The organism is Streptomyces profundus (assembly GCF_020740535.1).
GTDB classification, from domain to species: Bacteria; Actinomycetota; Actinomycetes; order Streptomycetales; family Streptomycetaceae; genus Streptomyces; species Streptomyces profundus.
The window spans coordinates 1,772,785-1,830,455 of record NZ_CP082362.1 but is presented as its reverse complement, the minus strand read 5'-3'; the positions used below and the strand labels follow the sequence as shown (position 1 = coordinate 1,830,455).

Below are 57,671 nucleotides of genomic sequence, written 5' to 3'. Positions count from 1 at the left end.
TATCTGCTGTTCGTACAACCGGACCAACCCACGCTCGCCGACTGGGCGTTCACCCTGGCCGCCGGTCTGGCCTTCCTGCCCGGCGGGATCTGGCCGCTGCCGGTGCTGGCCGTCGAATCGCTGCTGGTGGTCCTCGCGCACCCGCTGGCCGACGCCATGCCGGTCGCCGCCAAGGTGACGGCCACCGTCGCGCTGATCGAACTCGCCGCCCGCCGCCCGCCGAAGCTGGCGCTGCCCGGGGCGTTGCCGCTGGTCTGCGCCTATGTGCTGGTGCAGGCGGGCCACGAGAACCACACCGATCCGGCCGCCATCGCCTACCGGCTGGTGGTGCTGGTCGCCGCCCCGCTGCTGCTCGGCTGCTGGCTGCGTTCGGCCAACCAGCATCTGGCCCAGGCCCAGGCGCGCGCCCGGGAGGCCGAGGAGCGCCGCGAGCTGGCGGCGCTCGGCGCCCGACTCGCGGAGCGCACCGAGCTGGCCCGCGAGCTGCACGATCTGGTGGCGCACCATGTGGCCTCCATGGCGCTGCGCGTCGGGGTGGCCAGGGAGGTGCTGCCCGATCTGCGCCCCGAGGTGCGCACCGTGCTGGACGATGTGCACGGCTCCGCCACCACGGCGCTGGCCGACCTGCGGCGGCTGGTCGGCGTGCTGCGCGATCCGGCCTCCGTCACCGATCCGACGCGTTCGCTGCTGGTCGAGCCGGCCGAACTCCCGGCCGCGGTCGAGGGCGTGGCGGACCGCTGCGCCCGCAGCGGCCTGGTGCTGCGGACCCATGTCGACCCCGGCATCGCGGGGCTTGACGCGCTGCGCGGCCTCGCCGTGCTGCGCGTCGTCCAGGAGGGCCTGACCAACGTCGCCAAACACGCGGGCGCCGGCACCCACGCCCGGATCTCGGTGACGTTCGACGCGGGGGCGGCCGAGGTCGAGATCCACGACCGGGGCGACGGCGCCCCGGCCGCCGACGCGCTCTCGCTGCCCCCCGGCTATGGTCTTGAGGGGTTGCGGGAACGCGTCGCGCTGTTCGGCGGCACGGTCACCGCGGGCCCCGAGGGCGACGGCTGGCTGCTGCGGGCCTCCATGCCCGCCCCGGCCCCGATGGCGGGCGCGGTCGAGCGCCGGGAGTGCTGAGCCGGGAGAACACCTGAGTCGGGGATGCGGGATGGGGAAGCGGCCATGATCCACACGCTGTTGGTGGACGACCAGCAACTGGTGCGGGCCGGACTGCGGATGCTCTGCGAGTCCACGGACGACATCGCGGTCGTCGGCGAGGCCGCCCATGGCGCGGATGCCGTGCGACTGGCCGCCGAGGTCACGCCCGATGTCGTGTTGATGGACCTCAGAATGCCCGGTATGGACGGCACCGGCGCCACCCGACGCATCCTCGCCGAGCGCCCCGCCACCCGCGTGGTGGTGCTGACGACCTTCGACGACGACGAGCACCTCTACCCGGCGCTGGACGCCGGCGTCTGCGGCTTCCTGGCCAAGGACGCCGCCCCCAACGAGCTGCTCGACGCGATCCGCCAGGCGGCGGCCGGCGGCAGCCCGTTCAGCGGCGCCGTGCTGGCCCGGGTGGTGGCCCAGGCCACCACCGCGTGGCGCGCCGAGCGCCCGCCCGCGAGGCCACCGGCGCTGACCGAGCGGGAGCGGCAGGTGCTGGCCTGTGTGGGCGCCGGGTTGAGCAACGCGGAGATCGCCGCCCGGATGCATGTGGGGCTGACCACGGTGAAGACCCATATCGGCAGCCTGATGCGGAAGACCGCCAGCCCCACCCGGGTCCGACTGGCGATCTTCGCCATCCGCCACGGGCTGGCCGGCGCCTGAGGCCGGTGCTCAGATCAGGCCCTTGCGGGCCGCCAGCCAGGCCAGTTGCATCCTCGTCGCGGCCCCCGTCACCACCATCAGGCCCTGTACCCGCCGCTGCACCGTCCGCTGGCTGAGCCGCAGCTGGCTGGCGATGGCCTTGTCCGTGACCCCGGCGACCAGTAGCGACAGCAGATGCCGGTCACTGGCCGAAAGACGCTCCCCGTCCGCGTCGTCCGTGGTCCCGCGGAGCGCGCCCGAGGCGTCGACCCGCAGCGGGACACCGTGCTCCCAGGAGCGTTCGAAGAGCGCGAGCAGCGCCTCAAGCAGGCTGCTGCCCCTGACCACCGCGGCCGTCGGCTGCTCGGGGCTGCCCTGCGGGCCGCCGGGCACCAGCGGGCAGATCGCCAACTCCCGGTCGGCGATGGCCATCCGCAGCGGCAGCGCCGGCACCGAACGCGCCTCCTCGCCCGCGCGTACCCCCGCGACCAGGCTGTCCACCGCGCCTGCGCCGTCGAAGTACGCCCGCTCGTAGAGCACCCGGTACCGCACCCCGCGCGCCAGCGCCTCGAACTCCGTCGTGTTGCTCTCCGACGACATCGCCACATACTGCGCCTTGCAGAACCAGAGCATCTCGTGGCGCGCGTCGCTCTGCACCTGGTGGATGCGCCTCCGCAGCGCCTCGGCGCCCGTCACCACCTCGATCAGCTGGCCCGGGTCGTGCCGGCGCAGCGTGTCGCGGTAGGTGTCCAGCAGATCCGTGACGGCGGCCCGCGCCCGGTCCAACGCGACGGACCTGCGCTGGAGTTCCGGCAGCAGGGCGACATCGGGCGGGCTGGCCGAGTAGGCCCCGGCGGGATGCTCGACGCGGTGCGCCAACCCCCGGCGCTCCAGCAGGGCCAACACCTCGGCCGCCTCGCCGACCGGGCGTCCGACGCGCCCGGCGACCTCGTCCGCGGTGGCCGACCACACCGTCACCAACAGGCGGTAGACGGCCTCCTCGTCCACCGAGAGTCCCGCCGCGTCCAGCATTCGTGCCTCCCACCCGGCGGAGTCGAGCCACCGCGCGCCCCCGCCCGCCGTCCTGGCCATCATCCCATGTGGCCGAATTTCGCCCGCGTTGGCGCAGTGCTGACATGTCGCCATCGCGACAGATGGATTGGGTGACACGCCGCCTGAGCGGCCTGATTCTGGAGCGGGACGCGCGTACGAGCAGGGGGTCGCACGAAGAGAGAGGGCATAACGCTGATGAGATGGTCGATCCGCCGAACGGCGGCGCTAGCCATGGGACTTCTGCTCGCCGCGGGCACGGCGGGACCCGCCGCCGCCGAACCCGCCGACCCGGGCGGCCCGCTGTCCGGCGCCGGGGGAGCCGGGCCGCCGGCCGGCGGCCACACGGTGCGGCTGGTCACCGGCGACGCGGTGACCGTGACAGATGTCGAGGGCGGCCGGCAGGTCGCCCAGATCGAACCCGCGCCCGGCCGGGACGACATCGCCTTCCACACCATGGAGTTGGACGGCGAGCTGACCGTACTCCCGGCCGACGCCTGGCCGCTGGTCGCCGCCGGCACCCTGGACCAGCGGCTGTTCCAGGTCGGCTCGCTGATCGAGCAGGGTCTCGACACGGCGCGGACCGAGACGCTGCCGCTGCTGGTGATCCGCCCCGAGGGCGTCTCCGCCTCGGCCGCCGCCGAACTGACCACCCTCCATGAGGACTCGGCCCCCTCGTTCACCCTGGAGAGCATCGACGCCCAGTCGGTGCGCATCCCCCAGGAACGACTGGGCGACTTCTGGGCCGAGCTCCTCCCCGAGGACGAACAGCCCTCCATCGCCGAGGCCGGCGCCCTGCCCCGGGTCCTGCTGGACGGCCTGGTCACGGCGGATCTGGACCGCAGCGTCGACCAGATCAACACCGGCGCCGCCTGGGACTCGGGGCTGCGCGGCGCCGGCGTCAGCGTCGCCGTGCTGGACACCGGCGCGGACGCCGAACACCCCGATCTGGCCGGCCGGATCACGGCCGCCGAGGACTTCTCCGGCAGCGGCGGCACCCATGACGCGCACGGCCACGGCACCCATGTCGCCGCGACCGTCGGCGGCAGCGGCGCCGCCTCGGACGGCGCCCGCCAGGGCGTGGCACCCGAGGCGGACCTCCTGGTCGGCAAGGTGCTGGGCGACAGCGGGACCGGCTCCGAGTCGCAGGTGATCGCCGGCATGGAGTGGGCCGCCGAACAGGGCGCCGACGTGGTCAACATGAGCCTGGGCGCGGACATCGTCAGCGACGGCACCGACTCGATGAGCCTGGCGCTCAACGCGCTCTCCGCCGAGACCGACACCCTCTTCGTGGTCTCGGCCGGCAACCGGGGCGAGAGCGGCCCCCGCACCGTGGGCTCGCCCGGCGTCGCCGACGCCGCCCTCACCGTGGGCGCCGTGGACCGGGACGAGCTCCTCGCACCGTTCTCCAGCAGGGGCCCGCGGTTCGGCGACGGCGCCGTCAAACCCGATGTCACCGCCCCCGGCGTGGGCATCGTCGCGGCCCGCGCCTCCGGCACCACGATGGGCAGCCCGGTGGACGCGCGGCACACCGCCGCCTCCGGCACCTCCATGGCCAGCCCCCATGTGGCCGGCGCCGCCGCGCTGTTGGCGCAGGCACACCCGGAGTGGAGCGCGCCCCGGCTGAAGGACGCGCTGATCTCCACCGCGCTGCCGGCCGAGGGGCTCGCGATCACCGAACAGGGCGGTGGCCGCATCGACCTGGCCACGGCCACCGGCGGCCTGACCGCCACCGGGACCGTGGCCGTCGGCCCCTTCACCACCGGCCAGGAGAACCCGGCGGAACCGGTCACCGTCCACCACACCAACACCACGGACGAGCCCGTCACCCTCGCCCTCGACCTGACGTTGGCCACCACGGGCGGCCGGGAACTCCCCGCCGGGGCCGTCGCGTTGAGCGCCGAATCCGTGACGGTCGCCCCCGGGGAGACCAGCTCGGTCACCCTCACCCCCGATCCGGAGGCGGCCGAGCGCGGTCGCTACTACGGCAGCCTGGCGGCCACCACGGAGGACGGGACGCACACCGTCCGCACCACCGTCAGCCTGGTCGTCAACGGGCCGACCCACACGCTCACGCCGACCGTGATCCTGCCCGACGGCGAGATCAGCACCCGGCACTGGCCGATGATCTGGAGCCCCGAGGGCTTCGTCGTCCCCGATACCAACGGCCCGGCGACCGCCGAGGTGGAGGAGGGCAGCTACGCCTTCGTCCAGACCTCCTCCTCGACCAGGGACCCCGAGGACGGGCTGCCCCAACTGCGCGCCGTCTACCGGCCCGAGGTGGAGATCACCGAGGACACCGAGGTCACCCTCGACCTGCGGGAGGTCACCCCGGTGGAGATCCGCACCCCGCGGCCGGCCGAGCAGCGCAACTGGTTCAGCTACCAGAGCCACCGCGAGTACGACGGGCACCGCTGGACCCACTCGGTGACCTACCCGGTCGGGCAGTCACATCTGCTGGTCTCGCCCACCGAGCCGGTCGACGAGGGGAGCTTCGAGTTCGCCTCCCGCTGGCAGCTGCTCGCCCCGCTGCTCACCGCCGACGTCCCCGGCACCCGGATCGACCTGCGGCCCTACTATCTGCCGATGTCCTCGCTCTTCGAGGACCGCGACCGCCTTGAGGTGGCCGACGCGGGCCCGGCCCGCGACCCCGACTTCTCCCGGGCGCGCGGCAAGCTGGCGATCGTCCAGGGAGACCCGGGCGACTACCTCGCCTTCACCGAACGCGCCCAGGAGGCGGGGGCACGCGGCGTCGTGATGGTCGCCGCCCAGGACCAGACGGCCTGGACCCGCTGGCGCCCCAACGGCACCACCAGAACCGCGGTGCCGCTGATCAGGATCAGCCACGAGGAGGGCGAGGCGCTGCGCGACCGCGCCGAGTCCCGCCGCACCCAGGTCACCTTCAGGTCCACCCCGGCGAGCCCCTACCTCTACGACGTGATGCAGGTGTCCGCCGGGCACATCCCCGACCGGGTGGTGCACACCGTCAGGGAACACGAGGGGGCCCGCGTCCAGAGCCGGTACACCGACACCGGCGACCCCGACTGGGCGTCGGCGCAACGGATCAGCTGGCGCCCCCACCAGACCGTCGCCCTGCTCGACTCGCCGCGCGACGTCGCCACCGGCGAGGAGCGCACCGAGTACATCACCGGCGGCGACACCGTCTGGCAGCACTTCGTGCACTATGTGCTGCCCTGGCAGTACGACTTCCCGGTGACCGCCATCGCGCTCCGCGGTGAGCAGCGCGCCTACCAGGCGAGGGAACGGGAGACCGAGTCCTGGTTCGCCGGGCCCGTCCGCCCCGCCATCCCGGTCGGCCACGCCCGTCCCAGCGTCCGCGTCGGCGACACGCTCTCCGTGCGCATCCCCGAGTTCACCGACGCCCACGGGCACCACGGGCCCGCCATCGGCGGCGACCAGATCGCCGCGACGCTGCACGCCGACGGGGAGCTGGTCGGCGAGGCCGGCTCCGGCAGCGCCGACTTCGCGGTGCCGGCCGGGGCGGGGGACTACCGCCTCGACCTCACCACGGCCAGGGGCGGGGACGCCTGGACGTTCGCCACCGCGACCGCGACCAGCTGGCGCTTCCGCTCGGACACCGGCACCGAGGAGGGCACGCCGCTGCCGCTGCTGCAACTCGACTACGACCTGGGGGTGAACACCGACAACGCCGTCGGGCGCGGACGCCAGCACACCGTCGACATCGCCGTCCGGCACCAGGACGGGCTGGCCGCGCCCCGGCGGGTCTCCCTCGACGTCGAGGCGTCCTGGGACGACGGCGAGACCTTTGTCGACGCCCAACGAATCCGCGAGCGCCGTGACAACGCGTTCGAGGTCACGCTGAAGCGGCCCAGCGACATCCGCTCGGACGCCCGCGTCACCCTGCGGGTCACGGCGACCGACGCGGCGGGCAACCAGGTCAGCCAGACCGTGGAACGCGCCTATCTGCACCGGAGATAGCGCCCCGGCCGGGTCCCGGCGCTCAACCTGCCTGGCCGAGGCCACGGCGGACGGCCTCCTCGACCGGGGAGTAGGCCCCGTCGGCCCGCGCCAACTGGAGCGGCGCCACCGGCTCCAACGGCGGCTGGGCGATGATCCGGGGCCGAACGCCCCGATGCGGCTGCGCGCCATGGATCAGGAAGGGATGACACAGGTACACATCACCGGCCCGCCCCGTCGCGCTGGCGACGGGGCGGTCGGGCGCGTCCAACCGGCCCGCCGCGTCCAACGCCTCGCACAGCTCGAAGAAGCCCCGCCCCTCCTCCCCGGCGTCCCGCAGGAACGGGGGCACGTCCAGATGCGAACCGACCTTGATCCGGGTCGGGGCGTCGTCCTCCCCGACATCGGTGAAGAGGAAGAGCATCAGCAGGGCCCGGCCGCGCGAGCGCAGGTTGACGCGGTACGCGCCGCCCTCGCCGCCCTCGCCGAGGAAGCCGGCGTCCAGATGCCAGCCGTCGTCGCCCGGCTCCTCGGGGTGCGGAAACCTGATCGGAAAGGTGCCGAGGCCCAGCCGGGGCAACCAGCGGCCGGCGCCGACCAGTTGGTCGAAGGCGCTCCTGAGCCGCTCGGTGTTGGCCGCCTGCCGGAACGGCTCGGCCGCCGACCCCTCGATCCGGACCACCGGGCCGGCCCAGGTCGAGGGATCCGCCGGATCGACCCCGGCCAACGGCCACAGCTCGGCCTGCCCCGCCTCCGCCACCTCGCAGGAGAACGCGCCGTCCACGCGCACAAAGCCCCGCTCGACGAACTCCCGGACGCCCTGCGAGGTCAGCGTTGGCTCCATGTCGGACGATGCTGGGGCAGCCAACTCGCTTGCGGCAACCGCTTTTTCCCGCCGGGCGGGGGCCGTGACACTTCAGTGACGCTTCAGTGTCGACGGTAGAGGATTTCACTGGTGCTGCACGGTGCGCGTCGGGGATCCTGGTCTGATGATCACAGCAGGTGCGGTAGTCGGTGTCGCGGCGGTGGCCCTCGGGATGGTGCTGACCCCGGGCCCCAACATGATCTATCTGGTGTCGCGCAGCATCACCCAGGGGCGGACCGCGGGTCTGGTGTCGCTCTGCGGCGTGGCGCTCGGCTTCCTGACCTATCTGACGGCGGCGAACCTCGGCCTGTCGGTGGTCTTCACCGTCGTGCCCGGCCTCTATCTCGCGGTGAAACTGGCCGGCGCCGGCTATCTGGCCTGGCTGGCCTGGAAGACGCTGCGCCCCGGCGGGGTGTCGGCCTTCGCGCGCCAGGACCTGCCGGCCGAGTCCTCCCGCCGGCTCTTCACCATGGGGCTGATGACCTGCCTGCTCAACCCGAAGATCGCCCTCATGTACCTCTCGCTCATCCCCCAGTTCGTGGATCCGCAGGCGGGCAACGTGATGGTGCAGGGCTTCCTGCTGGGCAGCGTCCAGGTGGTCATCGGGGTCGCCGTGAACGGGTCGTTCGTGCTGGCGGCGGGGGCGATCGCGGTGTTCCTCGGGCGGCGGCCCGGCTGGCTGCGCGCCCAGCGGTATGTGATGGGCACGGTGCTGGGCGGCCTGGCGGTACACCTGGCCCTGGACAACTCCCGGCCCGCGCGGGCCTGAACGCGACCATCCCGCGAGGGCGACCCCTCAGCGGCGGGCCCGGTTCGTCGGGTCCAGCGCGGCGCGCAGGTCGTTGCGCGCGTCCCTGAGGCACTCCCGCATGGCGTCGGCCGCGCCCCTCGCGTCCCGCGCCCGCACCTTGGCGAGAACGGCGCGATGCGTCGCGAGCACATCCTGAACGGACCGTCCGCGCAGCACGTTGCCCTCCAGGCCGCGCTCGAAGCTGTGCCGCAGCGACTCCCGCAGGCCCTCCAGCAGAAAGACCAGCACGCGGTTGCCGCTGGCGAGCGCGAGGGCCTCGTGAAAGGCCACATCGCACCGGTGGTAGCGGGCGACCTCGGCCGGGGTCGACAGATCCGCCGCCGCGTCGGCCATGCCGTCCAGCGCCGACTGGGCGGCCTGGAGGGCCGAGCGCGACGCGTGCCTGGCGGCGAGCGTGACGGCCTGGACCTCCAGCGCCTCGCGCACGTCGAGGAACTCCAGCAGGGCGCCGGGGTCCCGCCGCATGGTGGCGGTGAAGTGCCCGGAGAACACGGAGCTGTCGGGCTCAAGCACCCGGGGCCTGCGGCCCTTGCTCAGCGCGACCAGGCCGCGCGCGGCGAGCACCTTGAGCGCCTCGCGCACGGTGAGGCGACTGACGCCGAGGGCGGTCGCCAACTCGCCTTCGGAGGGCAGCGACATGCCGGGATCGAGCTCGTCGAAGATCAGCACCTCGATCCCGGACACGGCCGCTTCCAGCGTGGTCGGGGCACTGCCGGGGGGAGTCGGTTCCTCACTCACCGGGCGAACCTATCAGTCAGGTTCCCCGCCCACCCAGCCGCTGTGGTGTTCTTCCGCATGGCGGCATCGGGTCGTTGACGCGTCCGACCTCCCTGTTTATCGTCAACATGTCATACACCTTTGGGGCGGGCGGGGGCGCCACGCGGAACGGGAGCCCGACCCGCCGGGGAGATGGGGCAGGCCCGGAGGCAACAGTCCGAGGGCGCCGAGCGTCAACAGACGGGGGCGGACTCGCCGGCCGCCGGCGGCGCGCGGAACCCGGAGGGGGTCCGGAGCGTCCAGACCAGGCATAGCGCGCACAGCAGGCACAACGCACAGAGCACAGAGCACCAAAGGGGCACAGCGGAATGAGAATCACCCGGATCGAGACGTTCATGGTTCCGCCCCGTTGGCTCTTCTGTCGGGTGGAGACGGACATCGGCATCGTCGGGTGGGGTGAGCCCGTCGTGGAGGGGCGCGCCGAGGTGGTCCGCGCCGCCGTCGAGGTGCTGGCCGAGTACCTCGTCGGCCGGGACCCCACGCGCGTCGAGGACCACTGGCAGGTCCTCACCAAGGGGGGTTTCTACCGTGGCGGCCCCGTGCTCTCCAGCGCCGTGGCCGGCATCGACCAGGCGCTGTGGGACATCGTGGGCAAGCGCCACGGCGTGCCCGTGCACCGCCTGCTCGGCGGGCCGGTGCGGGACCGGGCACGCGTCTACGCCTGGGTCGGCGGAGACGATCCCGACGAGCTCGCCGACCAGATCTCGGCCCAGGTGGAGGCCGGCTTCACCGCCGTCAAGATGAACGCGGCCGGCCGCGTCCGACCGCACGCCAGCGTGGCCGAGATCGGGGCCGTGGTCGCCCGGGTGGCCACCGCCAGGGAGGTGCTCGGCGACGAACGGGACATAGCGGTGGACTGCCACGGCCGCTTCACCGCCGCCAACTCCCGCCGGCTGCTCGACGAACTCGCCCCGCTCCACCCGCTGTTCGTGGAGGAGCCGCTGCCTCCCGAGCAGAACCACATCCTGCGGGGACTGGTCGAGGCCGGTCCGGTGCCCATCGCGACGGGCGAGCGGATCTACGACCGCGCGGGCTTCCTCCAGGTGCTCCAGGCCGGGGTGGCCGTGGTGCAGCCCGACCTCTCGCACGCCGGCGGGATCTCCGAGGTGCGGCGCGTCGCCTCGCTGGCGGAGACCTTCGGCGCGCATCTGGCACCGCACTGCCCCCTGGGCCCGATCTCCCTGGCCGCCAGCCTCCAGGTGGTGTTCGCCACCCCGAACTTCCTGATCCAGGAGCAGAGTCTGGGCATCCACTACAACCGGGAGGCCGACCTGCTCTCCTATGTGCTGGATCCCGAGCCGTTCCGCTTCGTCGACGGCCATGCCCACCGCACCGAACTGCCGGGACTCGGCGTCACCGTGGACGAGGCCGCGGTGCGCGCCGCCGACCGGGTGGGCCACTCCTGGCGCAACCCCGTCTGGCGGCATCCCGACGGCGGCTTCGCCGAATGGTGAGCGGCGCGGCGGCGGCCGAGCCGATCTGCGAGGCTAGTGCCGTGTCAGTCGGGGTTTGCCCGGTAGCGAGGTGTCCTGGTGCGTGCGATCGCCAGGCAGCCGGGAGCCGCATGTAGTTGTCCTACCTGGGCTCTCGGCTAACGCAGCGAGTGTGCGTGCCAGGGCGGCGAGCGGGGCAAACCTTGGCTGACGCGGCACTAGGCCGGGCGACAGCGGCCCGTCACCCCGAAGGAAGGCCCCACGATGAACCTGCTGGAACTCCTGCGCGGCCGGCGGCTGCTGGCCATCGTCAGGGGCACCGACCGGGACGCCGCCATCCGTGCGGTGCGCACGCTGGCCGAGGAGGGCGTGGGCCTGGTGGAGGTCTCCCTCACCGGGCGGGACGCCCTGGAGGTGATCCGCGAGGCCAGCGCCGAGCTGGGGCCCGAAGCGCCCCTGGGCGCCGGCACCGTGCTGACCGCCGAGGACGCGAGGGCGGCGCGGGACGCCGGAGCCGCCTTCGTCGTGACACCCGGGCTCGGCGCGGGGCTGACGGAGGCGCGCCGCCTGGGACTGCCCACGCTGGCCGGGGCGTTGACCCCCAGCGAGATCATCGCCGCCCTGGCCGCCGGGGCCACGGCCGTCAAGGTCTTCCCCGCCGACTCGATGGGCGGGCCGCGCTATCTGAGGGCGCTGCGCGGCCCGTTCCCCGACGTGCCGCTGGTGCCGGTGGGCGGCGTGGACGCCGAGGCGGCCGACGGCTATCTGGCGGGCGGCGCCACGGCGGTGGGGGTGGGCTCCCCGCTGGTGGGCGACGCCGCCGACGGAGGGGACCTGGACGCACTGCGCGAACGGGCCAGAACCTATCTACGCGTCGCGAAGGGGCGGGCGGCATGAGTGTGACACCTGACGTGGTGGTCTGCGGCGAGGCGATGACCCTGCTGCTGGCCGAGCCGGGCGTGCCCCTGGCGCACGCCACCACCTTCCGGCGGTCGATCGCCGGCGCCGAGAGCAATGTCGCCGCCGGCCTGGCCAGGCTGGGCTACGCCAGCCGCTGGCTGGGCCGGGTGGGCGACGACCCCGCGGGGCGGGCCGTGTTGTCCGCCCTGCGCTCCGACGGCATCGACACCTCCTACGCGGTCGTCGATCCCTCGGGCTACACCGGGATGCTGGTGCGCGACAGCCACCCGTCGCGGGCCATCGACGTGCAGTACTACCGGGCGGGCTCCGCCGCCTCCCGGCTGGAGGCGGCCGAGCTGCGCCCCGAGGCGCTGGGCGGCGCCCGGCTGCTGCATCTGACCGGCATCACGCCCATGCTGTCGGCCTCCGCACACCGGGCCACCGAGCGACTGCTGGAGCTGGCCGGGGAACAGGGCGTGCCGGTCTCGCTCGACCCCAACGTGCGGTTCAAGATCGGCTCGGCGGATCGCTGGCGCGAGGTCGTCGGTCCGCTGCTGGAACGCGTGGATCTGGTGCTGGCGGGTGCGGACGAGCTGGAACTCCTGCTTCCCGGACGGCCGTCGCGGGCCGCCGTGGACGGGCTGCTCGCCGCCCGCCCCAAGACCGTGGTCGTCAAACACCGGGACAAGGCGGCCAGTTGCCACACGGCCGACGGGGCCTGGCGGCAGGAGGCGTTCACCGTGCCGGTGGTGGACCCGGTCGGCGCGGGGGACGCCTTCGCCGTGGGCTTTCTCGCCGGCCGGCTGAGCGCCTTGCCGCCCCAGCGGGCTCTCGCCCAGGGCGCCGCCGTCGCCGCCCTCGTGGTGCAGTGCGCCAACGACACCGACGGGCTCCCCGACCGCCCCGGTCTCGACCGGGCGCTGCACTCCTTCGTCCACCAGGGCGAGTCCGTCAACCGCTGAACGCCCCCTGCGGCCACGGACCGTCGGAACACGCCACCGACCACCGAGGCGTGCGTCGCCACGTCACGCGGTCTTCGCAATCTCCACAAGAGGCGCACCGTCGCTCCTCTGTGCCGCCTGGTGGCGATTCTGTAACTTGCGAGGAGTTCGGCAAGAACTTCCGCAAGAAGTTGCAGCTTCTTGTGACCTCCTGGAGAGCCGCAGGCGCGTCGGGTCTCCACCAACCTCATCCAGGAGTTGAGTTGAACACCCCCCGGAGAAGACGGCACAGGCGGTGGTGGTCGGCCGCGCTGGGCCTGGTGGTCGCCGCCCTGCTCGCCGCGTTGCTTCCCGCCCACGGCAGCGGAGCCACCCCGCAGGCCCCGAGCCCGGCCGCGGCCCGGCCGGCCGCGGCTGAGCCGGCCAGCATGTTGGGCGGCGACCCCAGAGAAGACGCGATCTACTTCGTGATGACCGCCCGGTTCTACGACGGCGACAGCTCGAACAACCGGGGCGGCAGCCAGCACGAGAGATCGGGCAACGCCGAGTACGACGACCCCATGTTCCGGGGCGACTTCCAGGGGCTGGCCGACAAGCTCGACTACATCAAGGGCCTCGGCTTCTCGGCCGTCTGGATCACGCCCGTCGTGCTCAACCGCTCCGACTACGACTTCCACGGCTACCACGGCTACGACTTCTACGAGGTCGACCCGCGTCTGGAGTCCGACGGCACGTCCTATCAGGAGCTGATCGACACCGCGCACGACAAGGGCCTGAAGATCTACCAGGACGTCGTCTACAACCACAGCTCACGCTGGGGCGCGCGGGGGCTCTACGAACCCACGGTGTTCGGGGTCCAGGACGAGCAGTGGGACTGGTTCTACGACACGCCCGAGGAGGGACGCGTCTACGACCCGCTGGTCGAGGACGAGAACGGGCACCCCTACAACGGGGACGTCTGGTCCCACGAGGAGCCGGCGGACAACGCGTGCCCGAGGTGGGGACAACCGACGGACCACACCAGCCCCGAGGGCTATCGCGTCTACGAGTGCCAGTGGCCCAACCCCACCACCGGCCTCTTCCCGGCGAACTACTACCACCAGTGCTGGATAGGCAACTGGGAGGGCGAGGACTCCCGCAGCTGCTGGCTCCATGACGACCTGGCCGACCTCAACACCGAGGACGCCGAGGTCCAGGACTATCTGATCGACGCCTACGACCGCTTCATCGACATGGGGGTCGACGGCTTCCGGGTGGACACCGCGGTCCACATCCCGAGGGTCATCTGGACGCGCCACTTCCTGCCGGCCATCGAGGCCAAACTGGTGGAGAAGTACGGCGAGGAGAAGGCCCAGGACTTCTACGTCTTCGGCGAGGTGGCCGCGTTCGTCAACGACAAGTGGAACCGTGGCTCGGTCAACCACTCGGCGCAGTTCTTCACCTGGCAGCCACGCCAGGAGTACAGCGCCGACGACGCCGAGGCGGTCCTGGAGGAGTACGAGCACGAGAACGGTCTCGGCCCCGAGGGACAGCCCGTCTCCGACAACGCCTTCCTCGACGGCAACTCCTACCACCAGCCGGACCACAGCCAGTTCTCCGGCATGAACATCATCGACATGCGGATGCACATGAACTTCGGTTCGGCGCGGAACGCGTTCCACAACGGGCGGGACTCCGACGACTCCACCCACGACGCCACCTACAACACCGTCTATGTGGACAGCCACGACTACGGACCCAACAAGAGCGAGCAACGCTACGCCGAGGGCACCGACGCCTGGGCCGAGAACATGGCCCTGATGTGGACGTTCCGCGGCATCCCCACGCTCTACTACGGCTCCGAGATCGAGTTCCAGGCGGGGCAGCGGATCGACTGCGGTCCCAGCTGTCCCCTGGCCACCACCGGGCGGGCCTACTACGGGGACCATCTGGAGGGCGAGTTGACGGTCTCCGACTACTCCCGGGTGGAGAGCGCCAGCGGGCCGATAGCGGAGACCCTCGAACAGCCCCTGGTGCGGCACGTCCAGCGGCTCAACGAGATACGCCGGGCCATCCCGGCCCTCCAGAAGGGGCAGTACTCCACCGAGGGCATCGACGGGGAGATGGCGTTCAAGCGTCGCTACACCGACGCCGAGACGGACAGCTTCGCGCTGGTCACCATCACCCATGGCGCGCGCTTCACCGGCATCCCCGACGGCTCCTACACCGACGCCGTGAGCGGGGAGCGGGTGGCCGTCACCGACGGCACGCTCTCGGTGGCCGCGCCGGGCAAGGGCGGCCTCGCGGTCTATGTCCTTGACACCGATCTCACCACGGCCCCCGGTCGGGTGGGCTCGCCAGGGCCGTATCTGCCCTGAGGCAACCCCGCTGAGGGAACCCCGCTGGGCGAACCCCGTTGGCGCACCCCGCCGAGCGGATTCGGCCGAGCGGATTCGGCTGAGGCCCCGGGCGGCCCTTCCGGCAGGTGAAGGGCCACCCGGGGTGCCGGGTGGGGCGGTTGGCCGCCCGTCAGACGACCGGTGGGGTCGGCCTGGTCTCGGTGAGTTCGATCTCGCCGGCGAGCATCCGCCCGCCGTCGCCGGTCAGCCGCAGGTAGTAGTCGGCCGAGCAGGGCGTGCCGTCCTCGTCCAGGGCCAGGAAGTCCTCCCCGGCCGGCACGTCCGCGCTGGTCTCGGCGGTCTTGGCGATCTGGTTCCCCTCGTTGTACTCGTCGAACATCGATATGTAGAGGCCCTGGGCCCCCGCTCGGACGGTGTTGTAGAACATGCGCCACATGAAGTCGCCATGCGCCCGGTGCCCCTCCTGGAGGTTCCCCGGCATCACACACGGCTGGTAGTCGATGCCGGCGGCGTCGCACTCCCGCTGGTCCGGCAGGAGGTTGGACTCGTAGAACGCGTCCAGCTCCTCGACGGTGCCCAGCCGGCCGACCATCCACGGCGAGAGCATGTCGAAGGCCAGGTAGACCTCTTCGAAGCCGGGCCGGGAGTCACGGTCCCCGCTGCGCCAGTGCGTGGGCACCCCGCCCATCACATAGCAGCCCTGGTCCTGGAACCACCGGATGACCTCCAGGCACTCGTCCGGGGTGAAGGGCCGCTTCTCGTCGGCGAAGCCAGGGCCCCAGATCCCCACCACCGGCTTGCCGTTCTGCCGGGCGTACTCGGGGGATTCGGTGTGGGCGGACATCTTCTCCGTCCAGTCGACGGTGATCTCCTCCCGCATCGCCAACCAGTCCGTGATGTCGTACATGACGTAGAACCGCACGCCGTGGGCCTCGGCCGCGGCGCGGACCTTCTCCGTCATCGCGTCGCGGGTGGGGCCCTCGTGCCCGTTGGGGTTGAAGCGTTGCAGCGCGGCCGTGTGGATGGAGTTCTCCGCCATCCAACGGAAGTGGGTGTCCACCGTCTGGTCGTCGTGGCTGGAGAAGAGCGTCGCCGGCTGGCCGTTGCCCAGCGCGGGGAAGTCCGTCTGGTATCCGGTCTCGTAGTCCCGCATGTCGGGCCAGCTGATGATGCCGTTGTTGCTGGGCGACGGCGTCTGCCCCATGTCCGGCGCCCAGTGCCACCAGGCGTCGATGGGGGAGCCGTCGCCCGCGGCGGCGAACCAGCCCTGGTAGCCGGTGGTGATCTTGCCGACGACGTCGCCAGGTTCGCTGGCGCGCGCCCTGACGTTCCGGGGCTCGGCCTCGTCGGTCGAGGTCGCCTGGGCGTAGGCCGTGCCGAACACGGCGCCCGCCGCCGGCACGGCGAGCGCCGTGGTGACGAAGGTGCGGCGCGAGACTGCCATGGTGGGGGGTCCTTCCTGGGGGGACGGAGAGAGGGATGGGCCATGGGCGCCGTCAGCCGACGTGGGGTGGCTGCTCGCCGCGCCATGGATGGTGCGGGCGGAACCCGAGGATCTCCCGGGCCCTGGTGTTGTCGTAGACCGCGCTGTGCGCGGGAAGCCGGCGGGTCAACGGGCTGTCGGGATGGTGCGCGCGCAGCAGTTCCTCGGTGGGTTCGAGGGCCGAGGTGTCGTCCGCGCTCACCGAGATCACGTGATGCCCGCCCAGCGGTGCGGTGAGGCCGGCCAGGACGGCGCGCGCCGCGTCCCTGGTGTCGAGCCAGGCCCAGAGGTCCCGGCGGTGGCCGCCCGAGTCCTCGTGGACGCGGGCCAGTTGCCGCGCCAGACGGTCGCCGGTGCCCACGAAGGGGAAGCGCAGGCAGACGGTCCCCAGCCCCCAGCGCCTGGTGCTGAAGGCGGCCACCTCCTCGGCGAGGACCTTCGACAGCCCGTAGCAGTCCACCGCCATCGTGGGGTGGTCCTCGTCCACCGGCACATAGCGCGGGGAGAGGTCGCGGTCCGCCCAGGCCAGGCCGAAGGCCGAGATGCTGGAGGCGGCCACCGCCCGCCGCACCCCGAGCCGGCCCGCCTGGTGGAGCACCACATAGCTGCCCAGCACGTTCTGGTCGAGCGTCTCCTCCTCGGAGACCTGCCCAGGAGCCGGGATCGCCGCCAGATGCGCGACGCCGGCGACCGGCCCCCCGGGCCCGAGCAGGGCGGAGGCGACGAAGTCGCCGTCCCTGATGTCGCCCACCGGGCAGCCGACCGCCCTGTCGTCCTCGAACGGCACCCGGTCGGTGGGGCTCCCCCGGGAGTTCCGGGACCGGGAGGCCCCACCGGCTCCATCGTATTGATTTACAATGTGGTTCTGGCGGCCGGGAACAGAGTCCTCCGGCGGCCGGGAGTAGATTGGGGCGGTCAGGCGGCCACGACGGCCGTTCTGGCCAGCGGCCGAGGCCGGAGCCGGAGCGGGGACGCCGTCGGGGTGCCGGGGACGCGACCCAGGTGTGTCGATCGGCCCCCGGGGCCCGGGCGTTCGACGCGCTCCCCGACGTTTCCTCCTGGAGGACATAGGCGATGGGCAGGCAGCAGTTGACGATCCGGCGCGGCACCAACCTGCCACGTATGGGCGACTTCAACGAGTCCGTGGTGCTGGACGCGATCCGTCGGGTGCCCGAGGGGCTGAGCCGGGTGGAGTTGGCCGGGGCCACCGGCCTGTCGGCGCAGACCGTCTCCAACATCTGCCGCCGGCTGCTCGACCACGGACTGGCGCGGGAGACGGGCAAGAAGAGCAGCGGCACCGGCAAGCCGCGGACCCTGCTCCAGGTCAGCCCGGAGGCCAGGTTCGCCGTCGGGGTGCATCTGGATCCAGCGGTGATCACCTATGTGGTGCTCGACCTGCTGGGGCGGGTGGTGACCCGGCTGCGCACCCCCACGCCGCGCGTCGCCGACCCGGATCACACGTTGGCCGGCATCAGCGCCTCGCTCCAGACGCTGATCGAGGAGTCCGGGGTGCCCAGGGAGCGGATCCTGGGCGTGGGGATCGCCGCCCCTGGGCCGGTGGACATGTCCGCTGGTCTGGTGGTCGATCCGCCGGAGTTGGAGGGCTGGGGCCGGGTGCCGCTGCGGGACTTCCTCAGCGCGGAGACCGGCCTGCCCGTGCTGCTGGACAAGGACGTGATCGCCGCGGCGACGGCGGAGCACTGGGCCGGCGCGGCCACCGACACCGGCAACTTTCTCTTCTTCTATCTGGGCACCGGGTCGGGCATGGGCCTGGTCGTCGAGGACACGGTGCTGCGCGGCGTGTCGGGCAACGCCGGCGAGGTCGGCGGGCTCGGGGCGGCCTGCACCACCCGGGCCATGGTCGACGAGGGCATCCAACTGGGCGTGCTGGGCCATGAGTTCACCCCGCTCGGCCCCCGGGACGCCGAGCGCGGGCTGGCCGAGCTGAGCCGGCTGGCCGAGGAGAACGCCACGGCCGGCGACATCATCGACCGCTGGGCGGTGCGGGTGGGCCGGGGGGTGGCCGCCGCCGCGACGCTGGTGGACGCGGAGCTGATCGTCTTCGGCGGACCGATCTGGACCCATCTCCGGGAGCGCTTCCTGCGGATCATCCCGGACATGGTGGAACAGTCGCCGTTCGTGAAGAAGATCCACCCCACGAAGGTGACCAGCACCGGGGTGGGCGAGGACGTGGGCGCGGTGGGGGCCGCCTGCCTGGTGCTGGACCGCACGCTCTCGGCGCGCCCCCAGTCCCTGCTCCTGCGATAGCGCGCCCCCCCGGGGGCGCGCGGGCCGGCGCACCGCGCGACCGGCCCGCGCCCCGGGTCAGCCGCGCGCCGCCGGGGTCAGCCGCAGCGTGCGGATCTCGAACGGCCGCAGCGAGAGACGGGCCAGGTCCGGCGTCGGCTCGTCGGCCGACGGCCGCTCCAGCAGGTCGGTCACGGCGGCGCCTGCGACGGCGAAGTCCGTGGTGAGCCGCGCGGTGGCGCGACCGCCGAGGGACTCGAAGAGCCGGATCACCAGATCGCCCGAGCCGTCGTCGGCCAGCTTGATCGCCTCGATCACCACGGCGTCGTTGTCCAGCGACACCAGCGGCGCCACCGGCCGGTCGCCGGGGATCCGGCGCTCCGGCAGGTTGAAGTGGTAGCCCTCGCGGATGGCGTCGCCGAGCGAGGCGCCCACCACCAGGGCGTACCGCAGCCGGTGGTGCCCCAGGTCCGCCTCCGGATCGGGGAAGCGGGCGCCGCGCAGCAGCGAGAGCCGCAGCGTGGTGGTGGAGCCGCCGTCCGCCCGGACGTCCCTGGTCACCTCGTGCCCGTAGGTGGAGTCGTTGACCAGCGCGGCGCCGAAGCCCGGCTCCTCGACCTGGAGGTAGCGGTGGGCGCAGAACTCGAACTTGGCCGCCTCCCAGCTGGTGTTGCTGTGCGTGGGACGCGGGGTGTGGCCGAACGGGATCTCGCCGCGCGAGAGTTCGGCGCGCAGGTCGAGCGGGAACGCCACCTTGAGCAGCCGCTCGCGCTCCCGCCAGTCCACGGATGTGTCGATGTCCAGGCGGCGGACGCCCGCCGGCAGCGTGAGCGTCTGCTCGATCCGGGACGCTCCCACCGTGCGGACCACCCGCACGCCGCCGTCGGGCGTCGGCGTCACCTCGTCCGCCTCGGTGAGGTCGGTGACCGCGTTGCGGTAGAAGCTGTCGACGTCCCAGGCGTCCCACTGGTTGGGGAAGTCCTGGTGCAGCTGGAGCAGGTTGGCGGCGGATCCCGGGGCGACCGCCTCGCGGTCCGCCGCGATGTCGTGGATCGAGGTGACCAGGCCGCGCTCGTCCACGGTGACCCGCAGCAGCCCGTTGTCCAGGACGAACGGGGCGCCGTCGGCGAGCGGCCGGGGCGCCGCGGGCGCGGGCGCGGGGCCCGCGCCCAGCGCGGGGACGCCGCCGCGCGCGTGGGGCGCGGCGTTGAAGACCAGGGTGCCGCCGGTGTCGGCGGGGCCCGCGAGGGCGCGCTGCGCTCCGTCGATCAGCTCGCCGAGATCGGCGGCGACCTCGGCGTAGGTCTCCTCGGCCTCCTGGTGGACCCAGGCGATGGAGGAGCCCGGCAGGATGTCGTGGAACTGGTGGGTGAGGACGGTCTTCCAGAGCCGGTCGAGCCGCTCGTAGGGGTAGTCGGCGCCGGTGCGCAGGGTGGCCGTGGCGCACCACAGCTCGGCCTCGCGGAGCAGGTGTTCGCCGCGGCGGTTGCCCTGCTTGGTGGCCAACTGGCTGGTGAGGGTGCCTCGGTGGAGCTCCAGATACAGCTCGCCCACCCAGACGGGCGCTCTCTCCCCGTACTCCTCGTGCGCCTTGGCGAAGAACTCGGCCGGGCCCTCGATGTCGACCCGGGCCGAGCCGGCGAGGTCGCCGAGCCGGGCGGCCCGGCCCAGCATCTCGCGGGTCGGCCCGCCGCCGCCGTCGCCGTAGCCGAAGGGCACCAGGGAGCGGTTGGCCAGGCCCTTGTCCCGGAAGTTCCGCTCGCTGTGGGCGATCTCGCGCCCCGACAGCTCGGCGTTGTAGCTGTCGACGGGCGGGAAGTGGCTGAAGATCCGGGTGCCGTCGATGCCCTCCCACCAGAAGGTGTGGTGCGGGAAGTCGTTGGTGGTGTTCCACGAGATCTTCTGGGTGAGGAACCAGCGCACCCCGGCCAGCTTCATCAGCTGCGGCAGCGCCGCGTTGTAGCCGAAGGTGTCGGGCAGCCACATCTCCTCGGTCTCGATCCCGAACTCGTCGAGATAGAAGCGCTTTCCGTGCACGAACTGGCGGGCCAGCGACTCGCCGCCGGTGATGTTGGTGTCCGGCTCCACCCAGAGGCTGCCGGCGGGCAGGAACTGCCCGGTGCGCACCTTCTCCACGGCCCGCGCGAAGACCTCGGGGCGGTGCTCCTTGAGCCAGGCGAGCTGCTGCGCCTGGGACATCACAAAGCGGAACTCGGGGTGTTCGTCCATCAGCGACGTGACGTTGGCGACGGTGCGCGCCACCTTGCGGACGGTCTCGCGCAGCGGCCAGAGCCAGGCGGTGTCGATATGCGCGTGGCCGACGGCGGAGATCCGGTGCGCGCCCTCGACGGCGGGGACGGCCAGCGCGGGGGCGAGGCGCCGCCTGGCCTCGGCGGCCGTGCCGGCGATGTCGTGCAGGTCGACGGCGTCGAGGGCGCTCTCCACGGCGCGCAGCAGCTGCCAGCGGCGGGTGTCCTCCGCGGGCAGCTCGGCCAGCAGGCCGCCCAGCACGTCGAGGTCCTGGGTCAACTCCCAGACGTCCGGGTCGAAGGCGGCCAGCTCGGCCCTGGCCAGCCGATAGATCGGTTCACCCGCCTCACCGGCCTCGCCGTCGCCGCCCTCGGAGCCCTCGCCCAGCCAGGGGGCGCGGTCGCCGGAGCGGGTGGGCAGGAAGGGCACGCCGCCGGGGCCGTCGTCCAGGATCAGCGGGTTGGCCGCGGCCTCCACGTAGAAGACGAACTCCTCGCCGCCGACGGCCTCCTCGGCCACGGTGAGATAGGCGTTGCGCGGGTTGAGCGCTTTGACGGGCGAGCCGTCGGCGCGGTAGGCGAGCCCCTCGGCGGCGAAGCCGGCCTTGGTGGCGTCGAAGCCGAGGTCGAGGACCGCCTCGACGCGCCGCCCGGCCCACTCGGGCGGCACGGTGCCGCTGACGCGGAACCAGCAGGTGGACCAGGCGGGGCCCCAGCGGTGGCCGACGGAGACGGGGCGGTAGCTCGCCCCGAGCCCTTCGGCGACGGGCACGGGTTCGCCGGACACGGGCCACACCCCGATGTCGAGCGGGATGCCGTGCGCGTGTACGGCGGGGATCAGACGCTGGGTGAGCACGCGGTGGAGGCGTCGTTCGATAAGGGCGGGGTCACGGTGCATGACCGTTATGAAAAGCCAATGGATGTAGTAAGTCAACGCCGGACGGTCGCCCGGCCGGCCCGCTCGGGTCTGGCCGCCGCAGGGCAGGTAACGAAGTGCGATGCGGCGCAAGCCCGTTCGCCCCGCCCTGCGGCGACAAGCTACTTAGTTGCCGTCAAGGGGAATGTCCTGACCCCCCAGGGGGGTGATGTGGGTGCGCAACCGGGGCGCGAAGACGGCGTGGAACACGCTGGACGCCGCGCCCACCGCCGCCGCCGACTCGTTGAGCAGCGAGTGCGCCACCCGCACCCGGCGGATGTCGCTGGCCACCGGGAAGCGGTTGACCGCCGTGTCGATCTCCGCGAGGAACAGCTCCGTCACCTCGGGCCGGACGGCCGGGCCGCCCACGATCAGCAGCGCGGTGTCCAGCAGATCCGTCACGCCGACCGCGCCCCTGGCCACCACCCGGGCCACCGAGCGGAAGATCGAGAGCGCGCTCTCGTCCCCGGCGAGGGCGGCGGCGCAGGCCCGCTCGTAGGCCGCCGGATCGTCGGCGCCGACGATCCCGGCCGCCGCCGCCCGCGCCACCACCGTGGGGATCGGCGCGCACTCGGCCACCATCGCCGGGCCGCCCTCGTCGGTCAGCCGGCCCACGCTCAGCGCGCACAGCTCGCCGAACTCCCCGGCATTGCCGGTGCGTCCCCGGTAGACATCGCCGTTGAGAAAGGCACCACAGCCGGCGCCGGCGCCCAGATAGAGGTAGACGAAGTCGCCCGCCCGCTCGACGGCGCCGATCCAGCGTTCGCCGATGGCCGCCGCCGTGACGTCCTTCTCCAGGACCACCGGAATGCCCAGCCGCTCGGCCAACTCCTCCCGCAGCGGGACGTCGTGCCATCCGTCGAAGAGCGGGGGGTTCCTGATCACGCCGGCCTCGGCGTCCAGCGGGCCCGGCACCGCGACCCCGACGCCGAGCAGCGGATCGGAGGCCGGACGGGCTTCCGCGATGGCCTCCTGGGCCATCCGCGTCACCTGCGCGATCACCCACTCCGGATCGCGCCGCTCGTGCAGCGAGAGCTGCCGCCTGGCCACCACGCCGCCGCACAGGTCCACCACGACCTGGGTGATCATCTCGGGGTCCAGATGGATGCCGATGGCGTGCGCGGCGTCGGCGCGCAGCCGCAGCGGCACCCTGGGCTTCCCCTTGCCCGCCGGCCGATGGACGTCCTCCACGAGGAACTCGGAGGTCAGCAGGTTGCGCGTGATGCGCGAAACCGCCTGCGGGGTGAGCCCGGTGCGCTGGGCGATCTCCACCCGGCTGAGCGCGCCGGCCTCCCTGATGCTCCCGATCACCAGCTTCTCGTTGAACGAGCCGAGGGCCAGCTGGTCGAAGGCGCGCGGGGTGCGCGGCGGGGGCCCTGGCGCCGCGCCCTCGTCGGGCCGGCGCCACACCGAGCGGTCCGAACGGAGCGCGTCCAGCAGGGAGTCCAGCATCGGGCGCGCGGTCGTGGGGGAGTGCAGCAGCTCCAGGGAGCAGATCGCGCTCAGGGTCGCGGACCAGCTCATGGAGTCGGCGGCCAGATGCCAGGTCTCGTCGCCGACCCTGGGCCCCGACCCGGCCAGGTCGCCGCCCGGATCCCAGACCAGCAGCCGGGAGGGGCCGACGCGAGAGGCGCCGTCGGCGACGGTGTGCAGCAGGGCGGCCAGCTCGGCGCGGCCCTCCGCCGACACCCGTAGCCGGCTGGCGCGCGGCAGCGAGAGCTCCGCCGCGAGCGCCGCGCCGCGCGCCGTGCGCTCGGCGGCCGGCGCGGGGGCGCCCGCCCGGCGCGCCTCGGGCGCGCGCTCGGCCACCACCAGGACGGCGGCCTCCGCGTCCCGCCAGATGCCGAGCAGCAGCGGCTGCTCCCAGCGCAGCGGCGGGTCGGTGGGCACGGTGACCGGCGAGAACGTCTCGCCGTCGACGCCCCAGCGCCGCCACACCGCGCTCAACGCCGTGTGCGAGATGCCCAGATGGTCGGCGAGGGCGCGCGCGGACCAGGAGCGACGGGGGGCCGGCGGGCCCGCCAGCGTCGCGGCGATCACATCCGCCTCGTCTATGCGGGGTGGTCGGCCGCTGCGGGGCCGGTGCTCAAGGCCCTCAAGTCCCTGGGCCGTGTAGCGGGCGCGCCAGGACGTGACGGTGGGCCGGGAGATGCCCAGGGCGCGGGCGCTGTCCGAGATCGAGACGCCGTCGGCGGCGTCCAGGATGATGCGGGCGCGCACCTCGCGATCCTCGCGCCCGGCCGCCCAGTTGAGGAGCGCCTGCCGCGCCGTCTCGGAGAGCGGGAGTTCCGGAAGGTCATGCATGGGTCCATCCAACACCTTCCACCACCCCCTGTAAAAGTACTAATTGACCACCTCCCGCCGGGGCGGAAGGGACAACTGCCCGCTTTGCCCGCCTCCTTGGGGGCGCCGACCCCGGAGGCGTGGGGGAGTCGGCGAGATTTCCGGGCGCGGAGCATTGACTTAGACAATCCATTGAATTTACATAGCCCCGTCTCGGCACACGAAGGGGGAACCCATGAGCACACTCGACGACCGGGAGACGTCCTCCCGTGCCGTCTGGGAGGAGACGGCCGACCGGCTGCTGCTCGCCGTTCGGCCCCACGCCACCGAGCGGCGCGCCCAGATCCACCTGCCGGGGCCGCCCAGCGCCAACGGCCGCTGGAGCGACGGGCTCGAAGGCTTCGCCCGCACCTTCCTGCTCGCCGCCTTCCGGCTGGCCGGCGCGCGCGGCGCGGACCCGCTCGGCCTCGCCGAGTGGTACGCGGAGGGGCTCACCGCCGGGGTCGATCCACAAGGCCCCGAGCGCTGGCCCACCTTCGCCGAACGGAACCAGGCCAAGGTGGAGGCCGCCTCCATCGCCATCGCCCTGCACGAGACCCGCCCCTGGATCTGGGACCGGCTGACCGACCCCGCTCGGGCCCGACTCCTCGCCTGGCTGGGCGAGATGGTCGGCGACCCGATGCCGGGCAACAACTGGATCTGGTTCCAGGCGGTCACCGAGGCGTTCAGCCGGGCGGCCGGCGGCCCCTGGCGCGCCGAGGACCTGGAGCGCACCATCGCGCTCACCGACCAGTGGTACACCGGCGACGGCTGGTACAGCGACGGGCTGACCGGCGGCGCCCACCGCAACTACGACCACTACAACGGCTGGGCGATGCACTTCTACCCGCTGTGGTTCTGCCGGATCCTCGGCGAAGCGGCGCCACCCGGGCGCCTCGACCACTACCGGGAGCGGCTGCGGCGGTTCCTCGACGACCACGCGCGTCTGGTCGGCGCCAACGGGTCCCCGCTGATCCAGGGGCGCTCGCTCACCTACCGCTTCGCCACCCTGGCGCCCGTCTGGGCCGGGGAGTTGTTCGACGCCACGCCCTACCCGCCGGGGCTGACCCGACGGCTCACCGGCGGAGCGCTGCGGCACTTCCTCGGCCATGGCGCGGTCGACGGCGAGGGCCTGCTCACCCTGGGCTGGCACCACCCCTTCCCCCGCATCCGGCAGGTGTACTCGGGGCCCGCCTCGCCGTACTGGGCGAGCAAGGGCTTCGCCGGGCTGCTGCTGCCCGCCGACCACCCGGTGTGGACGGCCCCCGACGAGCCGCTCCCGGTGGAGCGCGGCGACTTCGCCCGCACCCTCGCCGCCCCCGGCTGGCTGGTGTCCGGCACCGCGCGGGACGGCGTGGTGCGGGTGGTCAACCACGGCAGCGACCACGCCGATCCGGCCCGGTTCGCCTCCGACGACCCGGCCTACGCCCGGCTCGGGTACTCCACCCACACCGCGCCCGAGATGCCGGCCGACCCGTCCGGCGGCCCGCTGGACTCCACCGTCACGCTGCTGGACGAGGAGGGGTTCGCGGCCCACCGCAGACCGCTCACCCGGATCAGCGTCAGAAACGGCGTCGGCGTCTCCCGCAGCCGCGCGCACTGGCCGGCCGACGAGGAGTGGGACCCGTTCGGCGGGCCCGAGACGGCGTACCGGCTCGGCCCCTGGATCACCGTGGCCTCCGCGCTGCGCGGCGCGGTCGAGGTCCGGATCGCCCGCGTCGACCCGGCCGAACCCACCGACCCGGACCGCCCGTTGACGCTGCGGTTCGGCGGCTGGGCGCTGCCGGTGACGGACGCGGGCAGCGGCTGGACCCGCCGGGACACCGTCGGCGCCAGGGCGCGGGTGACCGGGTCGAACGGGCTGGTGTCCAGCCTGGTCGCGCTGCGCGGCCTCGGCCACCCGCTGGTGCGGCGGCACGCCGACAGCAACCCGCTGGGGCCGCGCTCCGCCACCCCCGTGCTGACCAGCGGCGGCCCGGTGCGCCTGGGCGAGATCTACGCGGCGGCGGCACACCTGGGCGACGAGCGGCTCGACCTCGCCGCCCTGCCGGCGCTGTCCCTCGCCTCGGAGGGCGGCATCGCCACCGGCCCTGGCACCGACATAGTCACCCTCGACTGGCCGGACGGCGCCCATGACGTCGTCCGGCTGCCATCCGTATCGCGGACGCCGGCCGGTCCGACGGCCAGTTCGTCGGTCAATCCAACGGAGAGCCACTGATCGTGCATGACAACCGACGGCTGATCGAGGAACGTGTCGCCGTCTTCCTCGCCGAGCGGCTGCGCCCGGCCCTCCACGGGCCGAGGGTGCCGTTCGCGCTGACGGTCTGGCGGGCGCCGGGCGAACCGGTGCCGGTGCGGGAGGCGTTGACGGCCCCCTACGAGCCGTTCCGGCACGGCGAGTCCTGGGGCGGCCCCTGGGCCACCACCTGGCTGCGGGCCGCGGCCACCGTCCCGGCCGACTGGGCCGGGCGCCGCGTCGAGGCCGTGTTCGACCTCGGCTTCGACTACGCCAAGGGGCCAGGCGGGCAGGCCGAGGGCCTGGTGCACACCGCGTCCGGCACCCCGCTCCAGGGCCTGCACCCCTATCACCGCACCGTGTTGCTCGCCGGGTCCGCCGCCGGCGGCGAGCCCGTCGAGCTGCTGGTCGAGCTGGCCGCCAACCCGCCGATCGTCGGCAGCGCGGGCCGGAACACCCACTACGGCGACCGGGCCACCGCGGGGGACGAGCCGCTCTACCGCCTCGAAGTCGCCGAGATCGCCGTCCGCGAGGACGACGTCTGGCATCTGCTGCACGACATCGAGGTGTTGGACCAGCTGATGCGCCAGCTCCCGCCCGAGACACCCCGCCGCCACCGCGTCCTGCGCGCCCTGGAACGCGCCATGGACGCCGTGGATCCGACGGATGTCGCCGGGACGGCGGCGCTGGGCCGCCGCGCGTTGGCCCCCGCGCTGGCCAGCCCCGCGCACGCCTCGGCGCACACCGTGCACGCCGTCGGGCACGCGCACATCGACTCGGCCTGGCTGTGGCCCGTCCGCGAGACCGTCCGCAAGTGCGCCCGCACCTTCGCCAACATGACCACGCTGGCCGAGGAGTACCCGGGGCTGGTCTTCGCCTGCTCGTCCGCCCAGCAGTACGCGTGGATCCAGGAGCGCTACCCGGAGATCTTCGAACGGATCAAGCGGGCGGTGGCCGACGGCGGTTGGGTGCCGGTCGGTGGCATGTGGGTGGAGGCCGACGGCAATCTCCCGGGCGGTGAGGCGCTGGCCCGTCAACTCGTGTACGGGCGGCGCTTCTTCGCCGAGGAGCTGGGCGTCACGACGGACGGCGTCTGGCTGCCCGACTCCTTCGGCTACACCGCCGCCTACCCCCAGCTGGCGACCCTCGCGGGCGCCCGCTGGTTCCTCACCCAGAAGCTGTCGTGGAACGAGACCAACCGGCTGCCGCACCACACCTTCGACTGGGAGGGCATCGACGGCACCCGGATCTTCACCCACTTCCCGCCCATCGACAGCTACAACGCCGAGCTGACGGGCGCCGAACTCGCCCACGCCGAGCGGAACTTCGCCGACAAGGCGACGGCGGGACACTCGTTGGCCCCGTTCGGCTTCGGCGACGGCGGCGGCGGCCCGACCCGGGAGATGCTGGAGCGCGCCGCCAGGCTGCGCGATCTGGAGGGCTCGCCCCGGGTGCGCCTCTCCGACCCGGGCGCCTTCTTCGCCGAGGCCAGGGCCGAGTACGAGGAGCGGGACGAACGGCTCCCCGTCTGGCGCGGCGAGCTGTATCTGGAGACGCACCGGGGCACCTACACCAGCCAGGCCCGCACCAAACGCGGCAACCGGCGCGCCGAGTCGCTGCTGCGCGAGGCCGAACTCTGGTCCGCCACGGCCGCGTTGACGGCCGGCTTCGCCTATCCGTACGAGCGGCTCAGCGAGCTGTGGCGGCGGGTGCTGCTCAACCAGTTCCACGACATCCTGCCGGGCACCTCCATCGCCTGGGTGCACCGCGAGGCCGAGCAGCTCTACGGCGAGATCCACGCCGAGCTGGAGCGGATCATCGGCCAGGCGCTCGCCGCGCTGGTCCCCGACCAGGACGCCGGCGACGCGGTCACCGTGTTCAACGCCGGCCCGTTCGACCGCACCGGCGTCGCCGTGCTCCCGGCCGGCTCCCCCGCGCCCGCAGGGGCGCAGCGGCTCGCCGACGGCCGGATCGCGCTCCCCGCCCGCGCGCCGGCGCTCGGCGCCGGCGCATCGGCGCCCGCCCCGGCACCCGCGCCGGTCACGGTCACCGACGCGGACGGCGAAGTGCTGCTGGACAACGGGCTGGTGCGGGTGCGGATCGACGCCAGGGGCCTGGTCACCTCGCTCTACGATCCGGCCGCCGACCGGGAGACCATCGCCCCCGGCGCGGCCGGCAACCTGCTCCAGATCCACCCGGACCACCCCACCAGGTGGAGCGCCTGGAACATCGACCGCTCCTACCGCGAGGTCGTCGAGGACCTCGACCTGGCCGAGTCGGTCACCCTCGTCGACGCGGGACCGCGGCTGGCCGTCGTCCGGGTGGCGCGCGCCTTCGGCGCCTCCCGGCTGACGCAGCACCTCGAACTGGTCGCCGGCAGCCGCAGGTTGACGGTGCGCACCGATATCGACTGGCAGCAGCGGGACACCGTGCTCAAGGCCGCCTGGCCGCTGGACATCCACGCCGAGCACGAGAGCGCCGAGATCCAGTTCGGCCATGTGCGCCGCCCCACCCACACCAACACCAGCTGGGACGCGGCCCGTTACGAGCTGTGGCAGCACCGCTGGCTGCATGTCGGGGAGCACGGCTGGGGCGCCGCCGTCCTCAACGACTCCACCTACGGCCATGACATCGCCCGCGACACCAGGCCCGAGGACGGCGGCACCACGACCACCGTCCGGCTCAGCCTGCTGCGCGCCCCGCACAGCCCCGACCCCCAGGCCGACCGGGGGCGGCACAGCTTCGCCTACGCCATCGAGCCCGGCGCCGATCTGGCCGCCGCGCTCGCCGGCGGCTACGACCTCAACCTCCCGCCGCGCGCCCGCCCCGGCGCGGTGGACGTCGCGCCGCTGGTCGCGGTCGACAACGACCAGGTGGTGATCGAGGCGGTCAAGCTCGCCGACGACCGCTCGGGCGATCTGGTCGTGCGCCTCTACGAGGCCCATGGCGGCGCCGCCCGCGCCACCCTCACCCCCGCCTTCCCCCTCGCCCGGGCCGCCGACTGCGATCTGTTGGAGAACCCGGAAGGTCACCACCCGATCCACCCGCACCACCCCGCGATCCCGTTGCGGCTCCGGCCGTTCGAGATCCGCACTGTTCGGCTCACTCCGTCCCCCAGGAACCGGGAGGAAGTCCGTGCCCCTGTCAGTGAGTTTCCCTAGGAGATCGAGGGCCAGGCTCCGCCGCACCGTCCCCGTGGCGCTGCTGGGCCTTGCCCTGGTCGGCCCGCTGCCGGCCGCCCACGCCCAGCCGGCCGGCTCGACACCGGCGGAGGCGGACCCCGTCGGCCTGCTGATGTACCCGGAGGGCGTCGGCGCCGACCTCGGCCCCGAGGCCACCACCCTGGGCCTGGCCGCCACGGCGGGGGAGAACGAGGAGGGGCTGGTCACCGGCGAGTTCGACGGCCGGGGCTACTGGGCGACCGACCTGGCCGCCGGCACCGACCACCTGGCGCTGACCGCCGACGACGAGTGGCTGGCCGCGCTGCCCCAGGCGGCGTCCCGGGTGGTCAGCGTCACCTACCGGGACACCGGGGCCGACGAGCTGCTGCTGAACAGCGGCGACGCCGAACTGCGGCTGCCGGTCGCGGGCGAGGACGGCTGGCGCACCGCGGCCCTTGAGCTGCCACCCGAGGCGGACGGCTCGTTCCGGCTCTCCGGCGAGGACGGCGGCGAACCGGCCGATATCACCGTCGCCGCCGTCCGGATGGGCATCGCGGGCGCCAACGCCACGCTGGGCCCGGCGCCCAGCGGGGACCGGGTGGTCTTCACCGCCGGCGACAACGCGGCGGGCCTGGTCACCGGCGACCACGAGGGCCGCACCTACTGGCGCACCGACCGCGCCGCCGGCACCACCTACTTCTACGCCAATGTCGCCGACACCCACGCCTACGCGGTGACCGGGCAGACGCTGGTCAGCGTGGACTACCTGGACGACGGCCCCGGCAGCGTCGAGTTGCAGTACGACTCCCCCGAGGCCGCGTTCAAGGCGGCGGACCCGGCCCGGCAGGGCGGCACCGGCGAGTGGCTCACCCACACCTTCGCGCTGGACGACGCACAGCTCACCAACCGCGCCAACAACAACGACTTCCGCCTCGCCCCCGGCGGCGGGGACGACGTCCAACTCACCGTGGCCGCCGTCCGGATCGCGGTGCTCGCCGACGGCCTGGAGCCCACCGCGGGACTTCTCCGCCACCTCGACCACGCCGAACGGGTGCTCGGCACCGTCCGCGAGGGCGACCGGGACGGCCAGTACCCGCCGGGCACCCGCGACGCGCTGCGCGCCGTCATCGACACGGCCCGCGCCGTCGCCGACGACCCCGCGACCACGGAGGAGCGGGCCAAGGACGCGCTGCGCACCCTGCACCAGGAGTTGACCGCCGCCCAGGCCACCGCCCACAGCACCAACCTGGCCCGTGGCGCCGCGATCACCGCGAGCAGCGGTGCGGCGCCGGAGGCGGCCGTCGACGGCTCGCTCGACACGGCGTGGCACAGCTCCGAGGCCGGGCAGGGCGAGTGGCTCACCGTCGACCTGGGCGAGGCGACGCCAGTCAACGACGTGCGGCTCTCCTTCGCCGACCGCTACCCGTCCGCGTTCACCGTCCAGACCTCCCTCGACGGCGAGGAGTTCACCGACGTCAGGGAGGGCGGCGGCACCGGGCCCGACCGGGGCGTCCGGGTGCGGTTCGACACCGTCGACGCCCGCCATGTCCGGGTCGCCCTGCACGGCTACGGCGAGGGCGCCACCCGGCAGACCGTCACCGAGTTCGAGATCCGCGAGGAGCGCGTGGTCACCCCCGAACCCCGGCTGGTGGAGACGGAGTTCCCCACCGACGACTGGATCGTGGCCGACTTCGACGCCACCGACTTCGGCGCCGACCCCACCGGTGAACGGGACTCGACGGACGCCATCCAGCGGGCCGTCCACGCCTGCGTGGACGCCGGCGGCGGCACCGTCTGGCTGCCGTCGGGGAGCTATCTGGTCACCGACACCATCGAGGTGCACGCCTTCTGCACGGTGCGCGGCGACCGCAACCCCGACTACCTGGGCCAGGCGGACGCCGAGTTGGGCACCGTCCTGCTGGCCGATCTCGCGCCGGGCGACGACGGGCCCAGCCTCTTCCGGATCGGCGGCAGCGCCGGCGTCATCGGCGTGAGCACCTACTACCCGAACCAGAGCGCGGCGGAGCCCGTCCCCTACAACCACACCTTCGAGATCCCGGGCCGGGCCTGGATCGGCAACGAGAACTACATGATGGCCACCGTCGCCGAGGTGACCCTGCTCAACTCCTACCGGGGCATCGGGATCTCCACCATGCCAAGCGACCAGGGCGAGGCCCCGTCCGGCGGCCAGACCCACGAGTCCACCACGCTGCGCGACATCCAGGGCACCGCGCTCTTCGAGGGCGTCCGCGCCTACAACGGCGCCGACGTCGGCACCTGGCAGAACGTGCACCTCAACAACCGCTTCTGGGCCGAGGCGCCCACCGCCTACGACCCGCCGGAGCGCGCCGCGCTCGACGCCTGGACCCGCGCCAACGGCACCGGGCTCGTCCTGGGCGACCTGGAGTGGGACGAGTTCATCGACATCGGCGTCGCCGACTACCGGATCGGCATCGACGTGGTGGAGGGCCAGCGGATCAACTTCGCCGGCTCCCTCGTGCGGACGGAGGTCCGCGACACCGATATCGCCGTGCGCACCGCCGACTTCACCTCCCGCTGGGGCTTCGGCCTGGTCGACAGCGTGTTGGAGGGCAGCGAGGCGTCCGTCCAGAACCGGGGCGAGCTGTATGTGAAGCTCACCGACACCGAACTGGTCGGCCCCACCAGCGGCACCGTCTACGAACTCCCGGGCGAGGCCCCCGCCTACGAGCCCGCCACCACCCCCAGGGCCGAGCGCGGCGTGCTCCAGGTGACGGACGCCCCGCGCGGCGTGGGCGTGCTGCCCGAGACGGACGCGACCGACGCCCTCCAAGCGACGCTGGACGCGGCCTCGGCCGACGGCGGCGGCATCGTCTACCTGCCGGCCGGCTGGTACCGCGTCGACGGCCACCTCAGGGTGCCGGCCGACGTGGAGTTGCGCGGCTCCTCGCCGATCGCCCACCGCGATCTGCTGGGCGCCAGCGGCGGCACCGTCCTCTTCGCCCGCGAGGGCCGGGGCACGGACGACCCCGAGGGCGCGACCGCGCTGATCACCCTGGACGGCGACCGGGCCGGCGTGCACGGGCTGCGGGTGTTCTATCCGGAGAACAACCCGGGCGACGAGGAGGGCCTGGCGCCCTACCCGTTCACCGTCCGGGGCAACGGCACCGGCACCTATGTGGTCAACGTCGGCATGCCCAACGCCTGGAACGGCGTGGACATGGCCACCCACCGCAACGACGGCTTTGTGATCCGCAAGCTCTCCGGCGCGTTCCTGGCCGGCGGCATCACCGTCGGCGACAGCGCGGGCGGCCGGATCGAGGGCGTGCTCTCCAACGGCAACGCCACCGCCCGTGTCGGCTACGCGCTGCCGGACTGGGGCCTGGAGAACCAGATCTTCCCGCAGGTCATCGACACCTACACCCGCGCCCAGTCCGATCTGGTCACGGTGGCGGGGGCGAGGGACCTCCAGACGCTGAACGTCTTCGGCTACGGCTACCACAGCGCGCTGGTGGTCGAATCGGGCGAGGTCACCGCGTTCAACCTGGGCTCCGACAACCTGCACGAGGAGGGCTACACCGTCCACGCCGGCGAGGACGCCGAGGTCACCGCCGTCAATGTGATGCGCTACAACGGCACCACCAGCACGGGCCCGGTGACCCTGCTCAATGTGATGGCGCTCTACATGGTCAACCACCCGGTCACCGCCGAGGCCGCCCCCGAGGACGGCGGCACGGTCACCGTCCGGGGCAACATGACCGAGCCGGGCGCCTACGAGGAGGGCAGCGAGATCACCGTCACCGCCGAGCCGGCCGACGGCTTCCGCTTCGACCACTGGGAGTCCGACGGCGAACCCCTGTCCACCGAACCGACGTTGACGCTCCCCGTCACCGCCCCCACCACCCTGGAGGCCCACTTCACCGAGAGCTGACCCCCACCGGGTCGGCGGGCTTCCGTGATGTCATCGGGAGCATGACACTGCACACGCTGCTCGACGCGGCCGGTTTCGACGCGATCTCCGTCGGACCGGCCGCCGGCGGGGTGATCGCGGACGCCGGCATCGCCCGACTCGGCGACGGACGACGGGTGTTCGCCAAGACCGTGACGGGGGACCTCCCCGGCCTCTTCGCGGTGGAGGCCGAAGGGCTGGCCGCGCTGCGCGACGAGGGCGGCCAGGCCGTCCCCGACGTCCACCATGTCTCGCCGACGCTGCTGGTCCTGGCGGCGCACCAACCGGCGCCCGACGAGCCCGCGTTCTGGGCCGCCCTCGGCCACCGGATCGCCGCGCTGCACACCCGCACCGTCGCCGACCGCTTCGGCTGGCACCGCGACGGCTGGCTGGGGCGCCTGCGGCAGGACAACACGTGGGACACCGACGGCCACCGCTTCTTCGCCGAGCGGCGCGTGCTGCGCTGGCTCACCGAGCCGGCCGCGGACGCCGCCTTCGACGCGGCCGACCGCCACGCCATCGAGGCGCTCTGCGCCGCGCTGCCCGAACTGGTTCCGGCGCAGCCGCCGTCGCTCACCCACGGGGATCTGTGGCGCGGGAACGTGGTGGCGACCGCCGAGGGCGAGCCGGTGCTGATCGACCCGGCCGTCTCCTCCACCTGGCCCGAGGTCGACCTCGGCATGTTCTGGTGCTCGCCGCGCCCGCCGGCGGCCGACGCCTTCTTCGCCGCCTACGCCGAGTCGGCGCCGCTGCTCGACGGCTGGCGGGAGCGGATGCCGCTGATGTACCTGCGGGAGCTGATGAGCGTGGTCGCGCACGACGCCGACACCTGGGGCGCGGCCAGGATGGTCAGGGAGCTGGCCGCGCCCTTCCGCCGACGTTGACGGGGGCCTCCTCAGCAGACGCCGTCGGTCGGCTTGGGGTTGGCCAGCCGGAACAGGGGGCGCAGCCGGAGGCCGAACCAGGTGCCGGCCAGCGCGGTGAGGCCCCAGATCCAGCCGTGCAGGCTGCCCGAGGCGATCCCGGCGAGGTAGGCGCCGATGTTGCAGCCGCCGGCCAGCCGGGCGCCGATGCCCATCAGCACGCCGCCGAGCACCGCGGCCACGGCGGTGCGCCACGGCACGCCCCGGTGCAGCGCCCAGGTGCCGCCGAGCGAGGCGGCGACGGCGGCGCCGATCATGATCCCGATATCGGTCAGGCTGTTCTTGTCGGCGAGCACGGGACCGGCCAACATGTCGGCGTTGCCCGGCTGTTGCCAGAACGTCCAGCTCTCCGGGTGTCCACCGAGCGCGCCCACCAGCTCGCTGCCCCAGAGGGCGAAGGCACTGGTCACGCCCCAGGCGCCACCGGAGACCAGCAGCACCCCCGCGCCCAGCACCGCCAGCGCCACGGCGCCGGCCGCCAGCGGCCAGGAGCCGCGCACCGCGCGCAGCGCCGCACCCCTGGCGGTGGGCACCGCGCCGACCGGCGGCGGCGTGCGGCGGCGCTGGACGAGGCGGGTCAGGGCGTAGATGCCGAGCAGCGCCAGGATGGTGACGCCCCAGGAGCCGAACCAGCCGACATGGTCGGAGAGCACGAACGGGTCGAGCGCCGGCAGATCGTTCCAGAGGTCGAACTGCCAGGCGGCGATGGTCGATCCGGCGATGAAGCCGCCGAGGGTGAGCACGATCGAGGTCTGTCCCGAGCCCACGGCGAAGAGCGTGCCCGAGGCGCAGGCGCCGCCCAGCTGCATGCCGATGGCGAAGACGAACGCGCCCAGCAGCAGGCCGATCCCGATCGGTCCAGCGGAGGGCGCGGGCTCGGAGCCGAAGAGCCCGGTGCCGGTGCCGATGATCAGCGCGAAGAGGGTCGCCGTGGTGCCCAGCAGCAGCGTGTGGGCGCGCAGCCCGGCGCCGTTGCCGACGGCTATCAGCTGGCGCCAGGCGGAGGTGAAGCCGAACCGGGAGTGGAAGAGCGCGAAGCCGAGGCCGAGCCCGAGGAGCAGCAGCACGCCGGGCTTGGCGCCGTGCCGGGCGAACACGTAGGCGTCGAGCCCGGCGGCGAGCAGCCCGGCGACGGCCAGCGGGCCGCGCCGCACCGGCGGCGCCTCCGGCGGCGTGGGCGGCGGCACGCGGGTGGGGGAGTGGGAGAGCCAGGCGACGGCGGGGGGCGACGAGGGCGGCGGGGACACGGTGGTCATGGGGACTCCAGCGGCGGACGTGCGTGGGGGGTGAGCGGGCGCTACCGGGGAGCGCGGAGCGGAGCGGGCGCGACGGTGCGCCGGACGGTCCGGGACGGGTCAGCGGCGACAGAGGCCGTCGTCGACGCGGCAGGCCGAGCCCGCGAAGAGCGCGAGACACAGAGAACGGCCGGGTGCGAACATGCGCGCCATCCTAAATGTCCCGGCTCGCGAGGGGGACCCCCGGGTTGTCCATCTCACGTCACCCCCGGGACAGCCGCTAATCAAGTTTGACTAACGGGGTCGGGGGGTGGTGTCGTGAGCGGCGAACCGACGCCGTCCCCCGGCGCGGCGCCCCGGCGAGAGGCCAGAACGTGACGGAGTCCGTGATCCCCCTGCTGCCCTGCCTGTCCCTGGACGAGACCCTCGACTTCTACCGCGCGCTCGACTTCGAGGTCACCTTCCACCAGCCCAAGCCCTACCCCTTCGGCGCGGTCCGCCGAGGCGGCATCCAGTTGCAGTTCTTCGGGATGCGGGGCTACGACCCCGCGCGGGGCTACGGCGGCGCCTACGTCAACACCGACGACGTGGACACGCTCCACGCCGCCTTCCGCGCCGGCCTCAAGCGGGCCACCGGACGGGTCCCCACCCGGGGGCTGCCGCGCCTCGGCACCCCGCGCGACATGAGCTACGGCGTGCGGCAGTTCCTGATGACCGACCCCGGCGGCAACACCCTGCGGTTCGGCCAGCCGATCTCCGACGACTTCACCCTCCGCGCGATCCCCAGCGAGCGCTACGCCCGCGCCCTGCACCAGGCCCTGCTGCTGGGCGTCTCCAAGGGCGACCACACGGCCGGCGCCCGGATCATCGACCACGCGCTGGCCGCCGACGGCGCCCCGCCCGCCCTGCTGCTGCTGCGGTTGCTGGTGCTGCGCGCCGAGTTGGCCGTCGCGCTCGACCAGGACGAGGCGGCGGCCGGCTGGCTGGCGCGGGCCGAGGAGGTGCCCCTCGACGCGGCGGACCGCGCGTCGCTCGCCGACGAGCTGGGCCGCCTCGACGAACTGCGCGCCACGCGGCGCCAGGACGACCTGCCCTAACCTGGAAGGCCCAGCGGAGGTGTGAGGCGAGGAGGCCGTCAGCGATGACCGAGCGCAAGCCACCAGGGGTCACCTTCGAGTCCTGGGTGGACAAGCAGATCAGGGAGGCCGAGGAGCGCGGCGACTTCGCCGATCTGCCGGGCCGGGGCAAGCCGCTGCCCGGGCTCTCCGAGCCCTATGACGAGCTGTGGTGGATCAGGGAGAAGATGGTCAAGGAGAACCTCTCCTCCCTGCCGCCCACCCTGGTGCTGCGCAAGGAGGCCGAGGACGCGTTGGCCGCCGCGCTGGCCGCGCCCACCGAGCGGGCGGCGCGCCGGATCGTGGCGGAGATCAACGAGCGGATCGAGGCGGGCGTTCGGCAGCCGATGGACGGGCCGCCGCTCAACCTCGTCCCCTTCGACGTCGAGCGGGTCGTCAGCGACTGGCGCGCGGGGGTCGCCGAGCGGCTGCGCGACAGCGCGAGCTGAGTCACTCCCGCAGATGCTCGGGGCAGCCCACGGGGGTGCCTGACGGCGCCCCGTCCCGCTCGGTCAACGCGCGGGCGTAGTCCTCGCCGGTGCCCCGGAGCCGGCGTTCGGAGAATCCGCCGTCCCGCGCGCAGCCCTGGGGCGAGAAGTAGACGACGGGGTAGTCCGCCGGGTCCGCCTGGGCGGCGGTGATCTCGAACGGCTGGCCGCCGGGCCCGGCGAGCGTCATGGTGTGGCCCTCGCCCGCCACCTCGTAGTGCACGCGGTAGGTCCAACGGCAGTGCCCGCGCTCGGCGTCGGCGCCGAGCAGGAACGCCACCGTCTCGTTGTGGTCGAGCGTCACATGCTGGGCGCTCGGGCCGGTGAAGTAGGGCCCGGTGTCCTCGCCGGCCTCGGTGGTGCCGTGCAGCCGGGGGAGCGGGTCGTCGATGGTCACGGTCAGCTGGATCACCGGGCCGCCGCCCTCGCCCTGGGTCAGCACCAGCGGCCCCGACAGCGGCTCCGCGCAGCCGCCGCCGACCAGCTCGGGCACGATGTCGGTGATCCTGACCCGCTGTTGGGCCCGCCCCTCGATGGTGACCACCCACTGCCCCGCGCCCACGTCGACCAGATCCAGGGCGTCCGTCCAGGAGCCGTCCGCCAACGCGCCGTCGATCTCCGTGGCGTTGGCGTCCCGCACCAGCCAGGTGCCGGCCTCGCGCACCGGGCGGACGGTGATCACGTCGATGGCCTCGGCCGGGGAGACCCGGTCCGGCACCCGGTCGAGCGGCAGAATCGCCCCGATGGTGGCGCCCAGCACATCCTGGAACGTGGTGGTGGCGACCACCAGCAGCACGCCCACGATCCAGCCCGCCGGACTCCGCCAGAGCCGGCCGAGCCGCGATCCGTTCGGCGCCTCCTCGTCCTCGCGGCGTGCCCGACCGGACGCACCCCGGCGCACGCTGCTGCGGGTGAGCGCGCCACCGGGCCGCACGCGCCGTCCCCGCACGCCGCGCCCGCCACCCACTCGACCGTCACCCGGCATGGGCCATCGCTCCTTCCGCCGGGCGCGGCGCCCCGGCCCCGGGGCGACCGTGCCGCGCCCGCTCCCACCAGAGCAGCGCCACGCCCGGCAGCCACCCCCAGAGCACACCGAACCGCGTCGCCTCCAACAGCGGCTGCACAAAGAACAGTTCGGGGCTGACCTCGGTCGCGATATCGGCGAACAGCCACCGCTCAAGCACCGCCGCCGCCGCGCCGGCCAGCAGGGTGGCGGCCCAGCCGAGCGCCACCAGCGCCACCGGGCCAGCCGGCCCTGGCGCCCACCGCAGCCGGTCGAGCAGCCAGCCCAGCACCACCAGCAGCGCCACCGCGACGGCCAGCGTCGCCAACCAGGCGGCCACCGGCTCCCGTTCCAGCGGGCGCAGCCGCAGCGCCGGATAGAGCGCGCCCGACCACCGTTCGACCAGCGAGGGCGGGGGCGGCGCGTAGACCTCGGGATCGACGAACAACTCATCGCGCCGGTACGGCTCCACCACGCCGTGCTCCATCGCGCGCCCGCCGGCCACGGCGAGCAGCAGCACCGGGCAGAGCGCGGCCAGCGCCGCGTCCCGGCGCGCACGCCCCCTCGGCGCGCCGGCGCGCGGCGCCCGGCCGAACGCCACCCGGTGCATCGCCCGGCAGAGGAACCCGAACGAGCGCCTCGGCGGCCGGGTCCACCGCCTCAGCAGCCACAGCCAGGCGACGAACAGCCGCCACTCCAGCCAGAAGACCACCAGCAGCAGCGCCGCCAGCACGGAGAACGAGGCGCCGGCCGCCTCGCTGGCGCCGACGGCCAGCGCCGAGGCCACCAGGTCGGCGTCCACTCCGCCGGACAGATCGGCCAGCCACAGCAGATCGCTCAGCAGATCGGCGACGGCGCCGGCGAAGAGCGCGGCGGCCAGCGTCAGCAGCAGCCCGCGCCCGGTGGGCCCCGGCCGGGGCGAGGACCGCAGCACGCCGTAGGCCAGCGCGCCGAAGACCACGAGAAAGACCAGCCGGGGCAGCCAGTGCTCCGGCGCGCCGCTCTCGATCACCGTGAACGGACCCAGGTCCAGCCCGAACAGGCTCAGTCGCATCAGCTGGCCATCGGCCCGCAACCCGTGCTGCGCCCAGGCCAGCACCAGCGGCGGGGCCAGGCTCACCAGCACAACGACCAGGCTGGCCAGGCGGGTTGGCGGCCCGACACACATCCGGCCACCCCCTGTCACCGCCGGCTCGCCGCCAGCATAGGGCGCGACGCCGAGGGCCCACGTCCGTTCGGGCGGGAACGTGGCCCCTCGGCGGTGTGTCGGTCAGGCGGTCGTGCGGCTCCTGCGGGCGAGGACGACGGCGCCGACGCCGGCGACCAGGACGACGCCGCCCACGGCCGCGGCCACGGGCAGCGCCGACGAGCCGCCGGTCGCGGCCAGTTCGCGGTCGTCGTCCGCGTCGCCGTCCGAACCGGTCTGCGGCTGGGGGGCGTTGGGCTCGGGGCTGGGCTCCCCTGGCTCCGACGGCTCCGGGTCGGTCGGCTCCGGCTCCTCGTCGGCCACGATCAGCGCCCACTGCTCCGCGCGCTCCGCGGTGTAGCAGGTGTAGTGGTCCTCGCTGCCCTCGGCGCCGTGGAAGCGGGCGCTGACGGTGACATCCACCCAGCCCGGCCGGTTCAGGTGGCCGCGGGTGCGGATCTGCGCCTCGCCGGTCTCGCCCGGCGCCAGCTCCGCGATCTCCCCGAAGTGCCCGTCGTAGGAGTCGCTCTCCCACGGCACCTCGCGCCACTCGTCGTCCACCCACCACTGGAGGTTGAACGGGTACGGCTCGTCGACACCGTCGTTGCTGTTGTACCAGGCGGTGGTCCTGGTGTAGATCGGGCCGATCGGCTCGTCGGTGCCGTTGTGCACCTGGTAGGTGTACTCCTGCCACTCCTCGGGCGCCGTCACCTCCTCGGGGACGCCCTCCAGGAAGACGCTGATGTCCTCCGCGCGCTCGACCTCGTCGCACCAGGGCATCTCGCTCGTCGGCGGCTCGATCGAGGCGCTGGCGGCGTGGGCCGGCGAGGCGGCGAGCAGCAGCGCGGGCAGGGAGACGGCGCCCACCGCCACTGCTGCGGCGGTACGGCGGTGGAAGGGACGGTTCATACGAACTCCTCGTCAGGCGGCCCGTGGCCAGTGTCGTCTCGTTCGACGGATCGTCCCGGCGCCGGGTTGCCCCCCAGTTGTCACGAGCGTGTCACGATGCCACCGCCGGCCGTTCCCCCGGACCCGCGCGTCCGTTCACCTGACGCTCACCCGCGCCTCACCTCCGCGCGGGTCGGCGTCCAGCGTTCAGGCAGCCGCGTGCCGGGTGTGCAGGTGGCCTTCGCGGGGGAAGGCGGGTGGCAGCGACGGGAGCAGCCGGTCGAAGGTGTAGCCGCACTTCTCCGCGACCCGGCAGGAGGCCCCGTTGTCCACCTGGTGGAACAGGTCGATGCGGGTCAGCCCCTCGGCGCGGAACGTGTCGAACGCCCAGGTGGTGAGCGTCTCCAACGCGCGGGGGGCCACGCCCCGGCCGCGCGTCCACGCCGCCGTCCAGTAGCCGACATCGGCCGACGGCTTGCCGGCCGCGACCGTTTTGAGTACCACATGGCCCGCCAGCCGGGGCGCCGCCCCGTCCCGGTCCGCCGCCAGGACGGCGAAGGCGAAGCGCTCGCCCGTGGCCCAGCCCCGCTCCTGGGCGCGCACCCAGCGCAGCGCGTCGTCCGCGCTCGTCAGCGGATCGACGATCCAGTGCCGCATCGCCGGATCCCGGTGGATCTCGACCAGTTCGGGCGCGTCCGCCACGCTCCAGGGACGGAGGACGAGCGCGGCGGCCGTCGGCGTCGCGGCCACATCGAGGCGGCATTCGGGGTCCCGCGGTAGGCCGTTCATACTGCGGCTCACCGTAGCCCCGCCCCGCCGCCGCCCCCGGAGGCGGGTGTCACACCTCCGCGCGGGTGGCCTCGCGGGGCGGCGTCCCGTCGGCGGATTCGGATGCGGACTCGGGCGCGGCGAGCGGCCGGACCGGGATGGTGGCGGCGACGGCCGCCGCGGCCAGCGCCACGCCGGCGCCGATCAGCAGCGCCACCCGGAACCCGTTCTCGGACGGCAGCGCGAACCCGCCGAACTCCGTGGTCAGCTGGGCCAGTACGACGCCCATCACGGCGGCGGCGACGGACGAGCCGATGGAGCGCATCAGCGCGTTGAAGCTGTTGGCCGAGCCGGTCTCCGACTGCGGGACGCCGCTCATGATCAGCGCGGGCATCGCGCCGTAGGCGAGGCCAACGCCGCTGTTGCAGATCAGCGTCACGGCCAACAGGCCCCAGGTCGAGCCGAGCAGCACCAGCGCGGAGAGATAGCCGGCCGCGATCGCCAGACTGCCAACGGCCAGCGTGACCTTGGGCCCCCTGGCGGCCGAGAGCCGCGCGCCGAACGGCGCCATGGCCATCATCATCAGCCCGGCGGGCGCCATCCACAGGCCCATGGCGATCATCGACTGGCCGAGGCCGTAGCCGGTGGCCTCGGGCAGTTGGAGCAGCTGGGGGATGACCAGCGACTGCGCGTACATCGAGAAGCCGACGAGCACCGAGGCCGCGTTGGTCAGCAGGATCTGCGGCCGTCCGTTCACCCGCAGGTCGACCAGCGGGTCCTTGACGCGCAGCTCCCAACGCGCCCACAGCGGCAGCAGGATCAGCGCGGCGGCGAACAGGCCGAGCGTGGTGGCGCTGGACCATCCCCAGTCGGCCCCCTTGGAGACGGCCAGCAGCAGGCAGACCAGGGCGCTGCCGAGGCCGACCGCGCCCAGCACGTCGAACGGCGCCCGGGTGGTCGACACCCGGCCGGACGGGACGAAGAGCCAGATCAGCGTTCCCACCAGCAGGCTGAACCCGGCGGTCACCCAGAACAGCGCCCGCCAGCTGGCGTGTTCGGCGACCGCCGCCGCGAACGGCAGGCCGAGGGCGCCGCCGACGCCCATGGAGGCGCTCATCAGCGCGATGGAGGTGCCCAGCCTCTCCACCGGCAGCACGTCGCGCAGCAGGCTGATGCCCAGCGGGATCACGCCCATGCCCAGCCCCTGGAGACCACGTCCGACGATCATCGGACCGACCGAAGAGGTGAGCGCGCAGAGCACGGAGCCAGCGACCATGGGGACGGTGGAGGCCAGCAGGATTCTCCGCTTGCCGTACATGTCGCCGAGCCGCCCGGAGACGGGGGTGATCACGGCGGCGGCCAGCAGGGTGGCGGTGATCACCCAGGACGCGTTCGACGAGCTGGTGCCGAGGATGTTCGGCAGTTCCCCGATCAGCGGGACCACCAGGGTCTGCGTGAGCGCGGCCACGATGCCGGCGAGGGCGAGGATTCCGACGATGCGGCCGGAGCGCGCTTCGGTGTTGGGGCCGTCCACTGTTCTCCCTTGTGCTGGGTCTGCCATGCGGTGTGCATCATACACATTGCATGTATCATGCATGTGGCATGTATGGTGCATATCGCCTGTGGTATACCTGCTCGTCAATCCGGCCCCACCCGGCGGGCCGGCGGCGGCTCTACCCGGTGGGCCAGCAGAAGGAGGACGCGCGGCGTGGAGAAGCCCACCCATCTCATCGAGTTCGAGGCCATGCTGTTCACACGGCACACGATCCCGTTCAACGCCCGCAAATGGGGCGCCGACCGGGAGTTGGACCGCAGCGCCTATGTGCTGCTGAGCCGCATCCAGATCGACGGGCCGCTCTCCATCAGCCAGCTCAGCCAGGCCTTCGGCCTCGACGTCTCCACGCTCAACCGGCAGACCGCGGCCATGCTCAGGAGCGGCGTCGTCGAACGCATCCCGGACCCCGAGGGCGGCGTCGCCCGCAAGTTCAGCATCACCGTCGAGGGCGAACGCCGGCTCGAAGCGGACCGCGCCCGCAGCGTCCGATCGCTGGGGCGGGTCATGGCCGACTGGACGCCGGATGAGATCGCCCAGTTCGCCGGCTTCCTCAAGCGCTTCAACGGGGACATCGAACGCCTGGAGGGCCGCCCCTGGCCCCGCCCCTGAGCGTGCCGCTCAGGCGGGGAACTCCCGCAGGAAGGAGAGCAACAGCCGGGCGGTGACGTCCGGTTGCTCCACCGCCGGCAGATGCCCGACGCCCCCGAGCCGACTCAGCCGCCCGTCGGGCAGCTCGGCGGCCAGCCGCTCCGCGATCCGCCGGAAGTCCGGCACATCCGCCTCGCCCACCGCCACCAGCGTCGGCGTCCGCACCGCCCCGAGGTCGTCCGCGAGATCCGGCTTGGCGCTCTCCTCGAACTCGTCGGTCAGCGACTGGTTGACGAGGGCGACCCGCATCGCCTCGCGCAGCGTCTCTCCGTGCGCCCGCAGCGTCGCGTCCCACGGCCGCGCCGGGCCGCGCACCCACATGTCGAGGTTCAGCTCCACCGCCGCCGCCACGTCGCCCCGTTCCAGCGCCGCCTCCTCGGCGTCGCCGTAGGCGCCCATCTCCGCGGACCAGTCCCAGCTCAGCAGCGGCGGGTTCAACAGCGCCAGCGAGGTCAGCCGCGCACCGTGCACGGCGGCGAACTCGCACGCCACCCGGCCCCCGTTGGACGCGCCCACCATCGCCACCCGCTCCAGGCCGGCCGCGTCCAGCACCCGCAGCAGATCGCCGGCGCCGGTATACGGCTCGCCGGGCGGCGGCGACCCGCCGAAACCGCGCAGGTCCGGACGGATCACCCGGTGCTCGGCGGCGAGCGCCGGCACCACCCCGTCCCACATCCGGCGATCCGCCACGCCCGCGTGCACCAGCACCACGGGCGGCCCCTCCCCTTCCGTCTCGACTTCCAACAGGCCACCCGGAACGGGGACACGCTCGATCACGCCGGCTGACTCCTCAGCTGTACTTCGTCAATGGTGCCCCGCACCCTACGGCGCGGGGGCCGCCCGCGCCCCGCATTAAACGGCGGCGCGAGCGGCCCCTCCCCTGGCAGCCGTCAACGGGCCGCCCCCTCGGCCGCCTTCTCGGCCGCCTTCTCGGCCCGCGCCGGACCGCTCCGCAGCACGGTGAACGCCACCAGGAACGCCGCGGTCAGCAGCCCGGCACCGACCCGGAACGCCAGCTGGTAGCCGTCGGTCAGCGCCTCCGGCAGCGCCTCCCCCCGGGCCAGCGCGTCGCGGGTCCGCTCGGCGGCCAGCGTGGAGAGCACCGCCACCCCCAGCGCCATGCCCACCTGCTGCGTCGTGTTGAAGAGCCCGGAGACCAACCCCGCGTCCCGTTCCCCCGCCTGCGACATGCCCAGCGAGGTGAGCGCCGGCAGCGCGAGACCGAAGCCGCCCGCCAGGAACATCAGCGGCAGCAGATCGGTCACATAGTCCGCGTCGGTCGGCACCCGGGAGAGGAGGGCGAGCAGCGTGATCAGCGACGCGAGCCCGGCGAGCAGCACCCGCCGCTCACCGAAGCGGGCGTTGAGCCGCGCCGAGACCCCCAACGAGACGGTGCCGATCGCCACGGCCGCCGGCAGCATCGCCAGCCCGGTCGCCAACGCGCTGTAGTCCAGCACCTGTTGCAGGTAGAGCGCCAGGACGATCTGGAAGGAGAACAGCGCCGCGACCATCAGCATCTGCACCAGGTTCGCCCCCACCACGCTCCGGGAACGCACCACCCGCAGCGGCATCAACGGGATCGCGGCCCGCGCCTGCCGCACCACGAAGCCGACCAGCAACGCCACGGCCAGCGCGCCGAGCCCCAACGTCGAACCGGCCGTCCACCCGTGCTCCTCCACCCCGACGACGGCGTAGATCCCCAGCACCAGACCCGAGGTCACCAGCGCCGCGCCCCACAGGTCCGCGCCCTGGCGCAGCCCGAGACCACGGTCGGCCGGCAGCACGCGGACGGCGAGCCAGAGGGTGGCCAGGCCGATGGGGAGGTTGATCAGGAAGATCCAGTGCCAGCTGAGCACATCGGTCAGCACCCCGCCCAGCACCTGGCCGATGGAGGCCCCCGCCGCGCCGGTGAAGGCGAAGACGGCGATGGCCCTGGAGCGGGCGGTGCGCTCGGTGAAGAGCGTGACCAGAATGCCCAGGCTGACCGCCGAGGTCATCGCGGCGCCCACCCCCTGGAGGAACCGGGCCCCGATCAGCAGCCCCGAGCTGCCGGCCGCGCCGGCCAACACCGAGGCGACGGTGAAGACGCTGGTCCCGGTCAGCAACAGCCGCCTCCGGCCCAGCAGATCACCGAGCCGCCCGGTGAGCAGCAGCAGCCCGCCGAACGCGATCAGATAGGCGTTCACCACCCAACTCAGCCCGGCCGGCGTGAAGTTCAGATCCTGCTGGATGGCGGGCATCGCCACGGTCACGATGCTGCCGTCCAGCGTGATCATCAGCATCCCGGCGGCCAGCACCGCCAGCGCCAACGTGGGGCGCTCCACCGGGGGTTGACGAGGGGGAGTGGCTTCGGTCGTGGTGGTGGACGACGGCATGGGGACTCTCCTGTCGCGAGGCGATGAGCCACGAAGACGGCAACTGGAAAGACCGTAACAGATGGTTCTGTTGCAGACTATCTCTCTGGGTCCTACCTTCGGTGCCCGAACCGGCACCCGGGTCGGTAAAGTTGACCCTTGGGGCGCGAACGGGGGAGGCGCGGTGACAACGGCGGGCATTCCGATCCACCTGGTGCTGGACACGGGAGTCGGCGACCGTGCCCACGCCGAAGAACAACTCCAGTACCTCATCGACGAGTTGAGCCAGCTGGACGTGGCGAGCATCGAGCGTCCCACCGCGCCGGCGCCGCCTTCGGGCGCGCGCGGCCCGGGAGCCCTTGAGCTGAGCGCGCTGGTGATCGGCCTCGGCGGCAGCGGCGCCCTGCTCCCCGTGCTCGTCGGCCTCGTCCAGGACTGGCTGGCCCGCCGCCGAACCGGCACCATCCGCATCAGGATCGGCGACGACGAGATCGAACTCACCGCCTCCTCCGACGAGATGCGGCAACGCGCCCTGGAGGAGTTCCTCCGCCGCCACCAGGAGTGACCCGTGGCGAAGCGCGCCCTGATCATCGCGAACAGCCGGTACGACGACGACCACTTCGCCGCCCTCCCCGCGGCCACCGCGGACGCGACGGCCCTGGCCGAGGTCCTCGGCGCCCCCGACATCGGCGGCTTCGACGTCGACACCCTCACCGACGTCGAACAGCGCCCCGCGCTCCGCGCCCTGGAGTCGTTCCTCACCCGGGCGCACCCCGACGACCTGCTCCTCCTCCATCTGTCCCTGCACGGCTGGAAGGACCTGCGCAACCAGCTGTCCTTCGTCATGCGGGACACCGAGCGCGAACTCCCCGGCGCCACGGCCGTCGCCGGCCAGCAGGTCGGCGACTGGATGAGCGCGAGCCGCTCCCGCCGCATCGTCGTCCTGCTCGACTGCTGCTACAGCGGGGCGTTCCGGATCAACGGGCGACGCCGCGGCGGCGGGCCCCCCACCGTCGACGTCGCCGCGCCCCTCGGCGGCCACGGCCGGGTCGTGCTCACCGCGTCCACGGCGCTCCAGTACGCGTACGAGAGCGAGGCGGACGTCCACTACAGCCGCTCGCCCGCCGAACCGTCCGTCTTCACCTCGGCGGTCGTGCGCGGGCTGCGCGACGGCGCCGCCGATCTGGACGGCGACGGGCTCGTCTCCGTCCACGAGCTCTACGACTACGTGCACGAGCAGGTGCGGCGGCGGGTCGCCGACCAGACGCCGACGCTCAGCGTGGACAGCGCCCGGGGCACCATCCATCTCGCCCGCAACCCGCTCCACGGGGACATCGACCTGCTGGCCGAGGCGCGGGCCGCCGTGCGCGCCCCACAAGCCTGGCAGCGCATCGGCTCCCTCCATCTCGTCGAGCGGCTCCTCGGCAGCGTGCGCGAGGCGACCCGCGAAGTCGCCCGCTCGGCGCTACTCGACCTCGTCGGCGACAACGACCCCGAAGTCGCCCGGCGGGCACGGAAGTTGTGGCACCTGCGCGGCCTCGGGCCCATCCCGACGGCCCCCGGCCCCGCCGAGCCGGCGGGCGGGCGACCGGACGCGCCCGGCGCGCGGATCGTGGGCATCGACTTCGGCACCACCAACTCGGCGATCGGCGTCTTCGACGGCGACGACGTCCGGCTGATCCCCAACGCCGAGGGCGCGCTCACCACCCCCAGCCTGGTGGCCATCGCCGCCGACGGAAGCCTCCTCGTCGGCACCCCCGCCAAACGGCAGGCCCTCACCAACCCCGACCACACCGTGCGCTCGGCGAAGCTGAGACTGGGCACGGACTGGAGCATCACCCGGGGCGGCGTCCGGCTGACGGCGGGGGACGTCGCCCGGCTCATCCTCGCCCGCCTGCGGGCGGACGCCGAGGCCCACCTCGGCGGGCCGGTCGGCGGCGCGGTGCTGACGGTGCCGGCCACCTACGGCCTGGACCAGCGGGCCGCCCTGGTCCGGGCCGGGGAGGAAGCCGGGCTCAGCGTCGTCCGGATGGTCAACGAGCCCACGGCCGCCGCGATCACCTACGGCCTGGACCGGGAGGACAGCTCGGTGCTGGTCTTCGACCTCGGCGGCGGCACGCTCGACGTCTCCCTCCTTGAGGTGGGCGACAACGTGGTGGAGGTCAGGGCCACGGCGGGCGACAGCCACCTCGGCGGCGACGACTGGGACCAGCGGATCGTCGACCACCTCGTCGCGCGCGTCCGGGCCAGGCACGGCATCGATCTCGCCGACGACATCGCGGCGATGCGGCGGCTACGGGAGGCGGCCGAGACGGCGAAGATCGAACTGTCGGCGGCCCACACCACGGCCCTCCGGCTGCCCTGTCTCGCCGCCGGCCCCCGGGGACCGCTGCACCTCGAAGAGACCCTGACCCGCGAGGAGTTCGAGACGATCACCCGGGACCTGCTGGCACGCTGCCGCCGGCCCGTCGAGCACGCCGTCGCCGACGCCGGTCTCGCGCTCGCCGACATCGACCGGGTGATCCTCACCGGCGGCGCGGCCCGGACGCCCGCCGTGGGCGAGCTGGTCCGCCGGCTGACCGGCGACCGGGAGCCCTATCGCGGCCTGATCCCCGAAGGTGTCGTCACGGGCGCCGCGCTCCATGCCGGCGTGCTCTCCGGTTCCGTCAAGGACGTACTCCTCCTGGACGTCTGTTCCCTGTCGATCGGCGTCGAGGTGCGCGGGGGCGCGATGGTGAAGCTGATCGAGAGGAACACGACCATTCCCACCTCGCGGAGCGAGTACTTCTCCACGCACGTCGACGACCAACCGGCCCTGGTGCTGCGCTTCGTGGAGGGCGAGCGGAGGGAGGCCGACGCCAACCGGACCCTCGCGATCCTCGAACTGCCGCTGCCACCCGCCCCGGCCGGAACGCCCGAGATCGAGGTGACCGCCGTCCTCGACCCCAACGGCATCCTGTCCCTCAAGGCACGGGACCTGGGCACCGGCCAGCTGGCCACCGCCGTCGCCAACCATGTCACCATCCGACAGGCCACCGAACGCGCGCGGTCGCCCCGCTGGGCCGATCTCCGCCGCTTCGCCCCGGAACCGCCGAACCCCTCCCGACGCGACGACGACGGGGACCAGCCCGTCGACGACGGGGACTAACCCGTCGATGGCGGGGATTAACCCGTCGACGGCGCCGCCCGCGCTCGGGGATCGTGGCCGGCATGCGACAGGACGAGATCTGGAACACCGCTGCCGCCCGGAGCTATGACACCCCCGGCACCGGCATGTTCGCCCCCGAGGTACTGGCACCGACCGTGGACCGTCTCACCGAACTGGCCGACGGCGGCGGGGCACTTGAGTTCGCCATCGGCACCGGCCGGGTCGCCGTCCCCCTGGTGGAACGCGGGGTGCCGGTCACCGGCATCGAGCTCTCCCCACCGATGATCGACCAGCTGCGCACCAAGGCGGACGAGGCCACGATCCCCGTCGTCGTCGGCGATATGGCGACCGCCCGCGCCCCCGGCGAGTTCCAGCTGGTCTACCTGGTCTTCAACACCATCTCCAACCTGCTCGACCAGGCCGAACAGGTCGCCTGCTTCCGCAACGCCGCCCGCCATCTGGCCCCCGGCGGCCGGTTCGTGATCGAGCTGTGGGTCCCAGAACTGCGCAAGCTGCCGCCCGGACAGTCGGCCGTCGTCTTCGAGTCCGACGCCGGCTACGTGGGCCTGGACACCTACGACGTGCTGCGCCAGCACGTCGTCTCCCACCACTTCCGCTACGACAACGCCGCCGAGAACGGCGGCACCGCGCGGCTGTTCCGCAGCCCGCACCGCTATGTCTGGCCGGCCGAGCTGGATCTCATGGCCCAACTGGCCGGGTTCGACCTCCAATCCCGGCACGCGGACTGGACCGGCGCGGAGTTCACCGCCGAGTCCCGCTCCCATGTCTCCGTCTACCGGCTCGTCGCCGGCCGCTGACGCTGAGGTCAGTGGGCCCGCTGCCGGGCCCGACGGGTCGGCTGGGGCGTCGCGACCGGCGTCCCCAGCGACCCCTCGGCCAGGGCGGTGAGGGCCTTGACGAAGGCCCCCCGCTGGTCGGCCGGCAGCGCCGCCAGGGCCTCCCGGTGCACCCGGTCGGCGACCCGCTGACTCCGCTCAGCGAGCCGCGCGCCCTCCTCGGTCACCGCGATGATCCGCGCCCGCCGGTCCACACTCGACGGCCGCCGCTCGGCGAGCCCCGCCTTCTCCAGGGCGTCCACCGTGACGACCATGGTCGTCTTGTCCATGCCGCCGATCTCCGCCAACTGGATCTGGGTCCGCTCCTCCTGCTTGGCGTGCACCAGAACGCAGTGCATCCGCGCGGTCAGCCCCAACTCGGCCAACGCCGCCGCCATCTTGGTGCGTAGCACATGGCTGGTGTGGTCCAGGAGATAGGAGAGGTCCGGAGGGCTGCCGCTGGCTGTCATACCCCCAGGGTAGGACGAAACCATCCGGTCGCGGATGATCCGCGACCGGACCTGTTTACATCAGGTTCATGGGGTGGGGAGTTGAATGCTGATGTCGGCGTCGGCGGCTTCCAGGGCTTCCTGGATGGCTTGGTTCTCTGTGAGGGAGGTGATGGGGGCCCAGCGGGTGTGGGGGTGGGTGTCCTCGGTGGCGTCGGGGACGGTGTCGTGGACGCCGCCGTCGAGCACCCAGAGTTCGCCGTCGTTGTCGGGGCCGATGGAGCGGACGGTCCAGGCGTGGGTGATGTCGGCGAGGTGCCCGGTCTGGCGGGCGAGGGTGAGCCTGCCGGTGAGGGCGAGGTCGCCGTGGGCGGGGACGGTGGCCTGCGGCAGATGGTCGCGGTGGAGGAGGACGTATCCGTTGCGGGTGATGACGAGGACGATGACCTGCTGGGACATGTTCGGTTCCTTCTGTTGTCGTTCAGGTGTAGGCGGCGTCGGGGCGTTCGCCGTTGACGAGGACGGGGATACGTCGCCGCTGCGCGGCGGCGGTGAGGGCGTATCGGACGATCGGGGGCGGTTCGTGCAGCTCGCGTAGCGGGAGCCAGCCGGCGTTGGCCGGGAGGTGCTTGTGCGCGCCGGCGGGGATGGTGGGGGTGTGCCCGCCGTCGAGCACATAGGTGAGGGAGACGGTGGGTTCGGTGCTGACGCTGATGGCGTAGGCGTCGGTCACCCCCCGGTCGTAGCCGGTGGTGTCCATCAACGTCTGCCGGGCGGTGAGGACGGGACAACTGCCGTGCGGAACCGTGCCGTTGGGCAGCGTCCAGCCGTCCGTGCCCTGGACCATGAGGAGGTGGCCGTCCCGGGTGGTGGCCAGCACCAGGAAAGTGATGTTCACGAAAGGGGGTTGTCCTTGTTGGTCAGTTGAGGGCGATGAGATAGCCGGTCAGGGCGGTGCACAGGCACATCAACCCGACGAAGGCGGGTCCGAAGGCCCGGTCCAGGAACGCGACCACCGGCTTCTGCGGCGCCGGCCCCGGGCTCTCGTCCTCGTGCCGACGGCGTACCACCCGCCAGTGCTTCTCGGCCCGCGCGAGGAACAGACCGTGGTCCGGGTTCTCCTGGGTGTGGTTGATCGCCCACACGGCAACCGGGTGCGCGTCGTTGTCGAAGAGCGGCGAGCGGGCCGTGCAGGCCATGCACTCCACTGCGTAGATGCCGTCGGGAGCCCCGGGTCCGTGCTCGTCGGTGAGCACCCAGTCCGCACCTTTGATGATCGGCTCGCCGCTCACGACGCCGCACCAGCCTCGAACCGGTAGGCCCGCGTGATGTGTTCGCGATAGGCGAGGTGCTCCGGATGCAGGGCCAGGTGCTGCCCGGCCCACTCCGCCCCGTCCGCCACGTCCTGCCCCTTCGGTCCGAAGAACCCGCAGGCCACGCATTCCATGACGAACAACGTCGGCTGATCCGAATCGAGAACGAGCTCCGCCAACCTCACGGCAACTCCCCGCTCTTGATCCGATAGTTGATCTCGCTGGCGGCATTCCGCTCCCGCAACCGCGCGAGCAACTCCGCGTGCGGGTCGGGCTCCGGCTCGGTGGTGCTATCGCCCAACGGGACTTCTCCGTCAGGCGGTTGGCTCTGAGGCTGGGGTTCGGTGGTCATGGGGGGTGTCACCCGACTTCCGAGGAGGATCAAGGGTCTCCGTGAATCAGTCGCAACCCGGCAACTCGGACCCATCAGGTTCGACGTAGAGTGTTCGAGCTGGTGCATGGAGCGACCGGTGACCCAAGCCTGCACAGCCCCGAGAGGGCGTGCAAGGTTACAAGAGGGAATCTCCGGTTTTTCATGTCGAACAAATGACTGGTCTTGCATATTGAGTCATTCACGTCTTAGCTTCGAGCCGCTGTGGGTGACTCAAAACGAGGCCAGGGGAGGGGATTTGGCCATGGTGGAAAAGACGACGGGATCGACGGTCCCCCGAAGGCAACTCGGCCGCTACCTGCGAGATCTTCGCGGACGCGCGGGCATCACGGTGCGCGCGGCAGCGCGACAACTGGAGTGGTCGGAGCCGAAGATCTGGCGCATTGAGACCGGTCAGACGTCGATGCGCAGCCTCGACGTCCAAGCGATGTGCATGATCTACGGCGCCCCGGCCGACCTGACCGAGGTCCTGATGGCCCTGGCCAAGGAGACCAAGTCGCGCGGCTGGTGGCATTCGTACGGGGACGGCATCCCGGAGTGGTTCAACCTGTACGTCGGCCTGGAAGAGGCGGCCGTGAGCATGTCCGCCTACCAGAGCGAACTGGTTCCTGGGCTTCTCCAGACCGATGACTACGCCAGGGAGATCATCAGGATCCATGAGCCCGACCTGAGCGACGGGGATCTCGAAGACCGGCTGGACTTGCGGATGGTGCGACAGAACCGGATCTCCCGAGACACCAATCCGCTCCAACTCCGGGTCGTCGTGGCCGAGTCTGTGCTGCGACGGCCCATCGGCGGGGTCGGAGTCATGTCTCGGCAGCTCGCGCACTTGGTCTATGTCTCCGAACTGGCCAATGTGACACTGCGCGTGGCGCCCTTCGAGACGGGCGCGCACTATGGTGTGGTCAGCGGACCGTTCCTCGTCCTGCGCTTCCCGAAGACAGCGGACGGCGGCGATAGCGAGCCCCCCACCGTGTACTCGGAGGGCCTCACCGGCGGTCTGTACCTGGACAAGCCGGCGGAAGTGGAACAGTTCGAGACCGCCTACCGGGGGATCTGGGAGGCAGCTCTTGACGAGCAGGGGTCCCGACGCCTGCTCGCTGAAGTGGCAGGGAGTTATGTACAAGGTTGATCTGCACGTTGCGGAGTGGCTGAAGTCCAGCTACAGCAATGGCCAGGGCGAGTGCGTTGAGGTGGCGCGTCTCGATCATGTGGTGGGTCTGCGTGACAGCAAGCGCTCGGACAGTCCGGTGTTGGCCGTTGCCCCCGCCCAATGGACCGCGTTCCTCGACGGGTTCACCCGCCCATAGGGCCAGTTGACCCCAACCGCCCCCACCGCCGACCCCTCGTCAGGCGGCGGGGGCGTTCACGGCCTACCGTTTTTGTACGCCCCCAGCTGGGCAGGTCAGACTTCTGCCATGGCTGTTTCCCGTGTTGCGCCCGAAGTGATCCGGTTCTACCAGTCGACGATCAGTGAGGCTGAGCGGCTGACGTCGTCGGCGGACGGGATGCTGGAGCTGTTGCGGACGCAGGAACTGCTGCGGCGGTTTCTACCGGCGGCGCCGGTGCGGGTGTTGGACGTCGGGGGTGGGCCGGGGACGCATGCGCGGTGGCTGCTGGCGGACGGGTACGAGGTGCGGCTGATCGATCCGGTGCCGCGTCATGTTGAGCAGGCCGGCCGCATCCCCGGCTGTGAGGCGGGGCTTGGCGACGCATGTCGACTCGATGTCGCCGACGGCTCCTATGACGTGGTGTTGTTGCTTGGCCCGCTCTACCACCTGCCCGAGGCCGAAGATCGGCGCCGGGCTCTGTCCGAGGCGTTGCGGGTGCTGCGGCCCGGTGGGCTTCTCGCTGCGGCCGGGATCAATCGCTACGCGTCGCTTTTCGAGCACACGGCGTTGGCGCATCTGCATCGGGACGGGGTGCGGAGGAGCGTCGCCGATGTGCTGGCGACCCAGGTGCATGACGGGAAGCGGGCGTTCACCACCGCCTACTTCCACACAGGGCGGGATCTCGCGCAGGAGATCGCGGAGGCCGGGTTCCGCGATGCGGAGGTCTTCGGGGTGGAGGGGCCTGCCTGGGGCATGCTCAAGGCCACCGAGCTGCACACCGGCGCGGGCGTCGCCGACACCCCGCTCTTCGAGGCCGCCCTGACGGCCGCGCGGATGGCCGAGCCGTACCCGGAACTCCTCGCCGCCAACTCCCACTTGCTCGCCTTCGGCCGCAAGCCCACCCCGACGGGGTGACGCAGGCATCCCCTCTGGGGGAACGCGCGGAGATCACGTGCTCGCGAGGGGCCCGGGCTTCGACAGCGCCCCGTAGCGTTCTTCCATATCCGTGATGTGCTCGGCTCGGCGGCCCATGAGATAGACCTTGGTGCGCGTGCGCCGCACTTCGTGCACCAGCTTGAATCCCTGGGACTCGTAGTACCTCACCAGCCCGGGGAAGTGGCAGCCACGGCGAACCCAGGTGCGCGCTTGCCGCGCCGCCCGGTTCACCGCCCACAGCGCCATCACGGTTCCCGGCCTCATGGCGCGGTAGGCGGGGTCGGTGACGGTCGAGTACAGGTAGTGGGCCGGCTCGTTCAGTTCAGCCACCGTCCAACCCCACGGGGGTGTCTGTTCCTGAACGGTGGTGCACCCGATGACGCGCCCGCCATCCTCGGCGAGGACCCACACGTCGCCATCAGGGTTCTCCGCCTGGCGCGCGAGCTCGGCCGCGTTCTCCCGCCAACTCGGAAGCCCGCGCTCCTCCAGCCAACCGGAACGGGCCAGGATCACCTTCTCAACGGCGGGGATGTCATCGGCCGTGGCCGGACGCATGGCGAACACGCTGCCTCCTGATGGTGGGAAGGGGCTATAGGAATGATCGAGCGGCGAGGTGAAGGTCCAGGACTTCGAGCAACTGCGCGTCTCCGTCCTCGCGGTACGGCCCTTCGGCCAGTCGGCGGACGGCCGCCCGAAGGCCGTCGGGGTCCACCAGCTTCTCGTCGAAGAGCGGTGACCCGTCGCGCAACATCTTGGCGAATAGGGGGCGCGCGATTGTGGTGAGCGCGTGCTGGACGACTTCCGCGAATGATTCACGCTCTCGGGATTCGGTGACGTCCGTGCTCAGCCCGAGAGCGGCAAGCCTTCGGCGTTGAAGCTGCTTGAGTTCACGCCAGTGCATGGGCAGCCATTCGCCGAGTTGGACCATGCCGGGATTGGCGAAGGGGTGGACGGGCCACATACCCGCACGCATGAGTATGGGGGCGGTGGTCTCCAGTGACAGCAAGGTCATCGAGTTGACAGCGGCGGGCGGGGCGATGCCGTCGTCGGCGAACTCCAGCGCGGCGCGCGCTCGGTCCCCGATCCAGGGCAGGCCGTCGCTGATCTCGCCCATGGACTTGTGTGGATACTCGGCCTGCGACAGAGCGACCATCTCGTCTCCGCCGAGCCCGGTCACCACCACGCGGGCACCATGGTGCGCCAGGACCTCGGTCAGCACAGTGAACGGCCGGTGCAGAGGTTCTTCGTATGGGCTGATCTTCTCGCCCCTGACCCGGGCGCACTCGTGCGACAACGGCGTGTGCTCCAGTGCGTCGATCAGAAAATCCGGCTCCGCGAACGGCAGCGTCCTGAGGATCTCCGAGCGTCGGCGACTCTGGTGCGCGCGCCCGGGGCCGGCGATCAGGAGAGCGGCGGTGGGGAAGCGGTCCGGGTACCGCTCGGCGAGGCGGGTTCCCACGGTGCCGGAGTCGAACCCGCCCGTGAGGTGCAGCGCCGTTTCCACCCGACCGATCGGCCGGAGGTCGAGGGCATCGTCCATCGCTTCCACGAACGCCCCGAGAACGTCGGCGTTGGGGGCCAGTTCGCGCGGCCCGCCGTGCAGCACCGGTTCGGGGTAGTGCAGGTAGAGGTGGCCACCGTAGATGGCGGTCGCGCGCTCCGTCACGCGGTAGATGCCCTGGAACACCGTCTCGGCGCTGTACCGGGGCCGGTAGATCAGCAGCCGCGCGACCTCACGTGGACTAAGGCCGGCGGCGTACTCGGCAAGGTCAGCCATGTCCCACGACCCGTGGAGGCTTGTACGGTCGTGCGCGACGTAGAGTGGCGCTACACCTCCGGGGCCAGCGGTGACACGGCACGGGTCACCGGGGGAAGTTTCTACGACCATGTAGTCCGTGGGCCACTGTTCGGTCAGCGTGCGAGCCTCTTCGAACTCACCGGGGGTGACATGGCGGGGCACCGGATCATGCCGCCCCCGGCCACTGACGCACTCACGCACAACGAGAAGTGTGCGGGCGCCGTCCGTGACAGCGATGTGCTCCACCAAGGGGTGAACATAAGGAATGATCTCGCTCGTCCGGTCGGCGGTGACGTACCCGCGCCCGTTCCACGTCCATTCCGTGCTGGCATACGGAGTGAGGCGTAACTTGATCATGTGCGCGCTCCCTTCGGGGGGCCCGAGGGTACGGCGGTTTCGTCCCCTCGGGCGTTGCTGCCGAACGGTTCAGGTGGCGGTGGTGTCGTATGTCTTGGCGCCGTCGGACGAACCCGAGTTCTTCTTGTACTCGTGGGTCTCAGCTGGCGACTGCACCCGCCGCTGCGCTGTGGTGATGAACAGTTTCTCGAAGTTCCGGGCACGCTTCGGTGGGATTGCGAAACCTTCCATCCCTTTTCCTCCACCTCCCGCACGATGGTGTGCGGAAACTCTTCGCATTGACGGCGTAGCCCTTCACGGGTTCCGGCCCTTTTCGTGATGCGGAAACAAGGGCCAGCCTAGGAGTCGCGAAGCGTGAACTCACAGCCGATTGCGCGCGATTGCAGATGAGTCAGACCAGCGAGTCGCGTGCTCGGTAGATCAAGGCGCGGGCCTGTGCGCCGTAGACCGCCAAGGCGGCGAGCTTGGCGAACGTGTCCGCGTATGCCTTCACCTCGGTGGGCTGTGTCAGCGTCAAGTATCCGGATACCAGTTCGACATTGACTTGCGCGTTGTCGTAGATCCAGAAGTTCTCAACCGGAAGTTGGGGACGTCGCTGGGCAACCGGGACAACACCAAGGCTGACATGGGGCAGGTCGCTCACCGTAAGTAGGTGTTCCAACTGCTCTTTCTGTGTCGCCCCGGTGCTGAGCGTGTTTCGAAGTGCGGGCTCCTCGATCAGAAAGGCGAACACGCGTTGCCCCTCCCGTAGTACGCGCTGCCGCTCCATGCGGGCGGCCACAGCGTCGGCCACATCGTTCATCGGCACCCGTTGTTGCTGGATCGTCCGAAGTACGTCCTCGGTGTACTGGTGGGTCTGAAGGAGCCCGGGGAGGGCCCAAACGCTGTACGAGCGGAATCGTCGCGTGCGCTGGTACAGCGGTAGTCGTTCCTCCTGTGACCGTTTGAGCCCCGCGCGCTCCAGTCGACGCCAGGTCAGCCATGCGCCTTCCACAGCTCGTAGAGAGGCAATCAGGTCGGCTGTCTGGTCCTCGGCGCCACAGGCTCCGCACCATCTCCGAATGTCGTCTTCGCTCGGCTGCGTTTTCGCTGTCGAGATGCGCGAAACTTTGGAAGGGTGCCAGCCGCATAGTGCGGCGAGACTCTTTCCGTCCAACCCGGCATCCTTGACCAGCTCGCGCAGTCGGTTGGCCAGGGCCTGTCGGGTCTCCTGGGCGCTGGATGATGCTGATCGCACTAGACCGGTTTGTACTCCTCGTGAGGTGTAGCCCGCTCCCAGACCGCGTCGAACGCATCGGTGCACCAGGCAGCCAGAGCGGGGTCCGTGACGTACTCGCGTTCCATCAGAGTGCCATCGCCACTGAAATGGTGGAACAGCACCAACTCACCGTCGAAAACCCAGAAGTCCACCGCAGGCACCGCAAGGTTTTTGGCATGGCGTCGGGGAAGCCAGCGCACGATCTCACCGGCAGCGGCGTTGGTCGTCGCGTAGTCGTACTCCCACCGCACGTACGTGGTGAGAGGTTCGGACACCACGCGGGCACGACGAACTGAG

46 protein-coding genes and 1 pseudogene (2 of these 47 only partly in view) are annotated in these 57,671 nt (G+C 72.4%); 22 read left to right on the top strand and 25 right to left on the bottom strand.

Annotated features, from left to right (window positions below; genetic code table 11):
• Together K4G22_RS07875 and K4G22_RS07870 are read left to right on the top strand one after the other, a co-directional pair.
• Positions 1–1,125: the 3' portion of a sensor histidine kinase gene (locus tag K4G22_RS07875; protein WP_228079166.1), read on the top strand. The gene continues 81 nt to the left of window position 1, outside the view; the window shows 1,125 of its 1,206 coding nt (coding positions 82–1,206); the start codon falls outside the window, past its left edge; the stop codon is at positions 1,123–1,125.
• 45 nt (positions 1,126–1,170) lie between these two features.
• A complete protein-coding gene (locus K4G22_RS07870; RefSeq protein WP_228079165.1) occupies positions 1,171–1,818 on the top strand; it encodes a response regulator in 648 nt (215 codons plus the stop codon).
• A gap of 9 nt (positions 1,819–1,827) precedes the next feature.
• On the opposite strand, the gene K4G22_RS07865 is transcribed toward K4G22_RS07870, so the two are convergent.
• Entirely contained in the window at positions 1,828–2,829 is a 1,002-nt protein-coding gene (locus K4G22_RS07865; protein WP_228079164.1) for a helix-turn-helix transcriptional regulator, read from the bottom strand.
• A 252-nt stretch (positions 2,830–3,081) separates the two neighbouring features.
• Between K4G22_RS07865 and K4G22_RS07860 the strand changes: the two genes are divergently transcribed.
• On the top strand, positions 3,082–6,807 hold the full coding sequence (locus tag K4G22_RS07860; protein WP_228079163.1) for a S8 family serine peptidase: 3,726 nt from the start codon (positions 3,082–3,084) through the stop codon (positions 6,805–6,807).
• Positions 6,808–6,829: 22 nt separating this feature from the next.
• On the opposite strand, the gene K4G22_RS07855 is transcribed toward K4G22_RS07860, so the two are convergent.
• Positions 6,830–7,630, bottom strand: coding sequence for a phytanoyl-CoA dioxygenase family protein (locus tag K4G22_RS07855; protein WP_228079162.1), 801 nt, complete (start codon positions 7,628–7,630; stop codon positions 6,830–6,832).
• 145 nt (positions 7,631–7,775) lie between these two features.
• Here K4G22_RS07855 and K4G22_RS07850 point away from each other — a divergent pair, with 145 nt between their 5' ends.
• The gene (locus K4G22_RS07850) at positions 7,776–8,420 is read left to right on the top strand and encodes a LysE family translocator (protein ID WP_228079161.1); all 645 of its coding nucleotides are present in this window, start codon (positions 7,776–7,778) and stop codon (positions 8,418–8,420) included.
• Between the two features lie 27 nt (positions 8,421–8,447).
• On the opposite strand, the gene K4G22_RS07845 is transcribed toward K4G22_RS07850, so the two are convergent.
• The gene (locus K4G22_RS07845) at positions 8,448–9,200 is read right to left on the bottom strand and encodes a FadR/GntR family transcriptional regulator (RefSeq protein WP_228079160.1); all 753 of its coding nucleotides are present in this window, start codon (positions 9,198–9,200) and stop codon (positions 8,448–8,450) included.
• Positions 9,201–9,547: 347 nt separating this feature from the next.
• Between K4G22_RS07845 and dgoD the strand changes: the two genes are divergently transcribed.
• The 4 genes and pseudogenes from dgoD to K4G22_RS07825 form a co-directional block, all read left to right on the top strand.
• Positions 9,548–10,693 (top strand): galactonate dehydratase, encoded by a 1,146-nt coding sequence (gene dgoD, locus K4G22_RS07840; protein WP_228079159.1) that lies wholly within the window; start codon positions 9,548–9,550, stop codon positions 10,691–10,693.
• Between the two features lie 243 nt (positions 10,694–10,936).
• Positions 10,937–11,569, top strand: coding sequence for a bifunctional 4-hydroxy-2-oxoglutarate aldolase/2-dehydro-3-deoxy-phosphogluconate aldolase (locus tag K4G22_RS07835; RefSeq protein ID WP_228079158.1), 633 nt, complete (start codon positions 10,937–10,939; stop codon positions 11,567–11,569).
• Positions 11,566–12,534, top strand: coding sequence for a sugar kinase (locus K4G22_RS07830; RefSeq protein WP_228079157.1), 969 nt, complete (start codon positions 11,566–11,568; stop codon positions 12,532–12,534). The genes K4G22_RS07835 and K4G22_RS07830 overlap by 4 nt, the downstream gene beginning before the upstream one ends.
• Before the next feature lie 326 nt (positions 12,535–12,860).
• A pseudogene (locus tag K4G22_RS07825) lies at positions 12,861–14,870 on the top strand (alpha-amylase family glycosyl hydrolase); the annotation flags it as partial.
• A gap of 151 nt (positions 14,871–15,021) precedes the next feature.
• Here the strand turns inward: K4G22_RS07825 and K4G22_RS07820 are convergent.
• Positions 15,022–16,296 (bottom strand): glycoside hydrolase family 99 protein, encoded by a 1,275-nt coding sequence (locus K4G22_RS07820; protein ID WP_228079156.1) that lies wholly within the window; start codon positions 16,294–16,296, stop codon positions 15,022–15,024.
• A gap of 52 nt (positions 16,297–16,348) precedes the next feature.
• Positions 16,349–17,122: an NAD-dependent epimerase/dehydratase family protein gene (locus K4G22_RS07815; RefSeq protein WP_228079155.1), complete on the bottom strand. Its 774-nt coding sequence runs from the start codon at positions 17,120–17,122 to the stop codon at positions 16,349–16,351.
• 287 nt (positions 17,123–17,409) lie between these two features.
• Here K4G22_RS07815 and K4G22_RS07810 point away from each other — a divergent pair, with 287 nt between their 5' ends.
• The gene (locus K4G22_RS07810; protein WP_228079154.1) at positions 17,410–18,603 is read left to right on the top strand and encodes an ROK family transcriptional regulator; all 1,194 of its coding nucleotides are present in this window, start codon (positions 17,410–17,412) and stop codon (positions 18,601–18,603) included.
• Between the two features lie 57 nt (positions 18,604–18,660).
• Here the strand turns inward: K4G22_RS07810 and K4G22_RS07805 are convergent, their stop codons facing one another.
• Entirely contained in the window at positions 18,661–21,729 is a 3,069-nt protein-coding gene (locus K4G22_RS07805; protein WP_228079153.1) for an alpha-mannosidase, read from the bottom strand.
• Between the two features lie 144 nt (positions 21,730–21,873).
• Complete coding sequence (locus K4G22_RS07800; RefSeq protein ID WP_228079152.1) at positions 21,874–24,051, bottom strand: ROK family protein; 2,178 nt, start codon at positions 24,049–24,051, stop codon at positions 21,874–21,876.
• A gap of 214 nt (positions 24,052–24,265) precedes the next feature.
• Here K4G22_RS07800 and K4G22_RS07795 point away from each other — a divergent pair, with 214 nt between their 5' ends.
• The 4 genes from K4G22_RS07795 to K4G22_RS07780 are packed head-to-tail and all read left to right on the top strand — an operon-like array spanning position 24,266 to position 34,278.
• Positions 24,266–26,287 (top strand): DUF2264 domain-containing protein, encoded by a 2,022-nt coding sequence (locus tag K4G22_RS07795; protein ID WP_228079151.1) that lies wholly within the window; start codon positions 24,266–24,268, stop codon positions 26,285–26,287.
• A 2-nt stretch (positions 26,288–26,289) separates the two neighbouring features.
• A complete protein-coding gene (locus K4G22_RS07790; RefSeq protein WP_228079150.1) occupies positions 26,290–29,466 on the top strand; it encodes an alpha-mannosidase in 3,177 nt (1,058 codons plus the stop codon).
• Positions 29,441–33,376, top strand: coding sequence for a discoidin domain-containing protein (locus tag K4G22_RS07785; RefSeq protein WP_228079149.1), 3,936 nt, complete (start codon positions 29,441–29,443; stop codon positions 33,374–33,376). Before K4G22_RS07790 ends, K4G22_RS07785 begins: the two co-directional genes overlap by 26 nt.
• Positions 33,377–33,417: 41 nt before the next feature.
• Complete coding sequence (locus K4G22_RS07780) at positions 33,418–34,278, top strand: fructosamine kinase family protein (RefSeq protein WP_228079148.1); 861 nt, start codon at positions 33,418–33,420, stop codon at positions 34,276–34,278.
• A gap of 11 nt (positions 34,279–34,289) precedes the next feature.
• Here the strand turns inward: K4G22_RS07780 and K4G22_RS07775 are convergent, their stop codons facing one another.
• Positions 34,290–35,573 carry a YeeE/YedE family protein gene (locus K4G22_RS07775; RefSeq protein ID WP_228079147.1) on the bottom strand — a complete coding sequence of 428 codons (1,284 nt, stop codon included), beginning with the start codon at positions 35,571–35,573 and terminating at the stop codon, positions 34,290–34,292.
• Between the two features lie 353 nt (positions 35,574–35,926).
• Here K4G22_RS07775 and K4G22_RS07770 point away from each other — a divergent pair, with 353 nt between their 5' ends.
• Complete coding sequence (locus K4G22_RS07770; RefSeq protein WP_228079146.1) at positions 35,927–36,649, top strand: bleomycin resistance protein; 723 nt, start codon at positions 35,927–35,929, stop codon at positions 36,647–36,649.
• Positions 36,650–36,693: 44 nt separating this feature from the next.
• Complete coding sequence (locus K4G22_RS07765; RefSeq protein ID WP_228079145.1) at positions 36,694–37,116, top strand: DnaJ family domain-containing protein; 423 nt, start codon at positions 36,694–36,696, stop codon at positions 37,114–37,116.
• Between the two features lies 1 nt (position 37,117).
• Here the strand turns inward: K4G22_RS07765 and K4G22_RS07760 are convergent, their stop codons facing one another.
• The 5 genes from K4G22_RS07760 to K4G22_RS07740 all read right to left on the bottom strand — a co-directional run bounded on the left by K4G22_RS07760 (position 37,118) and on the right by K4G22_RS07740 (position 42,561).
• A complete protein-coding gene (locus tag K4G22_RS07760; RefSeq protein ID WP_228079144.1) occupies positions 37,118–38,140 on the bottom strand; it encodes a hypothetical protein in 1,023 nt (340 codons plus the stop codon).
• Positions 38,130–39,284, bottom strand: a complete 1,155-nt coding sequence (locus K4G22_RS07755; protein ID WP_228079143.1) for a hypothetical protein — start codon at positions 39,282–39,284, stop codon at positions 38,130–38,132. Before K4G22_RS07755 ends, K4G22_RS07760 begins: the two co-directional genes overlap by 11 nt.
• Before the next feature lie 144 nt (positions 39,285–39,428).
• The gene (locus tag K4G22_RS07750) at positions 39,429–40,253 is read right to left on the bottom strand and encodes an LAETG motif-containing sortase-dependent surface protein (protein WP_228079142.1); all 825 of its coding nucleotides are present in this window, start codon (positions 40,251–40,253) and stop codon (positions 39,429–39,431) included.
• Positions 40,254–40,439: 186 nt separating this feature from the next.
• Positions 40,440–41,021 (bottom strand): GNAT family N-acetyltransferase, encoded by a 582-nt coding sequence (locus K4G22_RS07745; RefSeq protein WP_228079141.1) that lies wholly within the window; start codon positions 41,019–41,021, stop codon positions 40,440–40,442.
• A gap of 49 nt (positions 41,022–41,070) precedes the next feature.
• Positions 41,071–42,561: an MFS transporter gene (locus K4G22_RS07740; protein ID WP_228079140.1), complete on the bottom strand. Its 1,491-nt coding sequence runs from the start codon at positions 42,559–42,561 to the stop codon at positions 41,071–41,073.
• A 183-nt stretch (positions 42,562–42,744) separates the two neighbouring features.
• Here K4G22_RS07740 and K4G22_RS07735 point away from each other — a divergent pair, with 183 nt between their 5' ends.
• Entirely contained in the window at positions 42,745–43,164 is a 420-nt protein-coding gene (locus K4G22_RS07735) for a MarR family winged helix-turn-helix transcriptional regulator (RefSeq protein WP_228083994.1), read from the top strand.
• Between the two features lie 9 nt (positions 43,165–43,173).
• Here K4G22_RS07735 and K4G22_RS07730 read toward each other — a convergent pair whose 3' ends face one another.
• Together K4G22_RS07730 and K4G22_RS07725 are read right to left on the bottom strand one after the other, a co-directional pair.
• Positions 43,174–43,980 (bottom strand): alpha/beta fold hydrolase, encoded by an 807-nt coding sequence (locus K4G22_RS07730; protein ID WP_228079139.1) that lies wholly within the window; start codon positions 43,978–43,980, stop codon positions 43,174–43,176.
• Between the two features lie 113 nt (positions 43,981–44,093).
• Positions 44,094–45,578, bottom strand: a complete 1,485-nt coding sequence (locus K4G22_RS07725) for an MFS transporter (protein ID WP_228079138.1) — start codon at positions 45,576–45,578, stop codon at positions 44,094–44,096.
• A 163-nt stretch (positions 45,579–45,741) separates the two neighbouring features.
• On the opposite strand from K4G22_RS07725, the gene K4G22_RS07720 reads away from it, so the two are divergent.
• The 3 genes from K4G22_RS07720 (at position 45,742) to K4G22_RS07710 (ending at position 49,523) form a co-directional block, all read left to right on the top strand.
• Positions 45,742–46,122, top strand: a complete 381-nt coding sequence (locus tag K4G22_RS07720) for an effector-associated constant component EACC1 (RefSeq protein WP_228079137.1) — start codon at positions 45,742–45,744, stop codon at positions 46,120–46,122.
• Positions 46,123–46,125: 3 nt separating this feature from the next.
• Complete coding sequence (locus tag K4G22_RS07715) at positions 46,126–48,705, top strand: caspase, EACC1-associated type (RefSeq protein ID WP_228079136.1); 2,580 nt, start codon at positions 46,126–46,128, stop codon at positions 48,703–48,705.
• A gap of 62 nt (positions 48,706–48,767) precedes the next feature.
• Positions 48,768–49,523 carry a class I SAM-dependent methyltransferase gene (locus K4G22_RS07710; RefSeq protein WP_228079135.1) on the top strand — a complete coding sequence of 252 codons (756 nt, stop codon included), beginning with the start codon at positions 48,768–48,770 and terminating at the stop codon, positions 49,521–49,523.
• An 8-nt stretch (positions 49,524–49,531) separates the two neighbouring features.
• On the opposite strand, the gene K4G22_RS07705 is transcribed toward K4G22_RS07710, so the two are convergent.
• From K4G22_RS07705 to K4G22_RS07685, 5 genes are all read right to left on the bottom strand, one after another.
• Positions 49,532–50,011: a MarR family winged helix-turn-helix transcriptional regulator gene (locus tag K4G22_RS07705; protein WP_228079134.1), complete on the bottom strand. Its 480-nt coding sequence runs from the start codon at positions 50,009–50,011 to the stop codon at positions 49,532–49,534.
• 66 nt (positions 50,012–50,077) lie between these two features.
• Positions 50,078–50,449: a hypothetical protein gene (locus tag K4G22_RS07700; RefSeq protein ID WP_228079133.1), complete on the bottom strand. Its 372-nt coding sequence runs from the start codon at positions 50,447–50,449 to the stop codon at positions 50,078–50,080.
• Positions 50,450–50,471: 22 nt separating this feature from the next.
• Positions 50,472–50,888, bottom strand: coding sequence for an NUDIX hydrolase (locus K4G22_RS07695; protein ID WP_228079132.1), 417 nt, complete (start codon positions 50,886–50,888; stop codon positions 50,472–50,474).
• A 22-nt stretch (positions 50,889–50,910) separates the two neighbouring features.
• Entirely contained in the window at positions 50,911–51,282 is a 372-nt protein-coding gene (locus K4G22_RS07690; protein WP_228079131.1) for a DUF7848 domain-containing protein, read from the bottom strand.
• Positions 51,279–51,488, bottom strand: coding sequence for a DUF7848 domain-containing protein (locus K4G22_RS07685; RefSeq protein WP_228079130.1), 210 nt, complete (start codon positions 51,486–51,488; stop codon positions 51,279–51,281). The genes K4G22_RS07690 and K4G22_RS07685 overlap by 4 nt, the downstream gene beginning before the upstream one ends.
• Before the next feature lie 450 nt (positions 51,489–51,938).
• On the opposite strand from K4G22_RS07685, the gene K4G22_RS07680 reads away from it, so the two are divergent.
• From K4G22_RS07680 to K4G22_RS07670, 3 genes are all read left to right on the top strand, one after another.
• Positions 51,939–52,826, top strand: coding sequence for a helix-turn-helix domain-containing protein (locus K4G22_RS07680; RefSeq protein ID WP_228079129.1), 888 nt, complete (start codon positions 51,939–51,941; stop codon positions 52,824–52,826).
• Positions 52,813–53,004: a DUF397 domain-containing protein gene (locus K4G22_RS07675; protein ID WP_228079128.1), complete on the top strand. Its 192-nt coding sequence runs from the start codon at positions 52,813–52,815 to the stop codon at positions 53,002–53,004. Before K4G22_RS07680 ends, K4G22_RS07675 begins: the two co-directional genes overlap by 14 nt.
• Positions 53,005–53,112: 108 nt before the next feature.
• Positions 53,113–53,940: a class I SAM-dependent methyltransferase gene (locus K4G22_RS07670; RefSeq protein ID WP_228079127.1), complete on the top strand. Its 828-nt coding sequence runs from the start codon at positions 53,113–53,115 to the stop codon at positions 53,938–53,940.
• Between the two features lie 33 nt (positions 53,941–53,973).
• Here the strand turns inward: K4G22_RS07670 and K4G22_RS07665 are convergent, their stop codons facing one another.
• The 5 genes from K4G22_RS07665 to K4G22_RS07645 form a co-directional block, all read right to left on the bottom strand.
• On the bottom strand, positions 53,974–54,516 hold the full coding sequence (locus K4G22_RS07665) for a GNAT family N-acetyltransferase (RefSeq protein WP_228083993.1): 543 nt from the start codon (positions 54,514–54,516) through the stop codon (positions 53,974–53,976).
• A gap of 34 nt (positions 54,517–54,550) precedes the next feature.
• Positions 54,551–56,116: an asparagine synthase-related protein gene (locus K4G22_RS07660; RefSeq protein WP_228079126.1), complete on the bottom strand. Its 1,566-nt coding sequence runs from the start codon at positions 56,114–56,116 to the stop codon at positions 54,551–54,553.
• Positions 56,117–56,185: 69 nt separating this feature from the next.
• The gene (locus K4G22_RS07655) at positions 56,186–56,347 is read right to left on the bottom strand and encodes a hypothetical protein (protein WP_228079125.1); all 162 of its coding nucleotides are present in this window, start codon (positions 56,345–56,347) and stop codon (positions 56,186–56,188) included.
• Between the two features lie 160 nt (positions 56,348–56,507).
• Entirely contained in the window at positions 56,508–57,353 is an 846-nt protein-coding gene (locus tag K4G22_RS07650; protein WP_228079124.1) for a helix-turn-helix domain-containing protein, read from the bottom strand.
• Positions 57,353–57,671: the 3' portion of a DUF6879 family protein gene (locus K4G22_RS07645; RefSeq protein WP_228079123.1), read on the bottom strand. It continues 197 nt past the right edge of the window; the window shows 319 of its 516 coding nt (coding positions 198–516); the start codon falls outside the window, past its right edge; the stop codon is at positions 57,353–57,355. The genes K4G22_RS07650 and K4G22_RS07645 overlap by 1 nt, the downstream gene beginning before the upstream one ends.

What these genes read in the sequence shown, in the direction of transcription:
- K4G22_RS07795 (WP_228079151.1), top strand. Translation starts at nt 24,266, where the DNA reads ATGAGCACACTCGACGACCGGGAGACGTCCTCCCGTGCCGTCTGGGAG.
- K4G22_RS07750 (WP_228079142.1), bottom strand. Translation starts at nt 40,253, where the DNA reads ATGAACCGTCCCTTCCACCGCCGTACCGCCGCAGCAGTGGCGGTGGGC.
- K4G22_RS07760 (WP_228079144.1), bottom strand. Translation starts at nt 38,140, where the DNA reads ATGCCGGGTGACGGTCGAGTGGGTGGCGGGCGCGGCGTGCGGGGACGG.
- dgoD (WP_228079159.1), top strand. Translation starts at nt 9,548, where the DNA reads ATGAGAATCACCCGGATCGAGACGTTCATGGTTCCGCCCCGTTGGCTC.
- K4G22_RS07860 (WP_228079163.1), top strand. Translation starts at nt 3,082, where the DNA reads ATGGGACTTCTGCTCGCCGCGGGCACGGCGGGACCCGCCGCCGCCGAA.
- K4G22_RS07775 (WP_228079147.1), bottom strand. Translation starts at nt 35,573, where the DNA reads ATGACCACCGTGTCCCCGCCGCCCTCGTCGCCCCCCGCCGTCGCCTGG.
- K4G22_RS07735 (WP_228083994.1), top strand. Translation starts at nt 42,745, where the DNA reads ATGCTGTTCACACGGCACACGATCCCGTTCAACGCCCGCAAATGGGGC.
- K4G22_RS07855 (WP_228079162.1), bottom strand. Translation starts at nt 7,630, where the DNA reads ATGGAGCCAACGCTGACCTCGCAGGGCGTCCGGGAGTTCGTCGAGCGG.
- K4G22_RS07700 (WP_228079133.1), bottom strand. Translation starts at nt 50,449, where the DNA reads ATGTCCCAGCAGGTCATCGTCCTCGTCATCACCCGCAACGGATACGTC.
- K4G22_RS07765 (WP_228079145.1), top strand. Translation starts at nt 36,694, where the DNA reads ATGACCGAGCGCAAGCCACCAGGGGTCACCTTCGAGTCCTGGGTGGAC.
- K4G22_RS07835 (WP_228079158.1), top strand. Translation starts at nt 10,937, where the DNA reads ATGAACCTGCTGGAACTCCTGCGCGGCCGGCGGCTGCTGGCCATCGTC.
- K4G22_RS07780 (WP_228079148.1), top strand. Translation starts at nt 33,418, where the DNA reads ATGACACTGCACACGCTGCTCGACGCGGCCGGTTTCGACGCGATCTCC.
- K4G22_RS07820 (WP_228079156.1), bottom strand. Translation starts at nt 16,296, where the DNA reads ATGGCAGTCTCGCGCCGCACCTTCGTCACCACGGCGCTCGCCGTGCCG.
- K4G22_RS07665 (WP_228083993.1), bottom strand. Translation starts at nt 54,516, where the DNA reads ATGCGTCCGGCCACGGCCGATGACATCCCCGCCGTTGAGAAGGTGATC.
- K4G22_RS07705 (WP_228079134.1), bottom strand. Translation starts at nt 50,011, where the DNA reads ATGACAGCCAGCGGCAGCCCTCCGGACCTCTCCTATCTCCTGGACCAC.
- K4G22_RS07805 (WP_228079153.1), bottom strand. Translation starts at nt 21,729, where the DNA reads ATGCACCGTGACCCCGCCCTTATCGAACGACGCCTCCACCGCGTGCTC.
- K4G22_RS07675 (WP_228079128.1), top strand. Translation starts at nt 52,813, where the DNA reads ATGTACAAGGTTGATCTGCACGTTGCGGAGTGGCTGAAGTCCAGCTAC.
- K4G22_RS07745 (WP_228079141.1), bottom strand. Translation starts at nt 41,021, where the DNA reads ATGAACGGCCTACCGCGGGACCCCGAATGCCGCCTCGATGTGGCCGCG.
- K4G22_RS07660 (WP_228079126.1), bottom strand. Translation starts at nt 56,116, where the DNA reads ATGATCAAGTTACGCCTCACTCCGTATGCCAGCACGGAATGGACGTGG.
- K4G22_RS07670 (WP_228079127.1), top strand. Translation starts at nt 53,113, where the DNA reads ATGGCTGTTTCCCGTGTTGCGCCCGAAGTGATCCGGTTCTACCAGTCG.
- K4G22_RS07740 (WP_228079140.1), bottom strand. Translation starts at nt 42,561, where the DNA reads ATGGCAGACCCAGCACAAGGGAGAACAGTGGACGGCCCCAACACCGAA.
- K4G22_RS07810 (WP_228079154.1), top strand. Translation starts at nt 17,410, where the DNA reads ATGGGCAGGCAGCAGTTGACGATCCGGCGCGGCACCAACCTGCCACGT.
- K4G22_RS07865 (WP_228079164.1), bottom strand. Translation starts at nt 2,829, where the DNA reads ATGCTGGACGCGGCGGGACTCTCGGTGGACGAGGAGGCCGTCTACCGC.
- K4G22_RS07710 (WP_228079135.1), top strand. Translation starts at nt 48,768, where the DNA reads ATGCGACAGGACGAGATCTGGAACACCGCTGCCGCCCGGAGCTATGAC.
- K4G22_RS07725 (WP_228079138.1), bottom strand. Translation starts at nt 45,578, where the DNA reads ATGCCGTCGTCCACCACCACGACCGAAGCCACTCCCCCTCGTCAACCC.
- K4G22_RS07850 (WP_228079161.1), top strand. Translation starts at nt 7,776, where the DNA reads ATGATCACAGCAGGTGCGGTAGTCGGTGTCGCGGCGGTGGCCCTCGGG.
- K4G22_RS07830 (WP_228079157.1), top strand. Translation starts at nt 11,566, where the DNA reads ATGAGTGTGACACCTGACGTGGTGGTCTGCGGCGAGGCGATGACCCTG.
- K4G22_RS07800 (WP_228079152.1), bottom strand. Translation starts at nt 24,051, where the DNA reads ATGCATGACCTTCCGGAACTCCCGCTCTCCGAGACGGCGCGGCAGGCG.
- K4G22_RS07870 (WP_228079165.1), top strand. Translation starts at nt 1,171, where the DNA reads ATGATCCACACGCTGTTGGTGGACGACCAGCAACTGGTGCGGGCCGGA.
- K4G22_RS07680 (WP_228079129.1), top strand. Translation starts at nt 51,939, where the DNA reads ATGGTGGAAAAGACGACGGGATCGACGGTCCCCCGAAGGCAACTCGGC.
- K4G22_RS07655 (WP_228079125.1), bottom strand. Translation starts at nt 56,347, where the DNA reads ATGGAAGGTTTCGCAATCCCACCGAAGCGTGCCCGGAACTTCGAGAAA.